Annotated in this window: 59 protein-coding genes and 1 tRNA gene (1 of these 60 only partly in view); 35 read left to right on the forward strand and 25 right to left on the reverse strand. The window is 71.9% G+C overall.

The window, feature by feature from the left end:
* Positions 1-680: hypothetical protein (locus QL987_RS07530; protein WP_290156983.1), on the forward strand; the 680-nt coding region annotated here is incomplete at its 5' end.
* A 58-nt stretch (positions 681-738) separates the two neighbouring features.
* On the opposite strand, the gene QL987_RS07535 is transcribed toward QL987_RS07530, so the two are convergent.
* A complete protein-coding gene (locus QL987_RS07535) occupies positions 739-1,653 on the reverse strand; it encodes a cation diffusion facilitator family transporter (protein ID WP_290156984.1) in 915 nt (304 codons plus the stop codon).
* 48 nt (positions 1,654-1,701) lie between these two features.
* Here QL987_RS07535 and QL987_RS07540 point away from each other — a divergent pair, with 48 nt between their 5' ends.
* A complete protein-coding gene (locus tag QL987_RS07540) occupies positions 1,702-2,382 on the forward strand; it encodes a DUF4166 domain-containing protein (protein ID WP_290156986.1) in 681 nt (226 codons plus the stop codon).
* A gap of 38 nt (positions 2,383-2,420) precedes the next feature.
* The gene (locus QL987_RS07545) at positions 2,421-3,401 is read left to right on the forward strand and encodes a DUF1731 domain-containing protein (protein ID WP_290156988.1); all 981 of its coding nucleotides are present in this window, start codon (positions 2,421-2,423) and stop codon (positions 3,399-3,401) included.
* Here QL987_RS07545 and QL987_RS07550 read toward each other — a convergent pair.
* Positions 3,370-4,464, reverse strand: a complete 1,095-nt coding sequence (locus QL987_RS07550; RefSeq protein ID WP_290156990.1) for an EamA family transporter — start codon at positions 4,462-4,464, stop codon at positions 3,370-3,372. The two genes, QL987_RS07545 and QL987_RS07550, sit on opposite strands and share 32 nt — an antisense overlap.
* A gap of 54 nt (positions 4,465-4,518) precedes the next feature.
* On the opposite strand from QL987_RS07550, the gene QL987_RS07555 reads away from it, so the two are divergent.
* The gene (locus QL987_RS07555; RefSeq protein ID WP_290156992.1) at positions 4,519-5,433 is read left to right on the forward strand and encodes a LysR family transcriptional regulator; all 915 of its coding nucleotides are present in this window, start codon (positions 4,519-4,521) and stop codon (positions 5,431-5,433) included.
* Between the two features lie 294 nt (positions 5,434-5,727).
* Here QL987_RS07555 and QL987_RS07560 read toward each other — a convergent pair whose 3' ends face one another.
* The 3 genes from QL987_RS07560 to QL987_RS07570 are packed head-to-tail and all read right to left on the reverse strand — an operon-like array spanning position 5,728 to position 7,861.
* On the reverse strand, positions 5,728-6,174 hold the full coding sequence (locus QL987_RS07560; protein WP_221849869.1) for a hypothetical protein: 447 nt from the start codon (positions 6,172-6,174) through the stop codon (positions 5,728-5,730).
* Positions 6,171-7,322 (reverse strand): hypothetical protein, encoded by a 1,152-nt coding sequence (locus QL987_RS07565; RefSeq protein WP_290156995.1) that lies wholly within the window; start codon positions 7,320-7,322, stop codon positions 6,171-6,173. The genes QL987_RS07560 and QL987_RS07565 overlap by 4 nt, the downstream gene beginning before the upstream one ends.
* Positions 7,319-7,861 carry a hypothetical protein gene (locus QL987_RS07570; protein WP_290156997.1) on the reverse strand — a complete coding sequence of 181 codons (543 nt, stop codon included), beginning with the start codon at positions 7,859-7,861 and terminating at the stop codon, positions 7,319-7,321. Before QL987_RS07570 ends, QL987_RS07565 begins: the two co-directional genes overlap by 4 nt.
* A gap of 120 nt (positions 7,862-7,981) precedes the next feature.
* Here QL987_RS07570 and QL987_RS07575 point away from each other — a divergent pair, with 120 nt between their 5' ends.
* Entirely contained in the window at positions 7,982-9,124 is a 1,143-nt protein-coding gene (locus QL987_RS07575; protein WP_290156999.1) for a geranylgeranyl reductase family protein, read from the forward strand.
* A 113-nt stretch (positions 9,125-9,237) separates the two neighbouring features.
* Here QL987_RS07575 and purB read toward each other — a convergent pair whose 3' ends face one another.
* The 3 genes from purB to QL987_RS07590 are packed head-to-tail and all read right to left on the reverse strand — an operon-like array spanning position 9,238 to position 11,585.
* A complete protein-coding gene (gene purB / locus QL987_RS07580; protein WP_111076050.1) occupies positions 9,238-10,623 on the reverse strand; it encodes an adenylosuccinate lyase in 1,386 nt (461 codons plus the stop codon).
* On the reverse strand, positions 10,620-11,138 hold the full coding sequence (locus QL987_RS07585; protein ID WP_111076049.1) for a low molecular weight protein-tyrosine-phosphatase: 519 nt from the start codon (positions 11,136-11,138) through the stop codon (positions 10,620-10,622). The genes purB and QL987_RS07585 overlap by 4 nt, the downstream gene beginning before the upstream one ends.
* A gap of 45 nt (positions 11,139-11,183) precedes the next feature.
* Positions 11,184-11,585, reverse strand: coding sequence for a phage holin family protein (locus QL987_RS07590; RefSeq protein WP_221849873.1), 402 nt, complete (start codon positions 11,583-11,585; stop codon positions 11,184-11,186).
* A gap of 53 nt (positions 11,586-11,638) precedes the next feature.
* Here QL987_RS07590 and QL987_RS07595 point away from each other — a divergent pair, with 53 nt between their 5' ends.
* The 6 genes from QL987_RS07595 (at position 11,639) to QL987_RS07620 (ending at position 18,281) form a co-directional block, all read left to right on the forward strand.
* Complete coding sequence (locus tag QL987_RS07595) at positions 11,639-12,745, forward strand: histidinol-phosphate transaminase (protein WP_290157004.1); 1,107 nt, start codon at positions 11,639-11,641, stop codon at positions 12,743-12,745.
* A 5-nt stretch (positions 12,746-12,750) separates the two neighbouring features.
* On the forward strand, positions 12,751-13,887 hold the full coding sequence (locus QL987_RS07600; protein WP_290157006.1) for a thiamine pyrophosphate-dependent dehydrogenase E1 component subunit alpha: 1,137 nt from the start codon (positions 12,751-12,753) through the stop codon (positions 13,885-13,887).
* An 86-nt stretch (positions 13,888-13,973) separates the two neighbouring features.
* On the forward strand, positions 13,974-14,933 hold the full coding sequence (locus QL987_RS07605; protein WP_253468045.1) for an alpha-ketoacid dehydrogenase subunit beta: 960 nt from the start codon (positions 13,974-13,976) through the stop codon (positions 14,931-14,933).
* 44 nt (positions 14,934-14,977) lie between these two features.
* Positions 14,978-16,567 (forward strand): dihydrolipoamide acetyltransferase family protein, encoded by a 1,590-nt coding sequence (locus QL987_RS07610; RefSeq protein ID WP_290157008.1) that lies wholly within the window; start codon positions 14,978-14,980, stop codon positions 16,565-16,567.
* 125 nt (positions 16,568-16,692) lie between these two features.
* Positions 16,693-17,268, forward strand: coding sequence for a GNAT family N-acetyltransferase (locus QL987_RS07615; RefSeq protein ID WP_290157009.1), 576 nt, complete (start codon positions 16,693-16,695; stop codon positions 17,266-17,268).
* A gap of 275 nt (positions 17,269-17,543) precedes the next feature.
* The gene (locus QL987_RS07620) at positions 17,544-18,281 is read left to right on the forward strand and encodes a GntR family transcriptional regulator (RefSeq protein WP_221850981.1); all 738 of its coding nucleotides are present in this window, start codon (positions 17,544-17,546) and stop codon (positions 18,279-18,281) included.
* 62 nt (positions 18,282-18,343) lie between these two features.
* Here the strand turns inward: QL987_RS07620 and QL987_RS07625 are convergent, their stop codons facing one another.
* Both QL987_RS07625 and QL987_RS07630 read right to left on the reverse strand, forming a co-directional pair.
* Complete coding sequence (locus tag QL987_RS07625; RefSeq protein WP_290157010.1) at positions 18,344-18,796, reverse strand: glucose PTS transporter subunit IIA; 453 nt, start codon at positions 18,794-18,796, stop codon at positions 18,344-18,346.
* Positions 18,793-19,029, reverse strand: a complete 237-nt coding sequence (locus tag QL987_RS07630) for a PTS glucose/sucrose transporter subunit IIB (RefSeq protein ID WP_111076041.1) — start codon at positions 19,027-19,029, stop codon at positions 18,793-18,795. The genes QL987_RS07625 and QL987_RS07630 overlap by 4 nt, the downstream gene beginning before the upstream one ends.
* 178 nt (positions 19,030-19,207) lie before the next feature.
* On the opposite strand from QL987_RS07630, the gene QL987_RS07635 reads away from it, so the two are divergent.
* The 12 genes from QL987_RS07635 (at position 19,208) to QL987_RS07690 (ending at position 29,545) form a co-directional block, all read left to right on the forward strand.
* A complete protein-coding gene (locus tag QL987_RS07635) occupies positions 19,208-20,476 on the forward strand; it encodes a PTS transporter subunit EIIC (RefSeq protein ID WP_290157012.1) in 1,269 nt (422 codons plus the stop codon).
* Positions 20,477-20,597: 121 nt separating this feature from the next.
* A complete protein-coding gene (locus QL987_RS07640) occupies positions 20,598-21,506 on the forward strand; it encodes a zinc ABC transporter substrate-binding protein (RefSeq protein ID WP_111076039.1) in 909 nt (302 codons plus the stop codon).
* A 59-nt stretch (positions 21,507-21,565) separates the two neighbouring features.
* A complete protein-coding gene (locus QL987_RS07645) occupies positions 21,566-22,399 on the forward strand; it encodes an ATP-binding cassette domain-containing protein (RefSeq protein ID WP_253468047.1) in 834 nt (277 codons plus the stop codon).
* The gene (locus QL987_RS07650) at positions 22,399-23,319 is read left to right on the forward strand and encodes a metal ABC transporter permease (RefSeq protein WP_111076037.1); all 921 of its coding nucleotides are present in this window, start codon (positions 22,399-22,401) and stop codon (positions 23,317-23,319) included. Before QL987_RS07645 ends, QL987_RS07650 begins: the two co-directional genes overlap by 1 nt.
* Positions 23,316-23,738, forward strand: coding sequence for a transcriptional repressor (locus QL987_RS07655; RefSeq protein WP_110905116.1), 423 nt, complete (start codon positions 23,316-23,318; stop codon positions 23,736-23,738). Before QL987_RS07650 ends, QL987_RS07655 begins: the two co-directional genes overlap by 4 nt.
* Before the next feature lie 10 nt (positions 23,739-23,748).
* The gene (locus tag QL987_RS07660; protein ID WP_290157015.1) at positions 23,749-24,435 is read left to right on the forward strand and encodes an alpha/beta hydrolase; all 687 of its coding nucleotides are present in this window, start codon (positions 23,749-23,751) and stop codon (positions 24,433-24,435) included.
* 382 nt (positions 24,436-24,817) lie between these two features.
* Positions 24,818-25,054 carry a 50S ribosomal protein L28 gene (gene rpmB / locus QL987_RS07665; RefSeq protein WP_110905118.1) on the forward strand — a complete coding sequence of 79 codons (237 nt, stop codon included), beginning with the start codon at positions 24,818-24,820 and terminating at the stop codon, positions 25,052-25,054.
* On the forward strand, positions 25,054-25,224 hold the full coding sequence (rpmG, locus tag QL987_RS07670; protein WP_110905119.1) for a 50S ribosomal protein L33: 171 nt from the start codon (positions 25,054-25,056) through the stop codon (positions 25,222-25,224). The genes rpmB and rpmG overlap by 1 nt, the downstream gene beginning before the upstream one ends.
* A gap of 3 nt (positions 25,225-25,227) precedes the next feature.
* A complete protein-coding gene (gene rpsN / locus QL987_RS07675; RefSeq protein ID WP_110823155.1) occupies positions 25,228-25,533 on the forward strand; it encodes a 30S ribosomal protein S14 in 306 nt (101 codons plus the stop codon).
* 307 nt (positions 25,534-25,840) lie between these two features.
* On the forward strand, positions 25,841-26,128 hold the full coding sequence (locus QL987_RS07680; RefSeq protein ID WP_110823157.1) for an HU family DNA-binding protein: 288 nt from the start codon (positions 25,841-25,843) through the stop codon (positions 26,126-26,128).
* Between the two features lie 130 nt (positions 26,129-26,258).
* Complete coding sequence (locus QL987_RS07685) at positions 26,259-28,223, forward strand: cytochrome c oxidase assembly protein (protein WP_290157020.1); 1,965 nt, start codon at positions 26,259-26,261, stop codon at positions 28,221-28,223.
* Positions 28,220-29,545, forward strand: coding sequence for an AAA family ATPase (locus QL987_RS07690; protein ID WP_253466712.1), 1,326 nt, complete (start codon positions 28,220-28,222; stop codon positions 29,543-29,545). The genes QL987_RS07685 and QL987_RS07690 overlap by 4 nt, the downstream gene beginning before the upstream one ends.
* A gap of 277 nt (positions 29,546-29,822) precedes the next feature.
* Here the strand turns inward: QL987_RS07690 and QL987_RS07695 are convergent, their stop codons facing one another.
* Complete coding sequence (locus QL987_RS07695) at positions 29,823-30,581, reverse strand: DUF4383 domain-containing protein (protein ID WP_290157024.1); 759 nt, start codon at positions 30,579-30,581, stop codon at positions 29,823-29,825.
* Between the two features lie 88 nt (positions 30,582-30,669).
* Between QL987_RS07695 and QL987_RS07700 the strand changes: the two genes are divergently transcribed.
* Positions 30,670-31,467: a phosphatase PAP2 family protein gene (locus QL987_RS07700; protein WP_290157031.1), complete on the forward strand. Its 798-nt coding sequence runs from the start codon at positions 30,670-30,672 to the stop codon at positions 31,465-31,467.
* Between the two features lie 186 nt (positions 31,468-31,653).
* Positions 31,654-32,793, forward strand: coding sequence for a CE1758 family FMN-dependent luciferase-like monooxygenase (locus QL987_RS07705; RefSeq protein WP_290157032.1), 1,140 nt, complete (start codon positions 31,654-31,656; stop codon positions 32,791-32,793).
* Between the two features lie 147 nt (positions 32,794-32,940).
* Here the strand turns inward: QL987_RS07705 and QL987_RS07710 are convergent, their stop codons facing one another.
* Positions 32,941-33,348 (reverse strand): multidrug efflux SMR transporter, encoded by a 408-nt coding sequence (locus QL987_RS07710; RefSeq protein WP_221850387.1) that lies wholly within the window; start codon positions 33,346-33,348, stop codon positions 32,941-32,943.
* Entirely contained in the window at positions 33,348-33,662 is a 315-nt protein-coding gene (locus QL987_RS07715) for a multidrug efflux SMR transporter (protein WP_290157034.1), read from the reverse strand. Before QL987_RS07715 ends, QL987_RS07710 begins: the two co-directional genes overlap by 1 nt.
* A gap of 90 nt (positions 33,663-33,752) precedes the next feature.
* On the opposite strand from QL987_RS07715, the gene QL987_RS07720 reads away from it, so the two are divergent.
* The 4 genes from QL987_RS07720 (at position 33,753) to QL987_RS07735 (ending at position 37,793) form a co-directional block, all read left to right on the forward strand.
* Positions 33,753-34,331 carry a TetR family transcriptional regulator C-terminal domain-containing protein gene (locus tag QL987_RS07720; protein ID WP_111076029.1) on the forward strand — a complete coding sequence of 193 codons (579 nt, stop codon included), beginning with the start codon at positions 33,753-33,755 and terminating at the stop codon, positions 34,329-34,331.
* A gap of 178 nt (positions 34,332-34,509) precedes the next feature.
* A complete protein-coding gene (locus QL987_RS07725; protein WP_290157035.1) occupies positions 34,510-35,529 on the forward strand; it encodes a permease in 1,020 nt (339 codons plus the stop codon).
* Positions 35,516-36,367 (forward strand): TIGR03943 family protein, encoded by an 852-nt coding sequence (locus QL987_RS07730; protein WP_290157038.1) that lies wholly within the window; start codon positions 35,516-35,518, stop codon positions 36,365-36,367. Before QL987_RS07725 ends, QL987_RS07730 begins: the two co-directional genes overlap by 14 nt.
* The gene (locus tag QL987_RS07735; protein ID WP_290157039.1) at positions 36,357-37,793 is read left to right on the forward strand and encodes a hypothetical protein; all 1,437 of its coding nucleotides are present in this window, start codon (positions 36,357-36,359) and stop codon (positions 37,791-37,793) included. The genes QL987_RS07730 and QL987_RS07735 overlap by 11 nt, the downstream gene beginning before the upstream one ends.
* 59 nt (positions 37,794-37,852) lie before the next feature.
* Here the strand turns inward: QL987_RS07735 and QL987_RS07740 are convergent, their stop codons facing one another.
* The 3 genes from QL987_RS07740 to QL987_RS07750 all read right to left on the reverse strand — a co-directional run bounded on the left by QL987_RS07740 (position 37,853) and on the right by QL987_RS07750 (position 41,369).
* Positions 37,853-38,815: a helix-turn-helix domain-containing protein gene (locus QL987_RS07740; protein WP_290157040.1), complete on the reverse strand. Its 963-nt coding sequence runs from the start codon at positions 38,813-38,815 to the stop codon at positions 37,853-37,855.
* Between the two features lie 244 nt (positions 38,816-39,059).
* Entirely contained in the window at positions 39,060-40,106 is a 1,047-nt protein-coding gene (locus QL987_RS07745; protein WP_111076025.1) for an NAD(P)-dependent alcohol dehydrogenase, read from the reverse strand.
* 165 nt (positions 40,107-40,271) lie between these two features.
* Positions 40,272-41,369: a glycerate kinase gene (locus tag QL987_RS07750; protein WP_290157042.1), complete on the reverse strand. Its 1,098-nt coding sequence runs from the start codon at positions 41,367-41,369 to the stop codon at positions 40,272-40,274.
* Between the two features lie 139 nt (positions 41,370-41,508).
* On the opposite strand from QL987_RS07750, the gene QL987_RS07755 reads away from it, so the two are divergent.
* On the forward strand, positions 41,509-42,351 hold the full coding sequence (locus QL987_RS07755; protein ID WP_111076023.1) for a formate/nitrite transporter family protein: 843 nt from the start codon (positions 41,509-41,511) through the stop codon (positions 42,349-42,351).
* A gap of 26 nt (positions 42,352-42,377) precedes the next feature.
* Here QL987_RS07755 and QL987_RS07760 read toward each other — a convergent pair whose 3' ends face one another.
* Positions 42,378-43,502 carry an FAD-dependent oxidoreductase gene (locus tag QL987_RS07760; protein WP_290157043.1) on the reverse strand — a complete coding sequence of 375 codons (1,125 nt, stop codon included), beginning with the start codon at positions 43,500-43,502 and terminating at the stop codon, positions 42,378-42,380.
* A gap of 118 nt (positions 43,503-43,620) precedes the next feature.
* Here QL987_RS07760 and QL987_RS07765 point away from each other — a divergent pair, with 118 nt between their 5' ends.
* Together QL987_RS07765 and QL987_RS07770 are read left to right on the forward strand one after the other, a co-directional pair.
* Complete coding sequence (locus QL987_RS07765; RefSeq protein ID WP_356840325.1) at positions 43,621-45,108, forward strand: MFS transporter; 1,488 nt, start codon at positions 43,621-43,623, stop codon at positions 45,106-45,108.
* Positions 45,101-46,096, forward strand: a complete 996-nt coding sequence (locus QL987_RS07770) for an alpha/beta hydrolase (RefSeq protein WP_290157045.1) — start codon at positions 45,101-45,103, stop codon at positions 46,094-46,096. The genes QL987_RS07765 and QL987_RS07770 overlap by 8 nt, the downstream gene beginning before the upstream one ends.
* A gap of 82 nt (positions 46,097-46,178) precedes the next feature.
* Here the strand turns inward: QL987_RS07770 and QL987_RS07775 are convergent, their stop codons facing one another.
* The 5 genes from QL987_RS07775 to QL987_RS07795 form a co-directional block, all read right to left on the reverse strand.
* The gene (locus QL987_RS07775) at positions 46,179-47,303 is read right to left on the reverse strand and encodes an SGNH/GDSL hydrolase family protein (protein WP_290157046.1); all 1,125 of its coding nucleotides are present in this window, start codon (positions 47,301-47,303) and stop codon (positions 46,179-46,181) included.
* A 146-nt stretch (positions 47,304-47,449) separates the two neighbouring features.
* Complete coding sequence (locus tag QL987_RS07780; RefSeq protein ID WP_290157048.1) at positions 47,450-47,908, reverse strand: hypothetical protein; 459 nt, start codon at positions 47,906-47,908, stop codon at positions 47,450-47,452.
* 52 nt (positions 47,909-47,960) lie between these two features.
* Positions 47,961-48,434, reverse strand: coding sequence for a hypothetical protein (locus tag QL987_RS07785; protein ID WP_290157051.1), 474 nt, complete (start codon positions 48,432-48,434; stop codon positions 47,961-47,963).
* A gap of 117 nt (positions 48,435-48,551) precedes the next feature.
* The gene (locus QL987_RS07790) at positions 48,552-49,115 is read right to left on the reverse strand and encodes a sigma-70 family RNA polymerase sigma factor (protein WP_290157054.1); all 564 of its coding nucleotides are present in this window, start codon (positions 49,113-49,115) and stop codon (positions 48,552-48,554) included.
* Between the two features lie 154 nt (positions 49,116-49,269).
* Positions 49,270-49,340: transfer RNA gene (locus QL987_RS07795), tRNA-Gly, on the reverse strand.
* 205 nt (positions 49,341-49,545) lie between these two features.
* On the opposite strand from QL987_RS07795, the gene QL987_RS07800 reads away from it, so the two are divergent.
* Together QL987_RS07800 and QL987_RS07805 are read left to right on the forward strand one after the other, a co-directional pair.
* Positions 49,546-50,619 carry a DUF6177 family protein gene (locus tag QL987_RS07800; RefSeq protein WP_290157055.1) on the forward strand — a complete coding sequence of 358 codons (1,074 nt, stop codon included), beginning with the start codon at positions 49,546-49,548 and terminating at the stop codon, positions 50,617-50,619.
* Position 50,620: 1 nt separating this feature from the next.
* Complete coding sequence (locus tag QL987_RS07805) at positions 50,621-50,956, forward strand: hypothetical protein (RefSeq protein WP_253466766.1); 336 nt, start codon at positions 50,621-50,623, stop codon at positions 50,954-50,956.
* A gap of 58 nt (positions 50,957-51,014) precedes the next feature.
* Here QL987_RS07805 and QL987_RS07810 read toward each other — a convergent pair whose 3' ends face one another.
* From QL987_RS07810 to dcd, 3 genes are all read right to left on the reverse strand, one after another.
* Positions 51,015-51,344 carry a hypothetical protein gene (locus QL987_RS07810; RefSeq protein WP_290157057.1) on the reverse strand — a complete coding sequence of 110 codons (330 nt, stop codon included), beginning with the start codon at positions 51,342-51,344 and terminating at the stop codon, positions 51,015-51,017.
* Positions 51,341-51,865, reverse strand: coding sequence for an XRE family transcriptional regulator (locus QL987_RS07815; RefSeq protein WP_290157058.1), 525 nt, complete (start codon positions 51,863-51,865; stop codon positions 51,341-51,343). Before QL987_RS07815 ends, QL987_RS07810 begins: the two co-directional genes overlap by 4 nt.
* Positions 51,866-51,942: 77 nt before the next feature.
* Positions 51,943-52,530, reverse strand: a complete 588-nt coding sequence (gene dcd, locus QL987_RS07820; RefSeq protein ID WP_290157061.1) for a dCTP deaminase — start codon at positions 52,528-52,530, stop codon at positions 51,943-51,945.
* Positions 52,531-52,669: 139 nt separating this feature from the next.
* Between dcd and QL987_RS07825 the strand changes: the two genes are divergently transcribed.
* On the forward strand, positions 52,670-54,414 hold the 5' portion of the coding sequence (locus QL987_RS07825) for a cytochrome c oxidase assembly protein (RefSeq protein WP_290157063.1). It continues 373 nt past the right edge of the window; only the first 1,745 of its 2,118 coding nucleotides appear in the window; it begins with the start codon at positions 52,670-52,672; its stop codon lies off the right edge, out of view.

Raw genomic sequence — 54,414 nt, forward strand, 5'->3', positions numbered from 1 at the left:
CCCTCCGGCATACTGGCCGCATGCCCGCCAAGCGCTCCCGCTCCACCCTGACCGGCATCGCCGCGGCGGTCGCCGCCGTCGTGGTGATCGGCGGCTTCGCGCTGACGAACGCCCGGGAGGGCGACGACACCGTCCGCTCCGCAGCCCCCTCGGCCACGGCGACCGACCCGAGCGAGCAGGGCACCGGCACGGGCGGCACCGACGACCCCGGCAGCACCGGCAGCACCGGCAGCACCGAGAGCACCGTCGCGGTGATCGCCCGGTCCGGCCCGGACCTGCCCGGCTCCGCGGTCCTCGACCGGTGCAACTCGGACGGCCGTGCCGCGGTCGCGCGGTACGACACCGCGGCGCTCGGCGACGTCGTACTGCAGTGCGGCACCGCGGCGCAGGGCTACGAGCACATCCGCGTCCGGCACACCCGCGACTGGCAGGACGTCCTCTCCGGTCACACGACGCAGCGGGACTGGGACGACGCCATGCTCACGGCGGTCCGGACGGCGCTGACGAACCCGCAGAAGGGGCTGCCCGTCGACGCCGGGGACGGCAAGGTCTGCTACGCCGCACCCGTCCGCTTCGACGACGGCAGCGCGCCGAGCCCGGACGGGTTCGTCAAAGTCATCGTCTCGGCGACCACCGAACGCGTGATCACGGCCTACCCGACACGCGACTCCGACTGCTGACGAGCATCAGCATCAGCACCCGGACCGGCACCAGCACGAGCACCCGGACCGGCACCGGTCAGACGTGCACCTCGTGCTCGTGCCGCTGGTGCGACGCGGGTTCGAGCTGGAACGTGGAGTGCTCGACCGGCACGTCGAAGTGCTCGGCCACGCACTGCTGCAGCTCGTCGAGGATCGCCGGCGCGTGCGCGGTCGTGAAGCAGTGGTCGTCCACCACCACGTGCGCGGTCAGGTTCGGGACCCCGGTCGACACCAGCGTCGCGTGCAGGTCGTGCACGGCGATGACGTGGTCGAGCTGCAGGATGTGGCCACGGACGGCGTCCAGGTCGAGGCCGCGCGGTGTCGCCTCGAGCAGGACGTCGGCGGTCTCGCGGAGGAGCTTGACGGCGCGGGGCATGATGAGCAGGCCGATCAGCAGTGCCGCGACCGAGTCGGCGCGCTGCCACCCGGTCAGGAACAGCACGACGGCGGCGGCGATGACGGCGACGGAGCCGAGGGTGTCGTTGAGCACCTCGAGTCGGGCCGCCCGCGAGGTGAAGCCCTCGCCCGACGCCCGCACGAGCACCGCGAACGCGACCAGGTTGCCGATCAGCCCGACGAAGCCGAAGACCAGCAGGGGGCCGGCCTCGATCTCCTCCGGCACGAACAGGCGCTGCACGGCGGAGATCACCACGTAGACGCCGACCGCCAGCAGGATCGCGGCCTGTGCGGTGGCACCCAGGACCTCGGCACGCTGGTAGCCCCAGGTCCGTCGGGCGGTCGGGGTGCGGCGGGCCAGTCGGGTGGCGACCAGGCCGATCCCGAGTCCGCCGGTGTCGACGACCATGTGCCCGGCGTCCACGAGCAGCGCGAGGGACCCGGTGACGACCGCGCCGACCACCTCGGCCAGCAGGATCCCCGCCGAGATGCAGAACGCGATCAGCAGCGCCCGCTCGGACGCGTGTCCGTGCGTGTGGCCGTGGTCGTGTCCCATGTCGTCCATCGTAGGAGCCGCGTCCGACGCCGTGCCAGGATCGGGAGCGTGACCCGGTCGCCGTACGAGCTGAGCGCGTCCGCCGACGTGCTGGCGGCCCTGCACCCCAGGCTCCGCACCTACTTCGGCGCCGTCCCGCCCGGGCACGTCGGCCGGGGCTCCGGCGTGTTCACAGTCGTCGGCACCCCGCGGCGCTGGCTCTGGCCCGTCCTCGGCGTCCTCGCACGGGACGCGGTGGTGTTCCCGCTGTGGGAGCACGACGTCCCGTTCACGGTCGAGAACCGCCCGGTCCACGTCCGGCGTGGCCGGTCCGGCCGGTTCGGCATGGCCGCCGACCGGGAGGCCCGCCCCGCGGTCCGCGCGCACCGCACCTTCCACTTCGCGAGCGGTGACCGCACCATGGTCGACGCGATCACCGCAGAGCCCGAGGGCCTCGTCGACCACCTCGGCCGGCACGGCCGCGTCAGCGCGCTCCTCGCGGTGACGGTCCCGGCGACCGGACCCGACGCCGGGGCGCTCCGCCTGGTCTCCACGCGGGTGTCGGTGCACGCCCTGGGACGGGAGTGGCGCCTCCCGGCCGCCCTGTCGCCCCGTGTGGTGCTGACGGAACGATTCGATGACGATGCCGACGTGCAGCGCGTGTCCCTGACGCTCTCCGCTGTCGGGCTCGGCACGCTGTACCGGTACGAGGGGGCGTTCCGGTACAGCGTCGTGCCCGAGGACGTGTGACCGGAGCGACGACGTGTGACCGGAGCCGAGAGGACAGCATGGACGAACAGCAGCAGCGGCGCGTGGTGGTGGCGGGAGCGAGCGGCTTCGTCGGCCGGTACCTGCAGGACGCCTTCCGCGCCGAGGGGTACCAAGTCGTCACGGTCGGCCGCACCGGCGACGCGGTGTGGGGCAACACCCTGCGGATCCGCGAACTCGTCGACGGCGCCGACCTGGTCGTGAACATGGCCGGCAAGAGCGTGAACTGCCGGTACGGACGGCGGAACCGGGCCGAGATCCTGCGCTCCCGTGTCGACACCACGCTCGAGCTCGCCGAGGCGATCCGGACCGCCGAGCACCCGCCGCCGCTGTGGCTGAACGCGTCGACCGCGACCATCTACCGGCACGCCGACGACCGCCCGCAGGACGAGGTGACCGGCGAGCTCGGCGAGGGCTTCTCGGTCGGGGTCGCCCGCGCGTGGGAGGACGCCCTCTTCAGCGCCGACCTGCCCGGCACCCGGCGTGTGGCGCTGCGGATGGCGATCGTGTTCGGCGACGGCAGCGCACTGCTCCCGCTCCTGCGGTTGGCACAGGCCGGACTCGGCGGCCCCCAGTACGACGGGCCGTGGTTCCCGACCCGGGCGCGTCTGGCTGCCGGCACCTTCCACCACGACCGGCACACCCGAGGACGGCAGCGGTTCAGCTGGGTGCACATCGACGACGTCCTCGGGGCGATCCGCTTCATCCGTGACCACGAGGACCTCGACGGCCCGGTGAACGTCACGAGCCCGGAGCCCTCCGACAACCGCACGGTGATGGCGACCCTGCGTGACGCCGTCGGACGCCGCTTCGGCCTGCCGACCTGGCGGTGGATGCTCGAACTCGGGTCGTTCGCGATCCGCACCGAGACCGAACTGGTGCTGAAGAGCCGGTGGGTGGTGCCGACGCGGCTGACCGAGGCGGGCTACGAGTTCCGGTACCCGCACCTGCGTGGGGCGCTCGCCGGGATCATCGCGGAACGGCGTCAGCACCGGGGCTGAGCTCGGCGGTCGGGCTGACGGCGGTCGGGCTGACGGCGGTCGGGCCGTCGTGCGGAGGCTCGTGAGACGCCCCCGTCTCCGCGCGACGCCCTGATGCGCTCGAGGCGCCGCCGGATGTCGCGGCGTCTCGGCCACTCGGAGGCGTCTCGGCGCGGGCGCGGGCGCCGGCGCGGGCGCCGACCCGCGGCGGCCGCGACGACCACAGCACCGCCCCCACGACGACCGCGCCCGCGATCACCTCGACCAGGTCCGGGACCTCGCCGAACGCCGCCCAGGACGCCAGCACCCCGACGACCGGCACGAGCATCGAGAACGGTGCGACGGTGCTCGACGGGTACCGCCCCATCAGCCGCGACCAGATGCCGTAGCCGACGACGCTCGCCGCCAGCACGATGTAGAGCACAGCCAGGTCGGCGGGCAGCGCGTCGGCGGTGAACGCGGTGCCGAGCGCCTGCCCGATCCGGTCCGGTCCCTCGACCAGGAACGACAGGACCGCCATCGGGATCGGCGGCACCACGGCCCACCACAGGGTGAGGTGCAGCGGGTTCACCGGTCCGGCCTTGCGGGTCGCGACGTTGCCGATCGCCCACCCGAGCGCACCGCAGAGCACGAGCACGACGGGCAACAGCGCGGCGGTCTGGGCCCGGTGCAGGGCGATCACGGCGAGGGCCGCCACCGCGACCGAGACGCCGACCACCTGCCGGGCGCTCAGGCGTTCGCGGAGCAGGACACCGGCGAGCAGCACGGTGAACGGCGCCGAGGCCTGCACCACGAGCGAGGCCAACCCCGAGGGCATGCCGGCCGCCATGCCCAGGTAGAGGAACGCGAACTGCAGCACGCCGAGGGTCGCGCCGACCAGGACGATCCACCGGAACGGGATCGGCGGCCGCGGGACGAACAGCAGCGTCGGGACGGCGAGCAGCGTGAACCGGAGCGCCGCGAGCAGGAACGGCGGGTAGTGCTCGAGGGCGATCGCCGTCGCGGGGAAGTTCAGTCCCCAGGCGACGGCGACGACGAGGGCCAGGATGCGGTCGCGGAGCAGCACCGGACGATCGTCCCGCACCCCCACGCGGTAGCACCAGCGAACGTTCCGACAGCGTCGTTGTAGGGTCCCTGCATGGTCGGCTTCGACATCGCCCTGCTCCCCGTCCTCCGCGAACTCGCCGAGCGGGGCAGCGTCACCGCGGTGGCGACGGCCACCCACCGGACGCCGAGCGCCGTGTCCCAGCAGCTCCGCACCCTGCAGCGCCAGGCCGGCGTCCCGCTGGTCGAGCGCGTCGGCCGCGGCGTCCGGCTCACCGAGCACGGTCGGGTCCTGGCCGGCCTCGCCACCGGCGTCGCCACCGCCCTGGCGACCGTCGAGTCCGCCTGGAGCGAGCACCTGGACGGCGCCACCGGCACCGTCGACCTGGCGGTGTTCCCCTCGGCCGCCGAACTGCTGCTGCCCGGCCTGCTCACACGGATGCGCGCACACCCCGGCATCGCCCTGCAGCTCTCCGACGTCGACGTCAGCGAGGGGGAGTTCGCCCCGCTCACCGCGGACCACGACGTCGTCATCGGGCACCGACCGGACGGTGCCCGCGGCGCGGACCGCCGGAGCGTCGAGACCGTCCCACTGCTCCGGGAACCGCTCGACGTCGCCCTGCCGCTCGACCACCCGCTGGCCGGTCGGCAGCGCGTGGGCATCGAGGACGTGGTCGGCGCGACGTGGATCGGTGTGCCGGAGGACTACCCGATCGACCGGGTGCTCACCGCGATGGCCGCCGCGACGGACACACCGCCCGAGGTCGCCTTCCGCACCATCCACCTGCCCGTGATCGAGAACCTGGTGGCGGCCGGCCACGGCATCGCACTCGTGCCGCGGTACACCTCGCGGACGCGTGCGCCGGGCCGGTTCCGACTGGCGACCCTGGCCGACGTGCGCGCCGGTCGGCGGATCGAGGCCCTCGTCCGCCCCGACCGTGCCGTCCGTCCCGCGGTCCGGGTCGTCCTGGAGGCCCTGGTCGCCGAGGCCACGTCCGTCACCTCCTGAGGCGGCCCGGCCCGCACCACGTCGCTACGCACGATGCGTATTGCCCTGTTCGCCAGGAGCCGCTACGCTTCAGGCGTAGCACGGGGGGTGTTACGGGGCGACCGGTCGTCCGGAGCGTGGTTGAGGGGGTCGGGTGATCGGGCTGCATCGTCAGCCCGATCGCGCGAACGACGCGACGACCGGCCCGCCCCGCCCTTCCGGCTCGACCGGGTCCGCTCGACCGTGCCCGCTCGACCGTGCCCGTTCGTCCGGGCTCGACCGCGGGGCCGTGCCCAGGACTGGCCGATCGGCGTCTCAGGACCGGCCGCGCGCCTCCTCGATCTCGCGCAGCAGCGCCGTCAGGCGGTCCAGGTGCTCCGCCGTCACGTCCTGGTTGAGCGTCCGCGCCGCGTAGAGGCTGACCGGGCTGGTCCGCTCCGCCAGCGTGAACCGCAGTGCGGCGTCGATCGTCTCCGTGAGCTGGCTCTCCGGCCCGGTCAGGTACGACGGGTCGATCTCGAAGTACTCCGCGACGGCCCGCAGCAGTCGCTCGTCGTCGACCACGTACCGGTTGCCCAGACGCATGTACTCCCACCGGGAGCGGCTGAGCTTGACGTCCCGGTCCGCCAACCAGTCGCGGATCTTCGGGTAGGTCACCGGGCCGCCGTCGGGCGCGGTGACGGTGCTGCAGAGCAGGTGCAGCTTGCGGGCGAGCTCGGCGCGCTGGGTCTGCTGCGCGGCGGTGAGCTTCTCGTGACTCATGGGGTGGACTCGATCCGTTCCGGGTCTCGTACGGGGTGCTCGTCGTCGGGTCGGCTGAGATCGTCTGGCCGGCCGAGATCGTCGGGCCGACTGAGGTCGTCGATCAGCGAGTCGGTGACGCCGGTCGTCGCGGCGACGCCCATCATCCGGATGACCACGCGTTCGTACCCGCGTGGCCGGAACTGGCGCAACCGGATGTTGTCCTCCAGCTCTGCCCACCGCTGGTAGAGCGCGACCTCGGCCTCCTCGCCCCGGCTGCGGAACGCATGCCGCCGTCGGACGCTCCGCGGGTACACGCTGAACTCGGGGTGCGCCTCCATCGCGCGGTCGGTGATCGGCAGGCTCACCAGCAGGAGCAGGCGACGCCAGACCGGCACGACGACCGGGCGGGCGGCCGCGAACACGACCCCGGCCGCGGTCAGGCTGGCCATCGACACGACGGCCACCTCCCACAGCGGGTCGACGATGCCCGACATCGCGAAGTCCCGGTCGACGAACAGCCGCACCGCTCCGGCGGCCAGGCTCTCGGTGATCCAGGCGAGGTCGACGAGCGCGGCGAGGCCGATCAGCCAGACGCCCCAGCGGGTCGTCCACTCGCCGTACAGCGGCAGCCCCCGGAACGCCACCGCGGCGACCTGCACGCCGTACAGCCCGACGCAGACCGGCAGCACCGCGGCGAACAGCTCGCGCGTGGGCTCACCCGTGTACCGACCGAGGAACGGGTCCGAGACGGCCCAGTCGCTCATCGCGAAGAGGACGACCTGCAGGGCGACGGCCACCAGGACCAGGCCCCAGGTCAGACGCTCGCGGAGAGGGCGGCGTTCGCCGTGCTCGGCTCGGATGACCATCACCTGCAGGCAGCCGAGCGCGACGACGACCGCGGAACGGTAGAGCAGGTTCGTGACGTTGTGCCCGCCGAGCAGACCGTCCACCCACAGGTAGACGAACGGGGCCTGCAGCGTGCAGCCGAGCGCCCAGACGAGCACCCCGGGGACGAGCATCGAGCGGGGACCGGTCTGGTCCGCGGCGTCCGGGTGCGCCGGCAGCGGCTGGCGCACGTTGGGAGAGAGCATCGACAGTGCGGCGAGCCCGACGGACACCACCGTCACCACACCCGCCACGAAGACCCAGTCGTCCAGCACGTTCATCCGCCGAACACCCGCCCGAACTTGACGTCCCGGCCGCGGCCGCGTGCGTACCGCATCACCCGGACGCTGAGCTCCACACCGACGAGCTCCGCCAGGCGTTCCTCGTCCTCGGAGAAGTCCGTGTGGCCGTAGAGGAACTCGAGGTCGGGCGTGTACTCCTGCTCCAGGGTCTCGCCGGAGCGGACGAGCCGACCGCTCGGCACGAACCCGTCGACCTTGTCCTCGACGAACCGCGCGAACCGGGGGTCGATGCCGCGGGACTCCGACGGTCCGTCCGGGCTGATGAGCATGTGACCGTGTTCGTGGTTGATCACCACGAGCTGGGTGCCGGAGGGCGCCGGTGGGTAGGAGACGACCGCGGTGCCGTCGTCGTACCCGGCCCAGAGCCCGTGCACGTCCTGGTGCGCCAGCCCGCGGACCAGCCGGTACGTGACCTCACGCCCGGTCACCTCGCGCACGAGCCGGCGGATCTCGGTCATCGACACTGCGCCCGGCAGCCCGTGGTCATCGACGATCTGCACGGCAGTGTCGCGGTTCACGTCCCTGGACACGGATCCCGCTCCCCACTCCTGGCCCCGGCGGGGCAGCCTGCACGCCCGACGCAGTCAGCGTAACCGTTCCCGTCGGCGGCCGGGGCTGCGCCGGTAAGCTCGGTCCCCATGCAGGACACGAACGCCGAACAGCCCTGGGACGTCGTGGTCGTCGGTGCCGGCCCCGCCGGTGCCACCGCCGCCCGACACGCGGCGCTCGGCGGTGCCCGCGTCCTGCTCCTCGACAAGGCCACCTTCCCGCGGTACAAGACCTGCGGCGGCGGCATCATCGGTCAGTCCCGGCGGCGGCTCAACGACCGTGCCCTGGCGACGATCGAGGCGGACCTGCCCGAGGTCGGTTTCTCGCACCGCATGGGTCGGGTGACCCGGGTCCGCACCGAGGCCCCCTTCGTCGCCATGGTCGACCGTGAGCGGTTCGACCAGGCGAACGTCGACGCCGCGAAGGAGGCCGGGGTCGTCTTCCGCGACGGTGCCAACGTCCGCGCGCTCAGCGAGCAGGACGATCACACCCGCCTGACGCTCGCCGACGGGGACGAACTCCTCGCCCGCGTCGTGATCGGCGCCGACGGCTCGGGTGGCCGGGTCGGCCGCCACGTCGGTGCCGTGATGGCCGTCACGGACCTCGGCCTCGAGGTGGAGGTCCCCCGCCGCCCGGAGGACGCCGCCACCGGTGTGCTCCTCGACTGGGGCCCGCACCCGGGTACGTACGCGTGGGTCTTCCCGAAGACCGAGACCCTGACCGTCGGCGTCATCGAGCAGAAGGGGCACGCCGACCAGACCCGTCGCTACCTCGACGACTGGATCGAACGCCTCGGCCTGCACCCGACCGACCAGGGCCGCAGCAGCGGCCACCTGACGCAGTGGCGCACGAGCGACTCCCCGCTCCGCCGCGGGACGGTCGTGCTCGCGGGGGAGACCGCGGGCCTCCTGGAGCCGTGGACGCGCGAGGGGATCTCGTTCGCACTGCGGTCGGGGGAGTGGGCCGGCACGGCGGCCGCCGCGTACACCGCCGGCGACCGCGCGGCGCTCGACCGGTACGAGTCGCAGGTGCGCGCCGAGCTGGTGCCCGAGATCGACGCCGGTGCGCAGCTGCTCCGGGTGTTCACGCGGTTCCCGGCCGGCTTCCACTTCCTGATCTCGAAGACGCCGTTCGGTCGCGGCTACTTCATCCGCTTCTGCCGTGGCGAGACGACCCTGGCCCGGGCCTTCCGGCACCGCTGGGTGCGGAAGGTCACCGCCTGGCTCGCCTGAGCGGACCGGCCAGCTCAGCCGGACCGGCCAGCTCAGCCGGACTGACCTGATCAGCCGGACCACCTGACCAGCCGGACCGGCCGGACCACCTGGTGGTCCGGCCGCGTCGCGGCTCAGACCTCGAGGTGGTCGACCAGCTCGTCCGCCAGGCCCGTGTAGGTCGCCGGCGTGAGGTTCGTCAGCCGGGCCTTCGCCGCGTCGGACACGTCGAGCCCGTTCACGAACGCCACGAGCTCCTGTCGCCCGATGCGCTTGCCCCGGGTGAGCTCCTTGAGCATCGCGTAGGGGTCCTCGATGTCCGACTGCCCGGCGGTGACCTCGGCGCGGATGACGGTCTGGATCGCCTCGGCCAGGACCTCCCAGTTGCGGTCGAGGTCCTCGGCCAGGCGGGGCTCGTTCACCGCGATCTCGCCCAGGCCGCGGCGCAGGTTGTCGAGCGCGAGCAGCGAGTGCCCGAACGCGACGCCGATGTTGCGCTGCGTGGTGGAGTCGGTCAGGTCACGCTGCAGACGGCTCGTGACGAGGGTCTCGGACAGGGTCGAGAACAGCGCGGACGAGATCTCGAGGTTCGCCTCGGCGTTCTCGAACCGGATCGGGTTGATCTTGTGCGGCATCGTCGAGGACCCGGTCGCGCCGGCGATCGGGATCTGCGTGAAGTACCCCATCGAGATGTAGGTCCAGACGTCGGTCGCCAGGTTGTGCAGGACGCGGTTCGCGTGCCGGACCCGGTCGTAGAGCTCGGCCTGCCAGTCGTGCGACTCGATCTGCGTCGTCAGCGGGTTCCACGTCAGGCCGAGGCCCTCGACGAACTCCTTCGACAGCGCGGGCCAGTCGGCCTCCGGGTCCGCCGCCAGGTGTGCGGAGAAGGTGCCGGTCGCGCCGGAGAACTTGCCGAGGTACTCGCCGCGCTCGACCTGCGACAGGATCCGCTCGAGCCGGTAGACGACGACCGCGATCTCCTTGCCGAGGGTGGTCGGCGTCGCGGGCTGGCCGTGGGTGTGCGAGAGCATCGGCACGGCGCGGAGGCTCGTGGCCATCTCCCGCAGGCGCTCCACGACCGCGCGTGCGGACGGCAGCCAGACGTGCTCGACGGCGTCGCGGACGGTCAGCGCGTACGAGAGGTTGTTGACGTCCTCGCTGGTGGCGGCGAAGTGCGTGAGCTCGGCGACGGCGTCGAGGCCCAGGTCGCTGAGCCGGCGGCGGACGAAGTACTCGACCGCCTTGACGTCGTGGCGGGTGGTCGCCTCGATCTCGGCGAGCTCCGCGATCTGGTCCTGGCCGAAGTCGTCGACCAGGGCACGCAGCGCGGCCTTGTCGTCGACGGACAGCGGGGAGGTGGTGAACATCGCGTGGTCGGTGAGGAACACGAGCCACTCGACCTCGACCCGGATCCGGGCACGGTTGAGCCCGGCCTCGGACAGGTGCTCGCCCACCGTGTGCACGATCGGGTAGTAGCGCCCGTCGAGCGGGCTGATCGGCTGCGGGGGAAGGGGGGTCATGGGGCTCCCTGGCGGACTGCCGGCTCGAGCTGGTGGAAGAGCGCCCGGCAGGCCCGTTCGACCGTGCTGAGCACCCGGTCGAACTCGTGTCGGTCCGCGTAGTACGGGTCCGGCACGTCGGCCTGCTGAGGCCAGGCGTCGTCGTACCGCAACAGGAGCGTCACCTTCGCGGCGTCGTCCATGGTCGGGGCCCACGAGCGCAGGATGCGTTCGTGGGAGCGGTCGAGTGCGACCACCAGGTCGAGGTCCGGGAACCGGTCCGGGTCGAACTGACGGGCGCGATGCCTGCTGCCATCGTATCCGCGTGCCGCGAGGGCTGCGATCGTGCGCTCGTCGGCGGGTTCCCCGACGTGCCAGTCCCCGGTGCCGGCGGACTCGACCACGAACCGGTCGGCCATGCCGGCGTCGGCGGCGATCTGCGCGAAGACGATCTCGGCCATCGGGGAGCGGCAGATGTTGCCGCTGCAGACGAAGGAGACACGGAAGGTCGACGGGGCGCCGGCGTCCATGGTCATGGGGACATCATGGCGCAGCCGGGGGCCGGACGCGATGCCCGGCGCTCAGGCGCGACCGCGGCCACCCAGGACCGGGCGGGCGACCAGGCCGACGAGCCAGGCGAAGACCGCCAGCACGAAGGCCCCGACGATGCCCCAGCCGAAGGACTCCACCGACAGGCCGAAGCCCAGTCCGGTCGAGATCCCGGCGACGATGAGCAGCAGGACCGCGTTCACCACGAACGAGATCAGCCCGAGCGTCAGGATGTAGACCGGGAAGGCCACGATCCGGATCAGCGTCCCGATCACGGCGTTCACGATGCCGAAGACCAGCGCCACGAGCAGGTAGGTCAGGACGGTCTCGACCGGACCACCATCCCCGAAGGAGTCGACGGTGACACCGGTCACGATGAGCGTGGTGAGCCAGAGGGCGACGGCGTTGACGATGAGCCGGACGAGGAACCGCATGGCCACCATGATGCCTGCCCTCCCCGCGAACGGGCCGCCGGTACGCTGAGCCGGTGACCGACCAGCCCGCGCAGACCGTGCACATCCGTCCCGAGATAGCCGTCCTGCCGCCGTACAAGCAGGGACGCCAGGCCGCTCCGGACGCCCTCAAGCTCTCGAGCAACGAGAACCCCTTCCCGCCGCTGCCCGGTGTCGTCGAGGCGGTGCAGGCCCAGACGGCGTTCAACCGCTACCCGGACGCCACCGCGCTCGCGGTCCGTGCGGTGCTCGCGAACCGGTTCGGCACCACCGTCGACGAGGTGCACGTCGCGCCGGGCAGCGTCGCGATCCTGCACGAGCTGGCGAAGGCGACCTGTGCCCCGGGTGACGAGGTCGTCCACGCCTGGCGGTCCTTCGAGGCGTACCCGGGCGTCGTCACGGTCGCCGGCGCCACGAGCGTGCAGGTGCCGAACCGTGCCGACGGTGGGCACGACCTCGACGCGATGGCCGACGCGGTCTCCGAGCGCACCCGGATGGTGCTGGTCTGCACGCCGAACAACCCGACCGGGCCGATCGTCACCGGCGCCGAGTTCGCGGCCTTCATGGCGCGCGTGCCGTCCTCGGTGCTCGTCGTCCTGGACGAGGCGTACGCCGAGTTCGTCACCGACGTCGACGCGGTCCGGGGTCCGGCGCTGCTCGAGCGGTACCCGAACCTGGTGGTGCTCCGGACGTTCTCGAAGGCCTACGGTCTGGCGGGCCTCCGCGTCGGGTACGCGCTCGGACCGGCATACGTCCTCGACGCCGTCCGTGCGTGCGCCATCCCGCTGTCCGTCACGGCGCAGGGGCAGGCGGCCGCACTGGCCAGCCTCGAGCGCGAGGACGAGCTGCTCGGACGGGTCGCCGAACTGGCCGAGCGCCGGGACCGGATCCGCGCCGGACTGCTCGAACAGGGGTGGGACGTGCCGGAGGCGCAGGGCAACTTCGTCTGGCTGCCGACGGGGGAGCACACCGCGTTCGCCGCCGAGGCCTTCGAGCACGCCGGGCTGATCGTGCGGGCGTTCGCGCCGGAGGGCATCCGGATCTCGATCGGCGAGCACGAGGCTGTCGCAAAGCTCCTCGAAACCGCAGGTGCCGTTGTGGAACGTCTCACAACGACGGCTCCTGAGCGGCCGGTACGCTGACGAACATGTTGTTCCGCGCCGCGGCTCCTGCGACGACCCCCGTCCAGCTCCTCGATCCCGAGGGCCGGTTCGTGGAGACCGACGAGAACGCCGAACTCGCCGCCGTCGCCCGGGCCCTCCCTGATGAGACCCTGCTCGCCATGCACCGCCAGATGGTGCTCACCCGACGCTTCGACCACGCTGCCGGCAACCTGCAGCGCACCGGTCAGCTCGGGCTCTGGGCGCCGAGCCACGGGCAAGAGGCGGCGCAGGTCGGTTCCGCCTTCGCGCTCCGCTCCCAGGACCACCTCTTCCCGTCGTACCGCGAGCACGCCGTCGTGATGCAGCGCGGGGTGGAGCCGATGGAGATCATCTCGCTCTTCCGCGGTCAGGCCCACGGCAACTGGGACCCGGACGCCCGCGGCAACACGCACATCTACACGCTCGTCATCGGCGCCCAGACCCTCCACGCCACCGGCTACGCGATGGGCCAGGCGCTCGACGGCGTCGTCGGCACCGGCGACCCGGACGTCGACGAGTGCTCGATCGTCTACTTCGGTGACGGTGCCACCAGCCAGGGCGACGTGAACGAGGCGTACGTGTTCGCCGCGTCGCACTCGGCCCCGGTCGTCTTCTTCCTGCAGAACAACCACTGGGCGATCTCGGTGCCGGTGTCGGTGCAGTCCCCGACGCCGCTCGTCGACCGCCCGCGTGGCTTCGGCATCCCGAGCATCAAGGTCGACGGCAACGACGTGCTGGCCTCGTACGCGGCGAGCCTCGTCGCGACCGACCACGCCCGCAGCGGTCAGGGCCCGGCGTTCGTCGAGGCCGAGACCTACCGCATCGGCGCGCACACCAGCTCGGACGACCCGACCCGCTACCGCGGCGACGACGAGCTCGCCGGCTGGGTCGCCCGCGACCCGATCACCCGGTCCGAGACGTACCTCCGCAGCAAGGGCGTCACCGACGCCCAGTTCGCCGAGTTCGACGCCGAGGGCGAGCAGATCGCCGCCGACATCCGCACCCGCACGAGCGCCCTCCAGGACCCGCCGATGGAGGCGATGTTCGACAACGTCTACCGCGAGCCGCACCCGCGCATCGACGAGCAGCGCGCGTGGCTCCGTGACTACGAGGCCGGCCAGGACGCAGGAGCCCACGCATGAGCACCACCGAGCAGCTCTTCGACTACACGCTGCGTTCGCACCCCGGTGCGGGCGAGGTCCCCGAGGACCCGACCCCGACCCTCCCGATGGCGAAGGCGCTGAACGCCGGCCTGGCGAAGGCGATGGAGTCCGACGACAAGGTCCTGCTGATGGGCGAGGACATCGGCCGTCTCGGCGGCGTCTTCCGCATCACCGAGGGTCTGCAGGACCGCTTCGGCGCCGACCGCGTCCGGGACACCCCGCTCGCCGAGTCCGGCATCGTCGGCACCGCGATCGGCCTGGCGCTCCGGGGCTACCGACCGGTCATCGAGATCCAGTTCGACGGCTTCGTCTGGCCGGCGTTCAACCAGATCACCTCGCAGCTGGCGAAGATGGCGAACCGGCTGCCGGCGCACATGTCGCTGCCGATCGTCATCCGCATCCCCTACGGCGGGCACATCGGCGCGATCGAGCACCACCAGGAGAGCCCGGAGACGTACTTCGCGCACACCCCCGGTCTCCGCGTGGTCAGCCCGAGCACGCCCAACGACGCCTACTGGATGATCCAGGAGGCCATCGCGTCGAAGGACCCGGTCGTCTTCTTCGAGCCGAAGTCGCGCTACTGGCCGAAGGGCCAGGTCGACCTGGTCGACGGGCACGTCCCGATGCACACGACCCGCGTCGCCCGCACCGGCACCGAGGTCACCCTCGTCGGTCACGGTGCGATGGTCGCGACGCTCATGCAGGCCGCCGACATCGCCGAGGCCGAGGGCACGAGTTGCGAGGTCGTCGACCTCCGCTCGATCTCGCCGATCGACTGGGAGCCGCTGCTCGCCTCGGTGCGCAAGACCGGCCGCCTGGTCATCGCGCAGGAGGACTCGGGCTTCATCAGCGTCGGCAGCGAGATCGCCGCGACCGTCGCCGAGCGGGCGTTCTACACGCTGCAGGCGCCGCCGCTGCGGGTCTCCGGGTTCGACATCCCGTTCCCGCAGTCGAAGCTCGAGCACTTCCACCTGCCCGACGCCGACCGCGTCCTCGAGGCCGTCGACCGCGCCCTCGCCTACTGACCCGCACCACTCCCGTACGACCGAACCCTGCTGAAGGAGCCGACGTGGCCGTCGCCGAATTCCCCCTGCCCGACGTGGGGGAGGGCCTGACCGAGGCCGAGATCGTCCAGTGGCGCGTCGCCCCCGGTGACGAGATCGCCGTGGATCAGGTGCTCGTCGAGATCGAGACCGCGAAGTCGCTCGTCGAGCTGCCGTCGCCGTTCGCCGGCACCGTCACCGGTCTGCTCGTGGCCGAGGGGGACACCGTCGAGGTCGGCAGCCCGATCATCCGCGTCGAGTCCGACTCGGCCGCCGCAGGTCAGCCGGGAGGCACGCCCCCCGTCGCCGACGCCGCTCCCGTCGCGCAGACCCCGGCTCCGGCCGTCCAGGCCCCGGCAGCGCCGGCCCCGACTCCCGCTGCGTCGGCCCCGGCAGCGCAGGCACCCGTGCCCGCTCCGGCCGACGCCGCTCCCGCACCGGCAGCGGCAGCGGCTGCTCCGGCACCCGCCGCCGTGGCACCCGCCCCGGCCCAGGTCGCCGTCGACGCCGGTGTCGTCGGCGCCGACGAGGGTTCCGGTGCCGTGCTCGTCGGCTACGGCTCCGCCACCTCCGCGCCCTCCCGCCGGAAGCCGGGCGCCCGCCGGGCCGCCGCCGCCGCTGCCGAGGCGAGCCGCGCCTCCAGTCGTGAGGTCGACCTGTCCTTCGAGACCGACGAGGGCGAGGCGACCACCGCCGACGCCGTCGCCGCGCAGGGACGTCGTCCGGCGCGCCCGTCGATGCCGAGTGCCTCGGCGCTGCAGGTGATGGCCAAGCCGCCGATCCGGAAGCTCGCGAAGGACCTGGACGTCGACCTGACCACCGTCGTGCCGACCGGCCTGGCCGGCGAGGTCACGCGTGACGACGTCATCCGGCACGCCCAGCAGGCCAGCGTCTTCCGCAACATCGAGACCCCGGAGTGGGGCGACGTCCGCCAGGAGACCATCCCGGTCAAGGGCGTCCGCAAGGCCATCGCGACCGCCATGACCACGTCGGCGTTCACCGCGCCGCACGTGTCGCTCTTCGTGGACGTCGACGCGACCCGCACGATGGAGTTCGTCAAGCGCCTCAAGGAGTCGCCGACGTTCGCCGGGGTCAAGGTCAGCCCGCTCCTCATCATGGCGAAGGCCGTGATCTGGGCCGTGCGCCGGAACCGCTCGGTGAACTCGTCCTGGACCGACCGCGAGATCATCGTCCACCACTTCGTGAACCTGGGCATCGCGGCGGCGACCCCGCGTGGGCTGATCGTGCCGAACATCAAGGACGCACAGGACATGTCGCTGCTCGAGCTGGCGAAGGCCCTCGAGGAGATGACCATCACCGCCCGTGACGGCAAGACGAGCCCCGCGCAGATGGCCGACGGCACGATCACCGTCACGAACATCGGTGTCTTCGGCATGGACACCGGCACGCCGATCCTCAACCCCGGTCAGGTCGCCATCGTCGCGATGGGCACGATCAAGCCGAAGCCGTGGGTCGTCGACGGCGACGTGCGCTCGCGCATGGTGACCACCATCGGCGCCTCGTTCGACCACCGGGTCGTCGACGGCGACGTGGCCTCGCGCTTCGTGCACGACGTCGCCTCGGTCATCGAGGAGCCGGCGCTCCTGCTCGACTGAGCGGTTCGCGGTTCGCGGCGACCGGTCCCGGGTCCGGGTCCGGGTCCGGGTCCGCCAGGGTCCGGGTCGCGCGGTCTTGGTGTGCCGTTCACGTCGATGTCGGCGGAGCGGAGGATGATCGAGTCATGGTCCACCAGCTGCTCGTCCCGCAGCAGGAGATCCGGACGGGTCGCCTGGTGCTCGCGCCCGTGACGCCCGCGGACATCGACGCGGTCCACGAGCTCTTCTCGGACGCCCGGACCTGGACGCACCTGCCGGACGGACGCCACACCTCCCGCGCCGAGACGCAGGACCTGGTGCAGCGCAAGATCGGCGGCCGCGTCCGGCACGGACTCGGCTCGTGGACGATCCGGGCGGCGGACTCCGGCGTCTTCCTCGGCATCGGCGGCGTCGACCGCACCGCCGGCGGCGTCTGGAACCTCGGCTACCGCCTGGCTCCGGAGCACCACGGGCACGGCTACGCGACCGAGGTCGCCCGCGCCGCGGTGGATGCCGCCCACGCCCTGCTGCCGGACGTGCCGGTCACCGCGCGGGTGCTGACGAACAACCCGGCCTCGGCGCGCGTGCTCGCCCGGGTGGGCCTCACGCAGGTCTGGCAGGGACCGACCCGGACCACGGCGCCCGAGGGCGTCGAGTGCCAGGCGTGGAGCGACCGGGCGCTGACCCCGGCGCAGCTGGACTGGCTCGTCGCCAACGCCTGACCCGCCGGCTGTCGGGGGCCGCCGCCCGCCCGCCGAGGTCGCACGAACGGCCGTCGGCCGCCTGTCGAGGTCGCACGAACGGCCGGGTGCCGTCCGACGAGCCGGCACTTCGCGCGACCTCGACGGACGCGAGCGGCAGGTCGTGCGACCTGGGCGAGGGTCTGCCGGCCGGCCGCGGGCCTCCCGCCCGGCGGTTGCACGCGCGGGCCCGGCCGGTACTGTGGGTGAACTGGTCATGTCCGCACAGGACCACCTGATCCACACGAGGAGTCCGCTTGCCGAGCCGCATCACCGAGGGTGCTGAACCGAAGCACCAGCAGCTGCGGCGGATCCTGCTCGACCAGATCACCACCCGCCTGGCGCCGGGGGCCGCGATCCCCTCGGAGCGGCAGCTCATCGCCGAGTACGGCGTCTCGCGCATCACCGTGCGGGAGGCCCTGGGCCAGCTGGTGAACGAGGGTCACCTCGAGCGCGTCCGCGGCAAGGGCACCTTCGTCGCGAACCGTCCGATGCAGTCGACCCTGCACCTGGCCTCGTTCACCGAGGAGATGCGCGCGATGGGGCACGTGCCGACGACGGTCGTGCTCGTCCGGGAGGAACGGGTCCCGCCCGCCGCGACGGTCGCCGCCCTGCACCTCGGGGACGGCGAGACCGCACTGCACCTCAAGCGCCTGCGGATGGCTGACGGTGCCCCGGTGTCCGTCGACGACGCCTGGCTCGCCGCAGACGTGTTCCCCGGCATGCTCGACCACGACCTGTCCGGCTCGATGTACTCGATCGCCGACCAGGTCTACGGGCACCCGATCGACCGGGCGCAGCAGACCGTGGCCGCCAATCCGGCGACCGACGACGTCGCGACGCTGCTCGGCACGAAGACCGGGGCGCCGCTGCTCGAGTTCGACCGGGTGTCGTACTCGGGGACGCGCGCGGTCGAGCACGCCCGCAGCTGGTACCGCTCAGACCGCTACCGGGTGCAGATGGAGGTCACGGCCTCCCGCCCGGCACGGGTCTGACGACGGACGGGCCGGGAGCGAGCAGCTGCTCGCTCCCGGCCCGTCCGGTGCTGGTCGGTCGTTCAGACCTCGAAGAGCGCGTCACCCTCGGCGACGGTGGTGCCGACGGTGTCCTGGGGGACCGAGTCCGGCGTCGACCCGAGCACGACGACGGGGACGACGGGGGAGTACCCCGCCGCGGTGATGGCCGCCGGGGTGAAGCGCACGACCGGGTCGCCCGCGGCCACGGTGTCGCCCTCCTTCGCCAGGAGCGTGAACCCCTCGCCCTTGAGCTTCACGGTGTCGATACCGACGTGCACGAGGACGTCGGTACCCGCGGCACCCTGCAGGGCGAACGCGTGCGGGTGCAGCTTGACGATGGTGCCGTCGACCGGGGCGACCGCGGTGACCTCACCGGTGGTGCCGGTCGGGTCGACGGCCACGCCCGCACCGACGAGCTGCTCGGCGAACACCGGGTCCGGCACGTCGGAGAGCCCGACGACCGGCCCGGCGAACGGCGTGCGGACGACCGTCACAGTTCGTCCTGGATGTCCTGCGCCAGGTTGTCGGCTACGGGTCCGACGATGACCTGCCAGCCGGTGCCGCCACCGACGACGGCCTGTGCGCCGGCGGCCTTGAGGGCGTCCTTGTCGACGAGGTCGCCGTCCTCGACCTCGACGCGGAGGCGCGTGATGCAGCCCTCGACCTCGTCGATGTTGTCGGTTCCGCCGAGTGCGGCGATGATGTCGGCAGCCTTGATGTCAGCCATCTGTTTCCTCCTCGTTACGGGTTCGCTCACAGGTTGACATGCAGTCCACGGTCATCGACACTACGAACTGGTCATGACCGGACAGGACCGGACCTGGCGACACTGCCGAGGGTACCTGCGCCGTCCACGCGACTCAACTCACCCCGAACAGCTCCACCCGATGACGAGAGGAACTCCGATGAGCACCGCTGCCACCACGGACGTGCCGGAGAAGAAGACGCCGAAGAAGCAGTCCCGCTTCTTCGCGAACGCCCAACGGCTGGGCCGGAGCCTGCTGCTCCCGATCGCGGTCATGCCGGCCGCGGGCATCCTCAACCGGATCGGGCAGCCCGACCTGCTCGGTGCGATCCCGGGCTTCGAGACCGGTGCGAGCGTCATCGGCTCCGCCGGCAACGCGATCTTCACCTGGCTGCCGCTGCTCTTCGCCGTCGGCATCGCCATCGGCTGGGCCAAGAAGTCGGACGGCACGACGGCGCTGGCCGCGGTCGTCGGCTACATGGTCATGTACGAGGTCTTCAAGACCATGTCGCCGATCGTCCTGGCGGGCGTGAAGGACGCGAACGGCGAGCAGGCCACGATCAACTTCGGCGTCCTCGGCGGCATCGTGATGGGTCTCGTCGCCGCCGGGCTCTGGCAGAAGTTCCACCGCACGAAGATGCCCGACTTCCTCGGGTTCTTCTCGGGTCGTCGCCTGGTGCCGATCCTCACCGCGGCGGCCGGCCTGGTCATCGCCGTGCTGATGTCGTTCGTCTACCGGTACTTCGACATCGGCCTGACCTGGGTCGGCGAGCAGGTCACGTCGCAGCCGGTCGTCGGTGGCGGGATCTTCGGGTTCGCGAACCGCATGCTCATCCCGGTCGGCCTGCACCAGCTGCTCAACTTCTTCCCGTGGTTCCAGCTCGGCAGCTTCAACGGCCCGAACGGTGTCGTCTCCGGTGACATCCCGCGCTTCCTGGCGGGCGACCCCACTGCCGGCATCTTCCAGACCGGCTTCTTCCCGATCATGATGTTCGCCCTGCCCGCCGGTGCCCTGGCGATCTGGCGCAACGCCCGCCCCTCGCAGCGCAAGCTCGTCGGCGGCATCATGCTCTCCGCCGCGCTGACGTCCTTCGTCACCGGCATCACCGAGCCGCTCGAGTACTCGTTCATGTTCGTGGCCTGGCCGCTCTACGTGATCCACGCCGTGCTCACCGGTACCTCGCTGGCCCTGGTGAACGCGCTCGGCATCCACGACGGCTTCTCGTTCTCGGCCGGCGCGATCGACTACGTGCTGAACTTCGGCAAGGCGAAGGGGGCGATCTGGCTCATCCCGATCGGCCTGGCGTACGCGGCGGTCTACTACTTCCTCTTCAGTTTCGTCATCAAGAAGTGGAACCTCCGGACCCCGGGTCGCGAGCCGGAGGACGAGATCGCCTCGGCCTCGGTCGACGACCTCACCAAGGCGTAGTCACGTCGCGACGCGACCGGACGCACGACGGGAGGCTCGGTGCCAGCTGGCACCGGGCCTCCCGTCGTTCCATCGGTAACGGTTTTGACAATCGTTCTCATGTGGCGCTAGCGTCGTCACCATGCACACCCGCCTCCTCGCCCTGCCGCTCGTCGTCGGCGCCGCCGCGCTCGCCCTCACCGGGTGCGCGACCTCACCCGCCTCGTCCGACTCCGGAGACGGCAAGGTCCGCGTCGTGGCATCGACCAACGTCTACGGCTCGATCGTCGAGCGCATCGGCGGCGACCACGTCGACGTCACGAGCATCCTCGAGGACCCGTCCCAGGACCCGCACTCCTTCGAGTCGAGCGCGAAGACGCAGCTCGCGGTCTCCAAGGCCGACCTGCTCATCGAGAACGGTGGCGGCTACGACGACTTCATGACGACGCTGTCCAAGGCCGCCGACACCAAGGCGCCGACGATCAACGTCGTGCAGCTCTCCGGCCTGCAGAAGTCCGGCGACACCGAGTTCAACGAGCACGTGTTCTACAGCTACCCGACGATGGTGAAGCTCGTCGCGGACGTCGCCGAGCGTCTCGGCAAGCTCGACAGCGCGGACGCCAGCACCTTCCAGGCGAACGCGAAGACCCTGACCGGCAAGCTCCAGGAGCTCGAGTCCCAGGTCGCCTCGGTCGAGAAGACCGTCGACGGCGAGAAGGTGGCGTACACCGAGCCCGTGCCCGGGTACCTCTTCGACGCCATGGGCCTCGACAACGTCACGCCGGAGGCCTTCTCCGAGGCGATCGAAGAGGGCGACGACGTGCCGCCGGCCGCACTCAACGACACCCTCAAGCTCTTCACGAGCGGCGAGGCGAAGCTGCTGGCCGTCAACGAGCAGACCTCGAGCGCCGAGACCGAGCAGGTCCAGAAGGCCGCCGAGAAGGCGGGCATCCCGGTGGTCGGTGTCACGGAGACGCTCCCGAAGGGGGAGGATTACGTCTCGTGGCAGCAGGCGAACATCGACGCGGTGACGGCGGCACTGAAGCAGTGACGACGACCCTCCAGGATCCGGACCGAGCCGCCACTGCCGAGCGCAGTGGCGGCTCCGCCGTGCTCGCGCTCCGGGACGCCGGGCTCGCCTACGGCAGCCGTCGGCTCTGGGACGGGCTCGACCTCGACGTCCAGCCCGGCGAGTTCGTCGCCGTCCTCGGACCGAACGGCGCCGGCAAGACCTCGCTGCTCCGCACCGTCCTCGGCCAGCAGCGCCTGACGAGCGGGTCGATGTCGTTCCTCGGCCGTCCGGTCCGTCGCGGCCACCGGAGGATCGGCTACATCCCGCAGCAGCGGCTGATGGACTCAGGTACCCCGTTGCGCGCCCGCGACATGATCGCGCAGGGCGTCACCGGGCACCGCTGGGGCATCCGACCGGAACGCCGTGCCGAACGCGAGCGCATCGACCGGATCGTCGACGAGGTCGGCGCCACCGCGTTCGCCGACGCCCCCGTCGCCGAGCTCTCCGGCGGCGAGCAGCAGCGCACCCGCGTCGGACAGGCCATCGCCGCCGACCCCGCTCTGCTGCTCTGCGACGAACCCCTCATCTCGCTCGACCTCCGGCACCAGCGCGGCGTGACCGAACTGATCGACCGGCAGCGTCGACAGCAGGGCGCCGCGGTGCTCTTCGTCACCCACGACGTGAACCCGATCCTCGACGTCGTCGACCGGGTCCTCTACATCGCCGGCGGACGCTTCCGGATCGGCGCCCCCGACGAGGTCCTGCGCGCCGACGTCCTCAGTGACCTGTACGGCACGCCCGTCGACGTCGTCCGGACCATGGGCCGCATCGTCATCGTCGGTGCGAGCGACGCCCACGACACCGCGGGCGACGGGCACCACCACTGCGAGCCCGGTCCGCACACCACCACGCCGGACGAAGGACGGATCTGATGGACATCTGGTCGACCGTCTTCTCGTTCCAGGACTACGGCGAGCTGCTCGTCCTGGTCCGCAACTCGATCATCGCGGGGGCGGTGCTCGGCGTCGTCGGCGGCCTGATCGGGCCGTTCGTCGTCGCCCGGAACATGCCCTTCGCCGTGCACGGCATCAGCGAGCTGTCGTTCGCCGGGGCCAGTGCGTCGCTGCTCCTCGGTGTCAACGTCGTCAGCGGGTCGGTCGTCGGATCCCTGGTCGCGGCGCTGCTCATCGGCCTGCTCGGCAGCCGGGCCCGCGACCGGAACTCGATCATCGCCGTGCTCATGCCGTTCGGGCTGGGCCTCGGCATCCTCTGCCTGGCGCTCTACAAGGGCCGGGCGGCGAACAAGTTCGGACTGCTCACCGGCCAGATCGTCTCGGTCGACAACCCGCAGCTCGGCATGCTCGTCGCGATCGCAGCCGTCGTGGTCCTCATCCTCGTGGTCATCTGGCGTCCGCTGATGTTCGCCTCGGTGGACCCCGACGTCGCCGCGGCCGCGGGCATCCCGGTCCGGACGCTCGGGCTGGTGTTCATGCTCGCGCTCGGACTGGCCACCGCGGTGTCGGTGCAGATCGTCGGAGCGCTGCTGGTGCTCTCGCTGCTCGTGACCCCGGCCGCCGCCGCACTGCGGGTGACCGTGAACCCGGTCCTCGTGCCGGTGCTCTCCGTCGTCTTCGCCGTGACCTCGGTCGTCGGCGGGATCCTCCTGGCCCTCGGCGGCGGTCTGCCCATCAGCCCGTACGTCACCACCATCTCGTTCCTCATCTGGGTCGTCTGCCGGGTGCTCGGCGCCCGGAAGGAGCGCCGTGGACGCGACCGCGTGTCGGCGCGGGAGCAGCACGTCGACGGTGGGACGAGCCTCCCGACCGCACCGAAGCAAGGAGTCGCAGCATGAACGCCGTCCAGAAGCCACGACGCAACACCTGGCAGCGCGAAGCGGTGCGCGGGGCCCTCTCGGAGACCGAGGGGTTCGTCAGCGCGCAGTCGCTGCACGCGCACCTGCGGGACGGCGGCTCCACCATCGGCCTGGCGACCGTCTACCGGGCGCTCTCCGACCTGGCGACCGAGGGCGACGCCGACTCGCTGCAGCAGGACGGCGAGTCCCTCTACCGGGCCTGCACCACCGACAAGCACCACCACCACCTGATATGCCGCGTCTGCGGTCGGACCGTCGAGATCCAGGCCGACCCGGTCGAGGAGTGGGCGCGCGCGACCGCCGCCGCGAACGGGTTCTCGAACGCCAGCCACGTCGTCGACGTGTTCGGCGAATGCGCCGAGTGCACCGCCCGTGCCGCTGTCCGAGGTGGCGCGTAGTCTGCGCGACATGCACGTGATCCTGGTCCCCGGGTTCTGGCTCGACGCGAGCGCGTGGGACGACGTCGTCCCGGCCCTCCGAGCGGCGGGGCACACCGTCGACGCCGTCACCCGTCGTGGGTCGACGCTCGATGAGCAGGTCACCGACCTGGTCGCCCGGGTCGACACCGCCCCGGAACCCGTCGTGCTCGTCGGCCACTCCGGCGCTGGTCCGATCGCGTACATGGCCGCCGACCAGCGGCCGGACCGGGTCCGGCACCTGGTCTACGCCGACACCTTCCCCGGACCGGACGGTGGCTGCGTCAACGACGAACTGCCGGTGGTCGACGGACAGGTGCCGCTACCGCCGTGGGACATCTGGGAGGCGGCGACCCTCCGCGGCATGACCCCGGAGATCCGCGCCGACGTCGAGCGGCGGGCGGTCCCCGAACCCGCGCGGGTCACCTCGGACCGGTTCCACTACGCCGACCCCGCGCGGCACCGGATCCCGGCGACCGTCATCACGTGCGAGATCGCCCCGGACGAACTGGCCGGCATGGTCGCGGACCACCAGGTGTGGGCCGCCGAGCTCGTGGCGACCGAGGAGCTCGAGATCGTCGGTCTGCACACCGGGCACTGGCCGATGTTCACGGCGCCGCAGGAGCTCGGCGCGCTGATCGTGCAGGCGCTGGCGCCCCGCCCGCCCGACGGGGTCTGAAGCGCCGGCATCGCTCCCGGCTCCCGGCTCGCGTCGTCCGGCGCCCCGCCCGGTCGGGAGGCCCGGCTTGCGACGCGCCCGGCCGTCGCGTAACGTGGGCCGCTGGTTCTCCGCGCCTGCGCGGAGTGCCCGTTGTTCTGCCCTCCGACCGTCGCGAACGCCGCGGTCGCGTGGTACCGGATCCGAGCCTCCTGGCCCGGATGTGCTGACCCAGGTCGACCTCGTCGATCCGGACCGCCGCCGGTCTGGGCGGTGCGCACACCCCCTCGCCGGGCTCCTCGCCCAGACGATCCGTCTGGTGCCGACTGTCCAGCGCGTGTGCACCAGGCAAGTGACCTTGGGTGCAGCCGATCGGCTGCACGGTATTCATCAGGAGGAAACCATGGCTGCAGTGTGCCAGGTGACCGGCGCCGTTCCCGGCTTCGGTCACAACATCTCGCACTCGCACCGTCGGACGAAGCGTCGCTTCGACCCGAACGTGCAGAAGAAGACCTACTACGTGCCGTCGCTGCGTCGTAACGTGACGCTCAACGTCAGCGCCAAGGGCATCAAGGTGATCGATGCTCGCGGTATCGAGTCCGTCGTGGCGGGCATCCTCGCCCGTGGGGAGAAGATCTGATGGCGAAGCGCGGTCAGGACATCCGTCCGATCATCAAGCTCCGTTCCACTGCGGGCACCGGGTTCACGTACGTGACCAAGAAGAACCGCCGGAACAACCCCGACCGTCTCGTGCTGAAGAAGTACGACCCGGTGGTCCGCAAGCACGTCGACTTCCGTGAGGAGCGCTAGGCCATGGCGAAGAAGAGCAAGATCGCGAAGAACAACCAGCGCGCCGTCATCATCGAGCGCTACGCCGAGCGTCGCCTCGAGCTGAAGAAGGCCCTCGTCGACCCGAACGGCACCGACGAGTCCCGCGAAGCGGCCCGCGTCGGCCTGCAGAAGCTGCCCCGCGACGCGTCGCCGGTCCGCTACCGCAACCGTGACGCCATCGACGGTCGCCCCCGTGGCCACCTCGGTGAGTTCGGCATCAGCCGTGTCCGCTTCCGCGACATGGCCCACCGTGGCGAGCTCCCCGGCATCACGAAGAGCTCCTGGTAAGCACCAGTCCCACCGACGCCCCCGCGACCTCTCGAGGTCGTGGGGGCGTCGTCGTTGTCCGGGGGACGTCATCCGCCGACTCCGGGCAGCACCACGGTCGTCACATCCGTCACATCAGCCACTCCTGTCCCTCGGGAGGCCCGGAAAACCGGGCGAGTCGACCGGAAACCCCGGAACCGGCTGGTAGGTTCATCAGCGGTTCCCCGGGCCCTCGGTCCGGTCGGGCCCACCGCTCGGGGCAACCGTCCCGCAGCATCCGGACGTTCCGCGTCCGACCCATACGCAAGAAGTCCGAGGAGGACATCCAATGGCTGACAAGTCACTGAACCGCACCGAGCTCGTCGCTGCCGTCGCCGCCGAGTCCGGCCAGAGCCAGGCCACCGTCAACGGCGTCGTCGACGCGCTCTTCGCCGTCGTCGGCAAGTCCGTCGCGGACGACACCAAGGTCACGATCCCGGGCTGGATCGCCTTCGAGAAGACCCACCGTGCCGCGCGCACCGGTCGCAACCCGCAGACGGGTGAGGCCATCGAGATCGCCGCGAGCGACTCGGTCAAGGTCAGCGCCGGCAGCAAGCTCAAGGCGTCGGTCAAGTAAGACCACTCAGCTCCACGGAAGGGACGGCGTTCGCGCCGTCCCTTCCGTCGTTCCCGGGAGGCCCGTGCTCTGTCCACAGGTCGGCCCGCGCGGTTGCGGTGGCGCGCTTGCCAGCGCCTAGGCTTGACGGGTGAACCGCATCGCGCGCATCGCCGGCCCCGGCGTCCTGCTGCTCGCGGCGTTCGTGTCCCTGCTCGTGGCGCTCGTCGTCGGCGGTGGTGCCGACGCCGCGCTGATCGCGGACCCCGGTGCTGTCGTCCGCTTCGGGCTCCCCATCGCGCGGATGCTCGTCGACCTGTCCGCCGCAGCCGCCATCGGTGGGCTCGCCCTCGCGACGATCGGACTCTCCCGCACCGCGCCGGAATGGGACCGTGCGATCGACGTCGCCGCGGCCGCAGCCGGTGTCTGGACGGTGACCTCGGCGGTCACGACCTTCTTCACGTACCTCAGCGTCGCCGGCGGGACCGTCAGCCTGGACGCCAAGTTCGGGCAGTCTATGGGCGTCTTCCTCACCGGCACGGACCTCGGGCTCGCCTGGCTCACCACCGTGCTCGTCGCCGCGGCGGTCACCGTCCTCTGCTTCGCGGTGCGCTCCCGTGGCATGGTCGCGCTGACGACCGGCGTCGCGCTGATCGGCCTCGTGCCGTTGACGCAGCAGGGCCACGCGGCCGGCACCGCCAGCCACGACGCCGCCGTCACCGCGCTCGGGCTGCACCTGGTCGGCGCCGCGCTCTGGGTCGGCGGACTGGTGATGCTCGTCCTCATCCGCGACGTCGTCCCCGGGGCCCGCCTGGCCGCCGTCGTCGGTCGGTACTCGAGCATCGCGCTGGGCTGCTTCGTGCTCGTCAGTGTCTCCGGGGTGGTGTCGGCGCAGATCCGCATCGGAGCGTGGGCGGAACTCGGCAGCCCTTACGGCGTCCTCGTGCTCGTCAAGGTCGGGGCGATCGTCGCGATGGGCGTCATCGGCGCCGTGCACCGGAAGCGCGTCATCTCCGCCCTGACCGCGGCGCCCGCGAAGGCCCGTCCGTTCTGGACGCTCATCGTCGTGGAGCTCGCCGTGATGGGCGTCGCCTCGGGCTTCGCCGCCGCACTCGGCCGCACCGCGACCCCCGCCGGACAACTGGCGCTGAGCAAGACCAGTGACCCGACGCCGGCCGAGGTCCTGACCGACGACTCGCTGCCGGCCGCCCCGGGCTCCTGGGGCTGGCTGACGAACTGGAACATCGACCTCTTCTGGCTGATGGCCGCCGTGCTGCTGGTCGCCGCCTACGCCGCCGGGGTCATGCGCCTCCGCCGACAGGGACGGTCCTGGCCGGTCCGTCGCTCGGTGGCCGCCGGCGTCGGGATCGTGGCGCTCGTCGTCGCGACCTCGGGCTCACTGCACACCTACGACCGGTACCTGGTGTCCGCGAACGTCGGCGCGCACGTGCTGCTCGGGCTCGTCGTCCCGGCGCTGGTGAGGGCTGCGGCGCCCGTGCAGCTCATCCGGGCCGCGGTGCACCGGCGCACGGACGACAGCGCCGGGGTCGCCGAGTGGACCACGGTCTTCGTCGACAACGCCGTCGTGCGGTACCTGGTCCAGCCGTTCCCTGCGTTCCTGCTGCTCGCAGGGCTCTGGTGGGGGCTGTACGCCACCGACGTGCTGCGCTGGTCCGTCAGCGACGCGATGGGTCGTACGGTGGTCGACCTCGTCTTCCTGCTCGTCGGACTGCTGGCGCTGCCGACACTGTTCACCCCGATCGCCCTCGGCGCCCGCCGTCCGTCGACCGCGGCGTTCCTGGTGCGTGCCGTGGGTGCGGTCGTCGTGGCCGCGGGCACCGTCTCGCTCGGGATCGCGATGCAGGGGCCGCTCGGGTTGCTGCAGGCGTCCTGGTTCGGAGCGATGGGCCGCACGTGGGGTCCGGATCCCCTGGCCGACCAGGCCCGTGCGGGCACGGTGCTGATCGTCGCCGGCGTGCTCCTCGTCATCGCGGTCGTCGCCGTCGGTCTCGTGCGGCTGCGGAGCGCGGCCACGGGCCTCCCGGCCGGCAGCGGGGCGACTGTCGGCGAAGACGGCATCGCGAGCGGTGTCGGCGCCGGATCGAGCGCCCGGTGAGCGTCGAGCTCTCCGCCGAACAGCGGGCGGTCTTCGAGTACATCGAGTCGACGCGCGACCACGTCTTCATCACCGGACGCGCCGGTACCGGCAAATCGACGCTGCTCAACCACCTGTCCTGGAACACCGAGAAGCAGGTCGTCATCTGCGCCCCGACCGGCGTCGCCGCGCTGAACGTGGGCGGGCAGACGATCCACTCGCTGTTCCGGCTGCCGATCGGCCTCATCGCGGACGCCGAACTGCGGCAGGGTCCGGACACCCGGAAGCTCCTCAACACCATCGACACCCTGGTCATCGACGAGGTCTCGATGGTCAACGCCGACCTGCTCGACGCGATGGACCGTTCGCTGCGCAAGGCCCGCGGGCGGCAGTTCGAACCGTTCGGCGGCGTGCAGGTCGTCATGTTCGGCGACCCCTACCAGCTGCCCCCGGTGCCAGGCGACGGCGACGAGCGGGCGTACTTCACCGACCACTACCGGTCCATGTGGTTCTTCGACGCCAAGGTGTGGCTCGAGGCCCAGCTGCACATCATCGAGCTCGCCACCGTGCACCGGCAGCGGGACGACGCGTTCGCCGCCATGCTCACGGCCGTCCGCCACGGTCGGGTCACCGCCGACGTGGCGCAGCAGCTCAACGAGGCGGGGGCCCGACCTGCGCCCGACGACGCGATCACCCTCGCCACCCGGAACGACACCGTCTCGCGCATCAACAAGGCCGCGCTCGAACGGCTGCCGGGCAAGCTCAAGACCGCCAAGGCCGACGTCAACGGCGACTTCGGCGGGCGGAACTACCCGGCGGACGAGGCCCTCGAGCTGAAGCCCGGCGCGCACGTGATGTTCCTGCGCAACGACCCGGACCAGCGCTGGGTGAACGGCACGCTCGGCATCGTCCGGAGCATCCGCGACACCGTGTGGGTCAGCGTCGACGGTGAGGACTTCGAGGTCCAGCCGTCGGTGTGGGAGAAGTTCAAGTACTCCTACGACCCGGACAAGAAGGAACTCAAGAAGGACACCGTGGGGGAGTTCCAGCAGTTCCCCCTGCGCCTGGCCTGGGCGGTCACGATCCACAAGTCGCAGGGCAGCACCTACGACCGTGCGGTCGTCGACCTCGGCAACCGGGTGTTCAGTGCAGGGCAGACCTACGTGGCGCTGTCGCGGCTGACGTCCCTCGACGGGCTGTACCTGACGCGCCCGCTGCGGCCGGCGGACATCATCGTGGACCTCGACGTGCGCCGCTTCATGTCCGAGTCACCCCGGGTCGTCGCGACCCAGCTCGAGGCCCCGAAGCCCGCGGCCGACGCCCCGGACGAGCCCGAGGCCTGACGCCGACGCAGACAGCCGTCGCTCGACCGACCCCTCCTGCTCCTGCCGAGATCGCACGACGTGCCGCTCGTGTCCGTCGAGGTCGCACGATGTGCCGCCTGGCCGGGCGGTCGGCGGCCGTTCGTGCGACCTCGGCGTCGGGCCGGCGGCGGGTTGTGAGACTTCGGCGGGCGGGCGAGCGGCGGGTAGTGCCCCCCGCTACGCACCGCACGCACCAGCCCCACGCACGACGACGCCCGCCTGCCGGAGCGGCAGACGGGCGTCGAGGGGGAGCAGGTCAGGCGCGCGCGCCCGCTGCCCGCAGTGCGCGGAGGTTCTCCTTGTCGGCGCCCAGTGCGGTGAGCAGCAGGACGACGGCGACGATCGCGTGGAAGACGTTGTCGGTGGTGTTCAGCGCGAAGACGTTCGCCGAGGTGTTCGAGAACACGAACCCGTAGACGGCGAGCACGAGCAGGACGACACCGATCACCAGGTTCACCGCGCGGGACCCGATCGTGTTGCCGAGACCCACGATGAAGAACGCCGCGGCGAGGATGGTCCACAGCCCGCAGAGCGCCGGGTTCAGCCCGAACGAGTTCCAGAGGAACCCACCGGAGCGGCTGAAGAACGCGCCGCCGCCGTCCTGGGCGAAGAAGAAGCCCAGGATGCCCCAGATCGCGAAGAGCGTGCCGGCGGTCATCGCCAGTGCACGGTTCGGCGAGGCGGTGATGCTCGGTTCCTTGACGGCCACTTGGGTCTCCTCTTCCTGCGCGACGATCGCGCTGTACGACTGCCCGCCGTCGCGCTGGTCACGCACACTGCCGGCGGCACGCGTCCCGGTGCCCGACCGACTTGTGTCACGCTGTCCGGAGACCTGCTGCAGGACGGCCGTGGCCTTGCTGCGGAGGCCCGCGTTCCCAGCTCCCGACGAGTCGCCCAACGGTATCGTGTCGGACCCCGAGCGACCGAATCGTTTCCCGCTCAGCAGACGGATGACGACGCCGACCACCATGACTCCGAGGAGGACGATGCCCGTGACGCGGACGCCAGCGCGCACCGCTCCCGAGTCCTTCGACGAGGGGCGTGGACCGAGCGTCTCCCGGAGGCTCCGGTGGGCTCTGCTCGCGGCTCTGGGGTTCGTGATCGTGCCTTCCGTCTACGCGGTCGCCGTGTTGACGCCGTTGGGGCAGCGGGTGGAGGACGCCGCGCTCGGCGGTGTCCGCGAGTCCGACCTGTTCGGGTCGGACACCGCCCTCAACGTCATCTCGGTGCCGGTGATCCTGCTGTTGGTCGTCGTGATCGCCGCCGTCGCGTTCGCACGCAGGCGGCTCGCCGTGGGGCTCGGAGCGGGTTTCGTGGTGCTGGCGTCCGCGGCCACCTCGACGTTGCTCAAGCGTATCGCCGAGCGCCCGGAGATCGCCCAGTCGACGACGCCGAACTCGTTCCCGTCCGGACACGCGACGATCGCCCTCGCGGCACTGTTCGCCGTGCTGATGGTCACGCCCCGTCGGTTCCGCCCCCTGGTGCTGCTCGTGGGTGCTGCCTACGCGGTGTTCGTCGCCAACCAGACCGTCGTCTACGGCTGGCACCGGGTGAGCGACATCATCGGCGCCTGCGCGGTCGCGCTGTTCTGGCTCGGGCTGGTCCGGGCGCTGGGGCCGCAGGTGGACCGAGGGGCCCGAGGCGACCGCGACGGACGCCGGGGACCGCGGCGGGTGGTGACGGCACTGCTGCTCGTCGCCGTGGGTGCGGCGCTGCTCGTCGGCGTCGTCGCGCTCCTGGTCGGCACCCTCGGGGACGGCGACCACGGTGCGATGCTCCTGGCGGGTCGGCTGGCGTCGTCCGCCAGCGTCCTCGGCGTGATCACCGCGGTCTGGCTGGCCGACGGCATGCACCACGTACCGCCGACGACCAGCGCGGACGCGCCTCCCGTCCGCATCTGACCGCACCAGCGGCCGCGACGACGACCGCACCAGCGGCCGCTCAGACAGCAGCGGCCGCCACAACGACAGCCGAAGCGACGACAGCACCGGTGGGGGGAATGCCCCGGCCTGCGCTACGTTGTACTCGTCAGTTCGATGCAAACGCATGGAACCGGAACGAGCCAGCGACAGACGAGGCGGCACATCATGCAGTTCGGGATCTTCACGGTCAGTGACGTCACGACCGACCCCACCACCGGGACCACGCCGGACGACACCCAGCGCGTCCGGGACATCCTGACGATCGCGCAGCACGCCGACCAGGCCGGCCTCGACGTCTTCGCCACCGGCGAGCACCACAACCCGCCGTTCGTCGCCTCGAGCCCGACCACGATGCTCGGCTACCTGGCCGGCGTCACGAAGGACATCACCCTCTCGACGTCGACGACCCTGGTCACCACGAACGACCCGGTGCGGATCGCCGAGGAGTACGCGATGCTGCAGGTCATCTCCGACGGACGCATGGACCTCATGATGGGCCGCGGCAACACCGGCCCGGTCTACCCGTGGTTCGGCAAGGACATCCGGCAGGGCTTGAACCTGGCGGTCGAGAACTACGCGCTGATCCGCCAGCTCTGGGAGAACGAGGTCGTCAACTGGCAGGGGCAGTTCCGCACGCCGCTGCAGGGTTTCACCTCGACCCCGCGCCCCCTCGACGGCGTCGCGCCCTTCGTCTGGCACGGCTCGATCCGCACGCCCGAGATCGCCGAGCAGGCCGCCTACTACGGCGACGGCTTCTTCCACAACAACATCTTCTGGCCGATCCAGCACACCGAGCAGATGGTCGGCCTCTACCGGCAGCGCTACGAGCACCACGGCCACGGACGTGGCGACCAGGCGATCGTCGGCCTGGGTGGGCAGTTCTTCGCGCGGAAGAACTCGCAGGACGCCGTCGACGAGTTCCGTCCGTACTTCGACAACGCCCCGGTCTACGGCCACGGCCCGTCGATGGAGGACTTCACCACCCAGACCCCGCTCACCGTCGGGTCGCCGCAGCAGATCATCGACCGGTACGCCGCGATGAAGGACCACGTCGGCCACTACCAGCGCCAGCTGTTCCTCATCGACCACGCGGGACTGCCGCTCAAGACGGTGCTCGAGCAGATCGACATCCTGGCCGAGGACATCGTGCCGGAGCTCCGCCGCATCAACGAGTCCGACCGGCCCGCGCACGTGCCGTCGAACCCGCCGACGCACCTGGAGCGCGTCGCCGCCGCACACGCGGCCGGCACGGCCGGTGCCGACCACGTGGCGGCGGTCGACGAGTGGACCGGCGCGTCGGTCTGACCGGTCGCGTGACCCCATGACGGACGGGAGGCCCGGTGCCAGCTGGCACCGGGCCTCCCGTCCGTCTCGGCGCGCGTCCCGAGGCTCGGCGTGCGTCCCCAGACTCGGCGCCTGTCCCTGGACTGGGCATGGGTCCCGAGACTCGGCTCAGCGGACGGGATCCGTCTCGCGGTCGGGCGAATGTGTCCGCCGTGCCGAGCCTCGGCCAGCGGCGCGCGGGGCGCGCTGCGCCGCCGGGCGCGCGGGCACCAGCTTCAGGCCGACGACGCAGCCGACGATGCCCGCGATGAACAGCAGGCGGAGGAGCGTGACCGGCTCCGCCCCCGTCGCCATGCCCCAGAGCACGGTGAGTGCCGCTCCGGTGCCGGTCCAGACGGCGTAGGCGGTGCTGATCGGGATGTGCTTGAGCACGTACCCGAACGCGCCGAGGCTCAGCACGATGGTGACGGCGAAGACGAGTGTCGGCCCCGGACGGGTGAACCCGTCGCTGGCCCCGAGGGCGGTGGCCCAGACGGTCTCGAACGCGGCGCTGACGAACAGCACGACCCAGGCCATCAGCTGACCACCTTGAGGCCGACGACGCACGCGACCAGCCCGAGGACCAGACCGAGGCGGGCGAGGGACGCGGCCTCCTGCCGACGCAGGACCGCGACGACGACGGTCAGCGAGGCACCGATCCCGACCCAGACGGCGTAGGCGGTGCCGACCGGGATCTCCTTCATCGCGAACGCGAGCCCGACCATGCTCAAGGCCATGCCGGCGACGAAGACGATCGTCGGCACCAGCCGCTTGAACCCGTTCGACGCCCCGAGTGCGGTGGCCCAGACGGCTTCGAGCACGCCGGACAGCACCAGGATGACCCATGCCATGGTGTTCCTCCGATCCGAAGTCGTACGACTGTGCGACTTCACGGGGACCAGTTCTAGCACGAACTCGTACGGTCGTGCGACAATTGCCGGATGGCGCGCAGCATCGACCTCGAGGAACGCCGCCGTACCGTGTCCGCGGCGGCCTGTCAGGTCCTCGCCCGCGACGGCCTCGGTGCCCTGTCCGTCCGGAACGTCGCCGCCGAGGCAGGGCTGCCCCCGAGCACCGTCCGCTACGCCTTCCCGACCCAGGCGAGCGTCCGGGAGCACGCCATCGCATCGGTGTTCGACCGGACCCGCGAGCGCATCGAGGCGATCCCCGCAGACCTGCCGACACGGCAGTGGGCGCGGGCGGTGCTGGTCGAACTGCTGCCCCTCGACGACGAGCGCGTGGTCGAGCTCGACGTCTACCTGGCCCTGGGCAACGCCGCACTGACGGACGCCGAGCTCCGCCCGACGCTCGACCGGGTCGTCGTCGAGATGCGCCGGTGGTGTGAGCGGGTCCTCGAGGTGCTCGGGGTCCCGAGCGCTGACCTGGAGTACGAGGCCTGCCGGCTGCACGCCCTGCTCGACGGCCTCGCGATGCACGTCGCCCGGCTGGCCCCCGGGGAATCGGGGGACTGGGCGATCGACGTCCTCGAGCGACACGTCGACGGGGTCGCCCGGGCCTGACACACGGCGAGCCGGCTAGTGCCCACCGCCAGCCGACCAGTGCCCACGGCGACCCGGCCAGTGTCGACCCATGCCGGCCACTCCCGGCCCGGCATGACCAGGGCCGGACCCGCCACGGTCTACCGGGCGTGGGACGAGCCTCCAGGTCGACGCCGCGGACGGCCTCTATCCTGTCCCGGTGACGAGCACCCCCGCCCGCCCCGTCACGACGCGCCCGCGCAGCCTGACCGGCCCCGGTCTGGTCCTCGCCGCCGTCGTGGCGCTCCTCGCCGTCCGCGTGCTCTCGCCGGCCGTCGGGACCGCCGGCCTGCCCGACGTGGTGCAGGACTTCCTGACGCTCGCGATCAGCGTCGTCGTCGAGTCGCTGCCCTTCGTGGTCCTGGGCATCGTGCTGTCGATCGTCGTCGAGGTCTGGGTGCCGCACGGGGTCCTCGAGCGCATCCTGCCGACCCGGCCGCTGCCCCGGCGCGCGGTCATCTCGCTCATCGGCATGCTGTTCCCGGTCTGCGAGTGCGGCAACGTCCCGCTCGCCCGCGGCTTGATGCTCCGCGGGTTCACCCCGGCCGAAGCGGTCACGTTCCTCGTCGCCGCACCGATCCTCAACCCGCTCGTCATCATCAGCACCGCGCAGGCCTTCGGCTGGTCCGGGTGGATCCTGCCCGCCCGGATCGTCGGCGGCTTCGTCGTCGCGAACCTGGTCGGCTGGATCGTCGACGCACACCGCCGTCCGGCAGACCTGCTCCTGCCCGCGTTCGAGGCCCGCTGCCGCGCAGCCGTCGGCGCCCCGCCGGTGCGTGACAAGTGGCGCGAGAGCGCGTCGCACTTCGGCGGCGAGACCGCGACGATGATGCCGGCCCTGTTCGTCGGCGCCGGGCTGGCCGCCGCGATCCAGGTCGCGGTGCCGCGGAGTGCCCTGGTCGCGGTGGGGTCGAACCCGGTGCTGTCGGTCGTCGCGATGATGCTGCTGGCGATGACGGTGTCGCTCTGCTCGAACGTGGACGCCTTCTTCGCGCTGTCCTTCGCGTCGACGTTCCTGCCCGGGTCGATCACCGCGTTCCTCATCATCGGGCCGATCATCGACGTCAAGATGATCGCCCTGCTCCGCACGACGTTCCGCGCCCGCTTCCTGGTGCTGCTCGCGGTCGTCTGCGCCCTGTTCGCCGCGACCGTCGGATTGGTGATGAATGTCCTCGTCTGAGCAGCACCTGGTCAAGCACGAGCACGAGCACGAGCACGGGTCGGCGAGAGCCGTCAGCCGTGCCGACCGCACCGCGGTGCGCCGCGCCCTGCTCGGGCTCGGGTCCGTCCTGGCCGTCGCCCTCGGTACCCTCTGGCTGGGCCTCGCCGACCACCTCGACCTCTACATCAACCCCCGGTACGCCGTCTTCACGCTGGTGCTCGCCGCCGTCGCGGTGCCCGCCTCGGTCGCCGGACTCGTCGTGGTCGCCCGCCACGGCAGCCACGCCCACGACGGGGACCCGGAACCCCGGCCGGGAGGCGGTGGTCGCCTCCTGCACGTCGTCCTCGGCTCGGTCGCAGCGCTCGTCACGATCGGCACCGTCGTCGCGATGCTCGTCCTGCCCCCGACGACCCTGTCCGCCCGGACCGCCCAGCAGCGGAGTGTCGGGTCGGCGTCGCTGTCGGACGCCACGGGCGCCGGGGCACCGGTGTCGCTCCTCGGCAGCGAGTCGGTCGACACGTCCGGCTACGGTGTGAAGGACTGGGCAGCGCTCATCCGGCAGAGCACCGACACGACCGCGCTCGTCGGCCGCAAGCTCACCCTCACCGGGTTCGTGGTGCCCGCGTCGGACGGCTCGTTCACCCTGACCCGCTTCGTCGTCAGCTGCTGCGCGGTCGACGCCCAGCCGGTCGGCATCGGCGTGACGACCGACGGCACGCTGCCGACGGAGAACCAGTGGGTCCGGGTCGAGGGCGCCCTCGCCGCGAACCCGGACACCGCCTCGGACGCGCGGCTCGTGATCCGCGCGGCGACCGTCACCCGGGTCAGCCAGCCCTCGGACCCGTATGAGTACTGACACCGGCACCAACACCGACGTCGACGCCGTCCGTCCCCGACGTCCGGTCACCCACCGCTTCCGCCGCCGGTTCACGGCCGTCGTGGTCGTGCTGGCCGTGGTCGCCGCGCTCGCCGCCGTCGCCGGGGCGCAGCAGGGGCCCCGGCTGCGCTCGGTGTCGTACGACGCCAGCGACCTGGTCACCCGGCCCGCGCAGCGCGTGATCCTCACCGCGAACCAGGCCGTCCAGCGCGTCCCGGCGTCGGCGGTCCGGGTCAGCCCCGCGGCGGCGTTCTCGGTCACCTCGAGCGGCAACACCGTCGCCGTCGAGTTCGCCGGCCCGCTCGACTACGACCGCGACTACACGCTGAGCATCCGCGGCGTCCGCGCCCCGGGACAGGCGGCGGCGTCGCAGCTGCGCACCACGATCCGGACCGGCAGCACCGACGTCCTCGCCGTGGTGCCGGGGCGGAACGGCGGCGCCGACCGGATCGTCCGCCGGGACCTCGGTGCCGCCGGCATCCGCACCGTCTACCGGGCGGCGGGCATCGCCGAGTACGCGGTCCTCGCCCGCTCCCTGGTCGTGCTGCGGAACGACCCCTCCGGGCACTCGGCGATCGACATCGTGCCGCTCGCCGGTGGGGTGCAGGACCCGTCGGTCCCGGTCGAACGGCTGTCGATGCCGAGCCCGGTCGGCACCGCGAAGGCCCTGCACGCGGCCGACGACGGGGCTTCGTTCGGGTTCGTCTACGCCGACACCTCGTCCGGCCGGTCGGAGGACGTCGGCCTGTACGACGTCGACCTGACGGGCACACACCAGCCCGAACCGGTCGGGGCGGACGGCAAGCCCGCGATCGGCGCGACCCCGCTGTCGGTCGCCCAGTGGGCGTACGTGCCGCGCACCGAGAGCGCCCTGGTCCGGACCGGCACCGACGACCTGGTGCTCGTCGACATGGGCGGACGGAACGCCCCTGTCCGGCTCGGGTCCGCGACCTACCTGCACGGCTTCGTCGGCTCCGGCACGACCGCCGTCGTCGAGACCGGTACGGGCATCGTGCAGCTGGACCTGACGAACGGCCGCCGGACCGCGCTGCCCACGCCGGCGGCGAGCACCGACCAGCCGTACCTCGGGCGCATCGCCCCGCTCGCCGAGGGGCGTTACCTGCGACTGGTCGGGTCGACCCGGACGGACGGCACCCTGGCGGCCCGCATCGTGCGGGTGGACGGGGCACGGGCCTCCCGGCTGGCGGTGACCATCCCCGACGACGCGAGCGTGACCGCGGTCTGCCCCTCGCCGAACGGGCAGTTCGTCGCCCTGGCGACCCGTTCTGCGGACGGCGCGCTCGTCACGGTCGTCGACGCCACGTCGGGTGCGCTCGAAGCATCCCTGGCAGGCACGGCGATCGACTGGTGCACGGCGCTGCCGACGGGCGACGAGGTCGGCTGAGCGCGGCCGGCGCCGCGTGGCCGGCGCCGCGCGGCCGAGCCGCCGCCGGGCCGTCGCGGCTACTTGCGGAGGGTCCGCCGCGGGTACTCGCCGAAGCGCCGCAGGTACTCGCCCGAGAACCGCCCCATGTGCGAGAAGCCCCAGCGCGAGGCGATCTCCGCCACCGACGCGGTCCCCGGCTCCGCCGCGAGCAGGTCGGCACGCACCTGGCGCAGCCGGACCTCGCGCAGGTAGTTCATCGGCGTGCGGTCGAGCGTCCGCTGGAACGACTCCTGCAGCGCCCGGACACTGAGGTCCGCCGCCTGGGCGATGTCCGTCACGGTCAACGGCCCGCCGGCGTGCTCGTGCAGGAACTCGACGGCCTTGCGGACGCGTGTGTTGCGGCGCTCGCCGTAGCCCTCGGGCTGCACCTCGGCCTGCAGCCGGTACAGCCCGAAGAGGGAACGGACGACGTCACGCTGCGCCTCGTGCCAGGCGAGGGACTGCCGGCCCGCGGTGCGGAGGGACTGGACGGCCCCGGCGACGGATCCGCGCCACACCTGCACGGCGGCCGCGGTCGGCGGGGTCGAGCGGTCGAAGCCGAGCGTGCCGTCGACGATGTACTGCTCGCGGGCCACGTCGAGGACCAGGTCGCGGTCCAGGTGCACGAGCCGCTGATCCCAGTTCTCGTACTCCATCTCGAAGCGTCGCTCGATCGGGAACAGCGTCGGGACGCCGGGCTCCATGCGGACCTCGTCGCGCCCGACGTCGACCCGGGCGCGGCCGGCGTCGAGCCACTGGACGACGACCTCGTTCTCGACGGCGACGTCGCCGCGCAGGTACCCGTGCATCTGCGACCGGCGGATGCTCATGCGGTCGTCGCCGACGCCGACGTACTTGTACCAGTAGTCGTGGTCGACGGGGGAGGAATACCAGGTCCGGCCCGCGTACATGCCGGCGAGGTCCTTGACGGCGCCGCCGGTGTCGGTGCCCGACACGGCGACGATCGCGCCGTTCGGTGCCGAGTTCTCCGGATTCGTCATGACTCCACCTTCCCTCGCTCGGGATCGTGACGCGAGTCGCTGCGTGCGCTGCCGTCCCGGGACGGCGTTCCGCGGACCTTGCCTGGGAGATGTCGAGGTCCCGGCCAGGTTCGCGCCCGTATCGGGGGACAGCGGGTCCGGACGGGGGGACCACACGACGGGAGGCCCGCCACCAGCTGGTGACGGGCCTCCCGTTCGCGGTGTGGACCGGCGGGACGACGTGCGTGACGTCGCGCGCAGGTCGTTACGCGAGCGTCGCCGCGTCGATGACGAAGCGGTAGCGGACGTCCGAGGCGAGGACGCGCTCGTAGGCCTCGTTCACCTGGTCGGCGCTGATGAGCTCGGTCTCCGGCAGGATGCCGTGCTCGGCGCAGAAGTCGAGCATCTCCTGCGTCTCCTGGATGCCGCCGATCGCGGAACCCGCCCAGCTGCGGCGGCCCGGGATCAGGGCGAAGGCCGGGACCTCGAGGGGCTCGGACGGCGCACCGACGTTGACCATCGTGCCGTCGACCTTGAGCAGGTTGAGGTAGGCACCCATGTCGACCTTGGCCGACACCGTGTTGATGATGAGGTCGAACGAGTTCGCGAGCTTCTCGAACGTCTCGGCGTCCTTCGTCGCGTAGTGGGCCTTCGCGCCGAAGCGGAGCGAGTCCTCCTGCTTCGAGGTGGTCTGCGACAGGACGGTGACCTCGGCGCCGAGCGCCGCGGCGATCTTGACGCCCATGTGACCGAGGCCGCCGAGGCCGACGATCGCGACCTGCATGCCGGGGCCGGCCTTCCAGTGGTGCAGCGGCGAGTACAGCGTGATGCCGGCGCAGAGCAGCGGGGCGACCTTCTCGATGTCGAGCGACTCGGGGACGCGGAGGACGAAGTCCTGGTCCACGACGACGGCCTGCGAGTAGCCGCCCTGCGTGATCGTGCCGTCGGCGGGGTCGACGCTGGCGTAGGTGCCGATGTTGCCCTTCAGGCAGTACTGCTCCTGGCCGGCGAGGCACTGCTCGCACTCGCCACAGGAGTTGACCATGCAGCCGACGCCGACCAGGTCGCCGACGGCGTACTTCGTGACGTCCGCGCCGACCTCGGTGACGTGGCCGACGATCTCGTGGCCGACGACCTGCGGGTACTGGATGGGGCCCCACTCGCCGCGGACGGTGTGGATGTCGGAGTGGCAGATGCCGGCGTAGGCGATGTCGATCATGACGTCGCCGGGCAGGAGGTCGCGGCGCTCGATGGTGGTCTTGACGAGCGGTTCGGTCGCGGACGGTGCCGCGTACGCGTTGACGGTGCGCAAGGGTCTCCTCGTGGGGTGGGGATGTCGGGCCGGGTGCGGCCCGCCAACGATCCTGCTCCGGTTGCGCGACACGTGACAGGTACGGACGGGGCACCCCTCGGGTTGCCCGGGGGCGCGTGGCGTGCTGCTTGCCAGCGGCATCGGGCGTGCTGGCCGCGAGCGGCGTCAGGCGTCCTGCGCCCGTGCGAACCGCGCGCCGGCGATCCGGGCGAACCGCACCGGGTCCCGGAGGGCGTCGTCGGGCTCGCCCGTGGTCTGCGTCGCGATGACCGTGAGCGAGGCGGCCAGCGCGAACCCGTCGACCGACGTCTCCACCACCCCCGCGACCAGCGCCGTGGGGATCCCGCGCGCCTCGGCGAGCGCCCGGACCACCGTCGGCGCCTTGCCGGCAGCGCTCTGCGCGTCGAAGCAGCCCTCGCCGGTGACCACGAGGTCGGCCCCGGTGACGGCGTCGGACAGTCCGATGGCGTCCGCGACGGTCGCGGCGCCGCGCGCGAGGACGGCGCCCCAGGCCAGGAGGCCGAAGCCCGTCCCGCCCGCGGCGCCTGCGCCCGGGGTCGTCGGGTCGACGTCCGGGAAGCACGCGGCCCAGCGGCTGAGCCGCGCCTCGTGCACGGCCAGACGGTCCGGCGTCACGCCCTTCTGCGGGCCGAACACGGTGGCGGCGCCGTCGGGTCCGAGGAGCGGCGAGGTCACATCGGTCAGCACCACGGCCCCCAGCGGCGGCAGGGATCGGAGCGTGCCGGTGTCGACGGGAGGCACGTGGTCGAGCACCGCCCCGCCGGTCACGCCCGCCGGCACCGCCGTCCCGAGCGCGAGGCCCAGCGCCTGCAGCGCACCCACGCCGCCGTCGGTCGAGGCGCTGCCGCCGATGCCGAGGAGCAGCCCGGTCGCTCCGGCGTCGAGGGCTGCGGCGATCGCCTGCCCGAACCCGGTGGTGTGGGCGGTGTCGGGGCGGAGGTCGTCGAGGAGCGTCAGCCCGCTCGTCGCCGCCAGCTCGACCAGGGCGCGGCCGTCCGGCAGTCGGAGCCAGGCCGTCTCGACGGGCCGGTCGTCCGGTCCGGTCACGGTCACCGCCACGCGTTCGCTGCCCGGTACCGCGGCGGCGACGGCGTCGAGGGTGCCCTCGCCGCCGTCCGCCATCGGCAGCAGGACGAGGTCGTCGTCCGGTCGTTCGCTCCGCCAGCCGACGGCGACGGCGTCCGCGATCTCGGCCGCCGACGCGGTGCCCTTGAACGAGTCCGGTGCGATGACGACGCGCATCCGCACACGCTACTGGCTTCCCCGGAACGCAACCCTGGCGGCGTCACACCACGGAGTACCGCTGCGCGATGACGCCCCCGTTGCGTTTCGCGGACCCACCCCGCGGGGAGCCCGGGCGGGGCTGAGTACCGTCCGGACGATGACCGACGACCGCCGCCGCGAACTGGGATCCACCGACGCCCCCGTGGAGGACGAGCTCGCCGAGTCCTTCGACGCCACCATCGAGGAGGGCGCCGAACGCCTGCACCGCACGACCCGGGCGATCGTCATCACCGGGTTCTTCGGCGGCCTCGAGGTCGGCCTCGGCGTGATGGCGTACCTCGCCGTGCTCACCGAGACCGACAGCCACCTGCTCGCCGGTCTCGCGTTCGGCATCGGCTTCATCGCCCTGCACCTGGCGCACAGCGAGTTGTTCACCGAGAACTTCCTGATGCCCGTCGCCGCGGTCGTCGCCCGCGAGGGGACCGTCCTGCAGCTCGTGAAGCTCTGGGGCGGCACCCTGCTCGCGAACCTCGCCGGCGGGTGGGTCTTCATGTGGCTGGTGGTGCAGGCGTTCCCGCAGTGGCACGCCACCCTCGCCGAGTCCGCGTCGCACTACATCGACGCGCCGTTCGGGTTGCAGAGCATCGTGCTCGCCGTCCTCGGTGGCAGCACCATCACGCTGATGACCCGGATGCAGCAGGGCACCGACTCGGACCCGGCGAAGCTCGTCGCCGCCGTCGCGGGCGGGTTCCTGCTGGCGGGCCTGCAGCTGTTCCACTCGATCCTCGACTCGCTGCTGGTCTTCGGCGCGATCCAGTCGGGCGCGCCGATCACCTACGGCCAGTGGCTCGGGTGGTTCGGGTACACGCTGCTGTTCAACGTGCTCGGTGGGCTGGTGCTCGTGACGGCACTGCGGCTGCTCCGCACGAAGGAGCTCGTCCAGGACCGCCGCGACGACGCCGAGGACGACCCCGAGCGCGCGGCGACCGAGCAGGACTGAGACGGGGCGGACCGGGAGCGCCCGCGTCAGAGGGCGAAGCGCGGGTGCGGCTCGCCGCCCATCGCGAGGTCCGCCAGCATCTCCCCGACGAGCGGCGCGAACTTGAACCCGTGCCCGGAGGACCCGGTCGCGACGGTCACCGGCCCGCGCCGGTCGAGCACGAAGTCCTCGTCCGGGGAGTTGTCGTACAGGCAGCTGATCAGCGTCGGCCGCGACGCGTCCACGCCCGGCACGAACCGCTCGACGTACGCCTGCAGCCGCGCCACCTCGGCCGCGTCGGGCGTCCGGTCGCGGTCGTCCGGGTCGACGACCGGCCCGGTGCCGTGGAACCCGACCTTGACGCCCTCGCCCGGCGTCAGCAGCCCGTAGACCCCGCCGCCGTCGGCCGGGTGGTGCACGAACGAGGGCCACGCCTCGTCCGGCAGGTGGCTGGGGAAGTGGGCGGGCTGCTCCTGGGTGACGCGGATGGCCGGGAGGCTCGCCCCACGCCCGGCGAGCAGCGCACCCACCAGCGTGGGCGCCCAGGCACCGACGGCCGCGACGACACTGCCGGTGCGGACCGTGGTGCCGTCCCCGAGGGGCAGCGTCACCGTGTCGCCGGCGTCGTGCACCTCGGTCACCCGCACACCGAAGCGCAGGTCGGCGCCGGCTGATGCTGCCAGGTCGAGCAGGGCCTCCAGGGCGTCCGCGGCACGGATCCGGCCAGCGGTCGCGTGCGACAGGACGTGCCCCTCGAAGGCGATGCCGGGCCAGCGGGCGGCGGCCTCGGCCGGGGCCAGCCGTTCGGCGGCGATCCCCGCGGCGTCGAGGGCGGCGGCGATCGCGTCGACGACCTCGGGGCGTCCGTGGTCGACGGCGCCGGTGTGGTCGAGCAGGGTCCGGCCCGACGCGGACTCGAGCGCGGCCCAGGCGTCCCAGGCGCGCAGCGTCAGCTCGACGTAGTCCGCGTCGGGGTAGCCCATGCGGAAGATCCGGCTGCCCCCGTGCGAGGAGCCGTGCACGTGTCCGCGGTCGTGCTGTTCGAGCAGCAGGACGCGCTCGCCGCGGGCGGCCAACGACCGCGCGGTGGCGGCGCCGAGGATCCCGCCGCCGATGACCACGTGGTCGAACGCGTGCGTGGTCGGTCCGTCGGTCGAGGGTGCGATGGCCATGACGACACCGTATGGGTTAGGGTTCGACGCAGAGGGAAAAAACCCGCTCTGCTCCGGCAGGCGGAACCGCGTACGCGTCTCACGGGAGTCGCCACTTCTTCATCGAAGGAGTGCACCCGTGCACGGACGAACCTCATCAGCTCCGACTTCATCGGCACCGACCGGCTCGCCACCCGCTGGGCTCCGCGACGCCTGGCTGCCGCTCGCCGGCCTGTCCGCGGTGTTCCTGTTCGAGATGCTCGACAACTCGGTCCTCAACGTCGCCCTCCCCACCATCGCCCGCGACCTGGCCGCCTCGACGACCGCCCTGCAGTGGGTGTCCGGCGCCTACTCGGTGGCCTTCGGCGGGCTGATGCTGCTCTTCGGTTCGGTCGCCGACCGCGTCGGCCGTCGTCGCACGATGCTCGTCGGCCTGGTGCTCCTGGCCGTGGCGAGCCTGGCGACCGTGTTCGTCACCTCGGTGGAGCAGCTCATCGTCGTCCGGGCGCTGATGGGCGTCGCCGCCGCGATGACGACCCCCGGCTCGATGGCGCTGGCGTTCCGGCTCTTCGGCACCGAGGACCTGCGCGTCCGGGCGTTGACGGTGATCTCCACCGCCGGGCTGGTCGGCCTCGCCGTCGGACCCACCATCGGCGGGTTCGTCCTGGCCGTGGCACCGTGGCAGGTCCTGCTCGTCGCGAACGTGCCGATCGCCCTCGTCGCCGTCATCGGCATCCGCGCGGGCATCGCCGCCGACCGCTCGGAGGACCTGCACCGCGACCCCGTCGACGTCATCGGGGCGGTGCTCGGCACCGCGAGCATCGTCGGCGTCCTCGTCACCCCGACGCTCGTCGTCAGCGGCGCTGCCGGCTGGGCCGGGTGGGCGGCCGGAACGGCGACCGTCCTGGTGGCCGTCGGCTTCGTCGTGCGGGAGCGCACCGCACGCCACCCGCTGCTCGACCTGCAGCTGATCGCCCGACCGCTGGTCTCGAGCGGGCTCGCCTACAAGGCCGCCGCAGGGCTCGCGATGGCCGCACTGTCGTACGTGGTCACCCTGCAGCTGCAGTTCGCCTGGGGCTGGCCCCCGGCGCTCGCCGCGGTCGGGACGCTGCCCCAGGTGGTCGTCCTGCTGGCCAGTGGCCGCTTCGTCGGGCCGTTCGTCCGACGCGTCGGGCTCGACCGGGCCGCACGCCTCAGTGCCGCCGCGGTCGTCGTCGGCCTCGCCGTGTTCGCCCTGACCGCACGACTCGGCTACCCCGGTGTCCTGGTCGCCCTCGTGCTCGTCGCGGCCGGCATGCGCGTCGTCGGCGCCGTGGCCGGCAACAACGTCCTGCAGGGGCTGCCCGCCGACCGGACGTCGATCGGTGCCGCGCTCGTCGACACCGCGAGCGAGGTCGCCACCGCCGTCGGCATCGCTGCGACCGGCACGATCCTCGCCGCCCTCGTGCCGGGCAGCCTCGGTGCGACGCCCTGGACACCGGACCGGACCGCGGCGTTCGACGGCGCTGTCGCGATCGCCGGAGTCGTCGTCACGATCGTCGCCGCCGTCCTGGTCGTCGTCGGTGTGCTCCGTGCCCGCACCGCCCCCGCAACCACCACCACCGCTCAGGAGGAATCCCATGTCTGACGTCATCACCCGCCCGCCGTTCGACCCCGAGCTCGGGCCGTTCCTCGACGCGCTCGCCGCACGCGGACCGTTCCGCCTCACGCCCGAGATGCTGCCCCGGATGCGCCAGCTCGACGTCCCCCTGGAGACGCTCGACGACGGACTGCGTGCGCGCGGTCTCGAGCGTCGGAGCATCACGGTGCCCGGGTACCTCGGCGACCCGATCGAACTGGCGGTCATCCAGCGCATCGGCCGCACCGGTCCGACGACCGGGGTCTACACGATCCACGGCGGCGGCATGATGTTCGGCCACCACCTGGGCAACCTGGACTCCTACGACGACTGGCTGCTCGACCACGACGTCGTCCTCATCAGCGTCGACTACCGCCTCGCCCCGGAACACCCGGACCCCTACCCGGTCGAGGACTGCGCCGCCGGCCTGGTGTGGGTCGCCGAGCACGCCGACGAACTCGGCATCGACCCGGACCGCATCGTCATCGCGGGGCAGAGCGCCGGCGCGGGACTCGCGGCCGGGACCGCGCTCCTGATGCGCGACCGGGGCGGCCCGGCCGTCCTCGGCCAGATCCTGGTGTCGCCGATGCTCGACGACCGCGACCGCACCGTGTCGACGCAGCAGATCGACGGTGTCGGGGTCGCCGACCGTCAGATGACCCGGTCCGGCTGGGACGCCTACCTCGGCGAGCGCCGTGGTACCGACGATGTGTCCGAGTACGCCGCCCCGGCACGCGCGACCTCCCTGGCCGACCTGCCGCCGACGTACATCGACTGCGGCAGCGCCGAGGTGTTCCGCGACGAGACGGTCGCCTACGCCAGCGCGCTCTGGGCCGCGGGCGTCGACGCCGAGCTGCACGTGTGGCCCGGGGCCTTCCACGGCTTCACGAGCATGGTGCCCGACGCCACGGTGTCGCGGCGGGCGGTCTCGGCCTTGGCCGACTGGACCCGGCGACTGCTCGGCGAGCCGCACCCGGTCCGTACCGAGCGCGGCTGAACACCGTCACGCTGTGGTCGAGAAGGACCGGGTCCGCCGACGCAGAGCGCGTCGGTGGACCCGGCCTCACTCGTCCGGTCGATCAGCCGCGCGTGTGACCGTGCGCCCCGGTGATCGCGGCGATGGTCTGGTCGCGCAGGTACGCGACACCGGCGGCGTTCGGGTGCAGCGACCCGAAGAGCAGGCCGTAGCCCGTGTCACCGAGCTGCGTGCTGTTCGCCGGGTCCGGGTGGTCCGTCAGGGTGAGCCCGGAGATCCAGGCCGAGCCCGCCGAGGCGCACGCGGTGTGGGCCGCGGACCCGTCGAAGGTCGAGACGTAGGTGAACCCACGAGCCTGCGCCGCTGACTGGATGGCGCCGTCGAGCTCCGCCTCGGTCTTGTGGAAGTACGCGGTGTCGGTGCTGGTGAACGGGAACGAGTTCTGCGGGAACGGCGGCTCGAGCCCGGAGTCACCGATGATGCTCGAGAAGCAGCCCTTCGGGGACTGGGCCGCGTCCGGCGCGATCATCGGGTACCCGACGACGAACACCTTCGCCCGTGGTGCGCGCTGCGCGATCGTCCGGAACGTCTGTGCGAGCCGCGGCGCGACGGTGTTCTTGATGCGTGCGGCGAGACGGTCCCGCTCGACACCGTGCACGACCGGGGAGTAGTGGTCCTTGCAGTGGTCGTAGCTCACGCCGTTGATGTCGGAGAACAGCGGACCGTCCTGGCCGAGCGCGATGCAGTTCGTGACCACGTCGGTGAAGCCGAGGTCGTTGCCACCGATCGAGATCGTGACGACGTCGGTGCTCGCGGACAGTGCAGCGACCTGCGGGGCGGCGGTGACCTTCCCCGCACCGGTCGGCTGCGGCACCCGGGTGACGTTGGCGGTCGTCGCGCCGGCGCAGCTCCGATCGTCGAGTCGGAGGCCCAGGGACGATGCGACCTGGTGCGGGTAGTCGGTCGTGGACTGCGCGCAGCCGGCCGCCGGACCCGAACTGTAGGGCGCCACGCCGAACCCGGAGGCGTACGAGTCCCCGAGCGCCACGTAGTGCAGGCCACCGCGGGACGACGAGGACGCGGCCACGGCGGAGCCGACCGACGTGCCGGTGTCGGCGTGTGCTGCGGGGAGTGGCCCGGTGGCCCCGACAGCGAGCGACGCGGCCGTGAGGACTCCACCGGTGACCAACAACGCCGTGGACCAGCGGGGGCGAGGAGCGTGACGCATGGACGGGTTCCTTCCCAGAACTCGACTCGCCAGACGATCGTCTGGCGAGTCGAGGCTAGGGCTCGTGGCGACTGACGGCCATGAGAGGGCTGCAAGCTCCGGGAGCCGGGCCCTTCAGGAGCGTCGGCTCGACGAGCCCGCTCGAGTCACTTCGAGGACGCACGCACGAAGAGGTAATCCGGGCGGGGAGCATCGAGTGTCCCGACGTAGAAGGCGAGTCCGCCGCTGTCCACGTAGCCCTGGCGCACGAACCGATCGGCATAGTAGAAGCGGATCCCGGGCGAGCTCCCCTCTGCCACCTTCCAGTGCCCGGAGAAGTTCGTCGGGTACCCGCCGTCCGCGCAACCCGGAGGGCTCGTCGCGGCGTTCCCGGTCCGGCATGCGAGGTTGATGGGGATGTTGCGCGCCGTGTAGGTCCGGTCGGCGGACACGGTGAACTCGGCGGCGCGGTCGCCGCTCTCTCCCTGGAGTCGCCAGGTGCCGGTGTAGTCCTGGGGCTCCGGCTGTGCCGGGACGACGCACCCGGTCAACGCGACCGACAGCAGCGCGATCAGCGTTGCGACGCCTACCCGGCCTCTTGTCACCACTTCACCTTCTCCGTCCATGTGGATCGCTCGACGAGGGGCGTGCCGTCCCGCAGTCCGGCCACGAACGCGGTCAGCGTCGCGCGAAGACGAAGTCCGGTTCCGGCTTGTCCGTCGTCCCAGAGTAGAAGCCGAGGGAGAAGGACTTCGCGGAGAAGCTGTCGAAGTCCCGGTACGCGACGCTGAAGAGTTGGCCGTCGCTGTCGAGCTCGAGCATTCCCTGCTCGTCGTCGAGCACCGACCACGTGCCGTCAACGGAGATCGAGCTGGCACCCGGGTTCGAGAGACATGCCTGGAGCTCGGGGCCACCGGGTGACTTGTTGCACACGAGGACGGCCGGGAAGTTGCGTGCCTCGAACTTCCCGCTCCCGGAAAGGACGAGCGTCGCGGTTGCGGCGCCGGACTTCTCGACCCACGTCCCGGAAACCCGCTCCTCGAATGCCTGGTGGGTTGGCGCACCACCGAGCGGTGCGCCAGTGCAAGCGCTCAAGAGCACCGCGGCCAGGATGAGCGTCAGAACTGCTGAAGCCTTCCTGCGGCTCACCACTTCACTGTTTCCTTCCAGACGAACTCATCTGTGACGCGTCACGCCGGTCGCGGTGTCCTCGATGGTCGCCGTGCCGTCTCCATTCTGCGTGAGCAGCGTCCGGCGGTCGTGCCCCTGTCAGCGCCAGAGGACGAGGGCGCCCGCGATCACGGCTCGGGCGCGAGCGATCTGGCCGCGGACGGTCGACTGGGGCAGACCCAGGGCGTCGGCGATCTCGGCGTAGGAGCGGTGTTCGAGGTGACGCAACTCCCAGCACCGGCGCTGCGCCGGCGTCATGCCGTCGAGGACCCGCTGTGCCGCTGCGACCAGTGACGTCCGTTCCGCGACCGCACCGGGGGTGTCTTCGGTGCACGCTGCCACGGAGTCGTCGAGCTCCGTCCGGTACCGCACCGCGGCGCTCCGCAGCCGGTCGAAGCTCCGGCGTCGGACCGTGGTCACCAGCCACGCGGTGACGGCGTCAGCGTCCCGCACCCCGTCGAGGTGTGTCCAGGCGGCGATGAAGGTCTCCTGCACGACGTCGTCCGCGTCGCTGGAACCACCGAGGATCCGCACGGCGATGGCCCGGAGCAGCGATGCGTTCCCGGCCACGATCGTCGCGAACTCCCGATCCACCGCGGCGGGAGGACGTTCTGTCGTTCCGGTCGAACCCGGCACGGTGTGGTGCGGTGTCGTCGTCGGCATGGGGTCCGCTCCTCACGAAGATGTCGTGAGGAGGTTTCGGACTCGAGTCCGGCGTCGGTGGGCGTACGGGGAACCCCAGTGCGAGGGCCAGGCCCGCGCAGCGGCGACGGTCTGAGCGGCACGTGCAGCGCCATCAGCCTGGAGGAGGAATCGGAGCGAGTGACGGGAATCGAACCCGCGCTACCAGCTTGGGAAGCTGGAGTTCTACCATTGAACTACACTCGCGCATCCCGTCGAACGGGACCGCACCAGCCTAGCGGAACTTCCGCTGGATGCCAGCCGGACGCCCGTGGCGGACGCACGCCGGGCCTCCCGTCCGCCCCTGTCTCTCCGCTGTGAGCCGCGCTCTCCGACGGACATCGCCAGGGGGCCGTGTGTAGCGTCCGAGGGGATCACCGAGCTCGCACGACCGACCCGAGGAGGAACCGGAATGGTCCGACACCCCCTCATCGACGACGTGGTCGGCCCGGCCATCGTGGTGGATTCCAGCGCCCCCGTGGTGTGGCTCACGGACTCCCTCGACTCCCTGCTGCGTCGCGCCGAAGCGGCCGGTCGCACGGTCGTCCTGCGGACCGGCCAGGAGGCTGCACTCACCCCCGCCCTGCGGCACGCGCTGGGTGCGCACGGCGCTGCGTGGGCGGTCCGCGGACCGGACGGGGCGCTCCGCGACGGCCGCACGGGTGTGCCGAACGCGAGCCTCGACGACTTCGTCACGCACGGTCCCGAACTCCTCGGCGACCCCTCGCCCGAGCACCGCGACGCCGTCGGCTCGGTCCGGCAGATCAGCATCGACCTGACCCTCCGCCACCATGACGAGCGCACGGTCGACATCGGCTCCGCGATCGAGGCGCTGTGCGAGACGGTCGGCACCTGCCCGACGCGGTGGGGCACCTCGGAACCGCTGACGTCGACCTGGGACCGGTGGGTCGTCACGCAGTACGCGATGCACGAGTCGCCCGGCATCAGCACCTCCTACGCGATCGGCGACGGCTTCGCCGCGACGATGACCGCGCACCTGACCGGCGGGGTCGTCGTCGAGACGATGTCCGCCGTCCTCACCGTCCCCGAGGGTGGGTCCGACCCGCAGCTCGCCTCCCGCCTGCTCGACGCGGTGCACCGGGTCGCCAGTGACGTCGAGCCGGTCTTCGGCGTCGTCATGCAGCGCCGCGGGGACGCCGACCACCTGGTCCGCGCGGTCGGCTACGGCGAACCCGAGCCGCTCGCGGTCATCGTCGGCCCCGAGGCCACCCGCTTCCTGGACCGCCGCGGCGAGTGGCCGCCGGTCCGCACCACCACCGACACCTTCGCGGGCGAGGTCGGCGAAGGCCTGGTCGTCCGGTTCGAGGACGGCTGGACCGCGCTCGAGTCGTTCCTCGACCGCATCGACGAGGACCGCTTCCTGCAGCTCGTCGGCGGTGCGCCCCTCGACGCCGCCCACGACGACGGCGCACTCGGGCCGCACGCGATGCAGCACGGCGGTCAGGGGTCCCCGGGTGCCGCGTGACGTGACCCTCCTCTGCCGCGGCGAGGTGCAGGTCCGTGACGTGGCCGAGGCGCTGCTGCTCCACGACGACGCGTGGGGCGTCCGGGCGCTCGACGACGGGCCGATGCTGCAGGTCTGCCGCGACGCCACGCACCCGGTCATCACGGTGCTCGGCGTGCGTCGGGTCGACGAGGTCGACGAGGTCGCCCGGCTGCTGCCCGATGCCCCGGCGCTCGCGGTGCCGCTGTGGTGGGTCGACACGGTGACGCCGTTCGACGAGGACGGCGAGCGCGGGGTGACGGCGGCGCTGGAGGCATCGCTCGACCTCGACGCGGTCTGCATCGTTCACGGGGACTGACGAGCGGTCGCCGCTCGCTGCGGGCGGCAATGCCCGACGCTGCCGCTGCCGTCGCACCTCAGGCGCAGCGGGCGCGCATCCGGCGTGCCGCGGCACAGAGGACCGGCACGTCGGTCCGCGCCGTGCCGATCAGCACGGACGCCGGGGTCTCGATCGGCCGCCGCGTCAACCGTTCCGCGAGCGCGGACACCTGCGACCACGGCACGGCCGGTTCCTGCACGGTCATCGTCGGCGGGAGACGCTGCACCGCGGCGGCGATGTCGACCAGGCGCATCCGCACGGCGTCGTGCACCAGTTCCTCGGGCAGGGCCGGGTCGGCGACGTACGTGCGGATCCGGTCGCAGGACGCGATGACGTCGTCCAGGGACTGCCGGACGGGCGCCGTCACAGCAGGACCGCCCGCTCGAGCACGTCGTCCGGCAGCGCGTCGGCGGCCAGGACGTCCACGCGGACGCCGAGCAGGGCCTCGGCGTCGTCCTGCATCCGCATCAGCGCGAACATGCCGGTGGGCGGGGTCAGGTCCACGACGAGCTCGACGTCGGCCGGCCAGTCGTCCTCGCGGTGCGGTCCGGAGGCGCCGACGAGCAGGCGGACGGCGACGGCTCCGTGCTGGGCGAGGGAAGCGCAGAGTTCGTCACGGTGCCGGTGGACCAGCTCGCGCAGGGGGAGGGGTTCGGAGACGGGCTGCAGGTCGATCGACGTGCGGAAGCCCGCGGCGAGCAGCAGACGTTGCAGGGCGGCGAGCGAGGGCTCGCGACGCCCGTTCTCGTAGGTGCTGATCACGCTCTGGGTGACGCCCGCCCGCCGGGCGAGCTGCACCTGGGTCAGGTCGGCGCGCTGCCGGGCGTCACGGATGATCGCGGCGGCGGAGAGCGTCGTCATCGACGCACGAGCGTGTCCAGGCGGCATGTCGGCAACGATACACAGGATTCCGTATTTCGTACCGGATTCCGCTGGCGACTCGGCGAACCGACCGGGAGGCCCGTTCAGCGCGGCTGGGACACGTCCGCCCGGTGGAAGTTCAGTGCCGACCGCGACGCCGTCGGTCCGCGCTGCCCCTGGTAGCGGGACTGGTAGTCCGCGGACCCGTAGGGCTTCTCGGCCGGGCTCGACAGCTGGAAGAAGCAGAGCTGCCCGATCTTCATCCCCGGCCAGAGCTTGATCGGCAGCGTCGCCACGTTGGACAGCTCGAGGGTCACGTGGCCGGAGAAGCCCGGGTCGATGAAGCCGGCGGTCGAGTGCGTCAGCAGCCCGAGCCGTCCGAGCGAGCTCTTGCCCTCGAGCCGGGCGGCGATGTCGTCCGGCAGCGAGACGACCTCGAAGGTCGAACCGAGCACGAACTCGCCCGGGTGCAGCACGAAGGCCTCGTCCGGGTCGGTCTCGACCAGGCGCGTCAGGTCGGGCTGGTCCAACGCGGGGTCGATGTGCGGGTACTTGTGGTTGTCGAACAGCCGGAAGTACTTGTCCAGCCGGACGTCGATGCTCGACGGCTGCACGAGGGCGGCGTCGTACGGGTCGAGGCCGATCCGGCCCTGGTCGAGCTGGGCGGTGATGTCACGGTCGGAGAGCAGCACGGGGGAAGCCTACTGGCCGACCCGGGCGGACGTGGCTGGTCGGGTGCGGACCAGGGGGTGGATCCACATGGTGGGTCCAGAGCGGCGCGCCTACGATGGAGGGTCCGCGGACCGCGGACGGAACCGACCCGAGACAGGTATGGCCGTCACGTCTTCTCAGCCCCAACCGGACAGCGCCACCGGGACCGACAGCGCCCACCGTCCGGACAGCGCGCAGCGTCCGGACACTGCCACCCGGACGGGAGGCCCGGCACCGGAACACGCGCCCGTCACCACCCGCACGTCCACCGTCGCGACCGTCCTGGTCATCGCCCTGCCCCTCGTGGTCGCGTGCGCGGTCCTCGGCATGACGATCACGGGCGCGTTCACCGCGAACCAGCAGCTGGAGTCCGCCGGTGACCTGGTGCAGTTCGGTCTGGTGGCCGCGCGCGGGGTCCACGACGGCGTCGCGGCGTTGACCGTCGGCCTGCTCATCGTCGCGGCGTTCGCGTTGCCGGCGCAGAAGGCCGACCACGGTGCGATGTCGTCGGTGCAGCACCGGGCCGCACGCTGGGCGGCGATCGCCGGGTCGATCTGGTTCCTGGCCGCCGTCGTCGGCATCGTGCTCACCGGGGCGAACACGCTGGGTGTCCCGCTGACCAGCCCCGTCTTCGCCCGCAACTTCCTGCTCTTCGCGTTCCAGGTCGAGATCGGCCAGTCGCTGGTCGTCTCCGCCGCCGCGATCCTCATCGCGACGGTGCTCGCGGCACTGGCCACCCGCGCCACCACCCTGGCGTTCGCGACCGTCGCGGCGCTCTTCGCGCTGCTGCCCCTCGCCCTGTCCGGCCACGCCGCGGGGTCGCTCGAGCACGCCAACGCCGTGAACTCCCTCGCCGTGCACCTGCTCGGGGTGTGCGTGTGGGCCGGCGGGCTCGTCGCCGTCGTGCTGCTCCGCACCCGGATGAAGGGCGCCACCGGACGCGTCGTCGCCCGCTACTCGACGCTCGCCGGGTGGGCGTTCGGTGCGGTGGCGTTCTCGGGCATCGTGAACGCGCAGCTCCGGCTGACCGGGCCGCTCGACCTGTTCACGACGCCCTACGGGTGGCTCATCACGACCAAGGCCACGATCCTGGTGCTGCTCGGCATCGCCGGGGTCGTGCAGCGGCGGAAGCTCGTGCCGGGGCTGCTCCGCGCGCCGACCGACCGCCGCCTGTTCGTGCGGTTCGCCCTGGCCGAGATCGTCTTCATGGCCGTCGCGATCGGTGTCTCGGTCGCGGTGTCCCGCAGCCAGCCGCCGATCCCGCAGACGCCGGAGACCGGGGCGGACACCCGCTCAGGGCTCATCGGCTACGCGTACCCGCCGGTACAGACCATGCAGACGTACCTGTCGCAGTGGCACATCGACTGGATGTGGCTCGCGCTCGCCCTGGTCGGCGCCGGCTGGTACCTGTGGAGCGTCCGGAAGCTCCGGCAGCGCGGTGACTCGTGGCCGGTCGGCCGGACCATCGCGTGGCTGCTCGGCTGCGCCGTGTTCATCTGGACGACCTCCGGCGGCCCGGCGGTCTACGGCATGATCCACTTCTCGTCGCACATGGTCCAGCACATGCTGCTGATGATGTTCGTCCCGCTGCCGCTGGTCCTCGGCGGTCCGGTGCTGCTGGCGCTCCGCACCCTGCCGGTCCGCAACGACGGCTCCCGCGGCGCTCGCGAGTGGCTGATGCTGTTCGTGCACTCGCGGTGGATGCAGTTCCTCGGCAAGCCCGCGGTCGCCGGTGTCATCTTCGCCGGGTCCCTCGTGGTGTTCTACTTCACGCCAGCGTTCGAGTACGCGATGCAGTCGCACGAGTGGCACGTCGTGATGGTCGTGCACTTCGTGTTCAGCGGGTACCTGTTCTTCTGGGTCTT

This window comes from Curtobacterium sp. APC 4022 (assembly GCF_030407555.1).
Classification (GTDB): Bacteria; Actinomycetota; Actinomycetes; order Actinomycetales; family Microbacteriaceae; genus Curtobacterium.

Excerpts from the sequence above, each read along its gene's own strand:
- QL987_RS07535 (WP_290156984.1), bottom strand. The coding sequence starts at position 1,653 with ATGGGACACGACCACGGCCACACGCACGGACACGCGTCCGAGCGGGCG.
- QL987_RS07545 (WP_290156988.1), top strand. The coding sequence starts at position 2,421 with ATGGACGAACAGCAGCAGCGGCGCGTGGTGGTGGCGGGAGCGAGCGGC.
- QL987_RS07555 (WP_290156992.1), top strand. The coding sequence starts at position 4,519 with ATGGTCGGCTTCGACATCGCCCTGCTCCCCGTCCTCCGCGAACTCGCC.
- QL987_RS07560 (WP_221849869.1), bottom strand. The coding sequence starts at position 6,174 with ATGAGTCACGAGAAGCTCACCGCCGCGCAGCAGACCCAGCGCGCCGAG.
- QL987_RS07565 (WP_290156995.1), bottom strand. The coding sequence starts at position 7,322 with ATGAACGTGCTGGACGACTGGGTCTTCGTGGCGGGTGTGGTGACGGTG.
- QL987_RS07575 (WP_290156999.1), top strand. The coding sequence starts at position 7,982 with ATGCAGGACACGAACGCCGAACAGCCCTGGGACGTCGTGGTCGTCGGT.
- purB (WP_111076050.1), bottom strand. The coding sequence starts at position 10,623 with ATGACCCCCCTTCCCCCGCAGCCGATCAGCCCGCTCGACGGGCGCTAC.
- QL987_RS07585 (WP_111076049.1), bottom strand. The coding sequence starts at position 11,138 with ATGACCATGGACGCCGGCGCCCCGTCGACCTTCCGTGTCTCCTTCGTC.
- QL987_RS07590 (WP_221849873.1), bottom strand. The coding sequence starts at position 11,585 with ATGCGGTTCCTCGTCCGGCTCATCGTCAACGCCGTCGCCCTCTGGCTC.
- QL987_RS07600 (WP_290157006.1), top strand. The coding sequence starts at position 12,751 with ATGTTGTTCCGCGCCGCGGCTCCTGCGACGACCCCCGTCCAGCTCCTC.
- QL987_RS07605 (WP_253468045.1), top strand. The coding sequence starts at position 13,974 with ATGGCGAAGGCGCTGAACGCCGGCCTGGCGAAGGCGATGGAGTCCGAC.
- QL987_RS07615 (WP_290157009.1), top strand. The coding sequence starts at position 16,693 with ATGGTCCACCAGCTGCTCGTCCCGCAGCAGGAGATCCGGACGGGTCGC.
- QL987_RS07630 (WP_111076041.1), bottom strand. The coding sequence starts at position 19,029 with ATGGCTGACATCAAGGCTGCCGACATCATCGCCGCACTCGGCGGAACC.
- QL987_RS07635 (WP_290157012.1), top strand. The coding sequence starts at position 19,208 with ATGAGCACCGCTGCCACCACGGACGTGCCGGAGAAGAAGACGCCGAAG.
- QL987_RS07640 (WP_111076039.1), top strand. The coding sequence starts at position 20,598 with ATGCACACCCGCCTCCTCGCCCTGCCGCTCGTCGTCGGCGCCGCCGCG.
- QL987_RS07650 (WP_111076037.1), top strand. The coding sequence starts at position 22,399 with ATGGACATCTGGTCGACCGTCTTCTCGTTCCAGGACTACGGCGAGCTG.
- QL987_RS07655 (WP_110905116.1), top strand. The coding sequence starts at position 23,316 with ATGAACGCCGTCCAGAAGCCACGACGCAACACCTGGCAGCGCGAAGCG.
- QL987_RS07660 (WP_290157015.1), top strand. The coding sequence starts at position 23,749 with ATGCACGTGATCCTGGTCCCCGGGTTCTGGCTCGACGCGAGCGCGTGG.
- rpmB (WP_110905118.1), top strand. The coding sequence starts at position 24,818 with ATGGCTGCAGTGTGCCAGGTGACCGGCGCCGTTCCCGGCTTCGGTCAC.
- rpmG (WP_110905119.1), top strand. The coding sequence starts at position 25,054 with ATGGCGAAGCGCGGTCAGGACATCCGTCCGATCATCAAGCTCCGTTCC.
- rpsN (WP_110823155.1), top strand. The coding sequence starts at position 25,228 with ATGGCGAAGAAGAGCAAGATCGCGAAGAACAACCAGCGCGCCGTCATC.
- QL987_RS07680 (WP_110823157.1), top strand. The coding sequence starts at position 25,841 with ATGGCTGACAAGTCACTGAACCGCACCGAGCTCGTCGCTGCCGTCGCC.
- QL987_RS07705 (WP_290157032.1), top strand. The coding sequence starts at position 31,654 with ATGCAGTTCGGGATCTTCACGGTCAGTGACGTCACGACCGACCCCACC.
- QL987_RS07710 (WP_221850387.1), bottom strand. The coding sequence starts at position 33,348 with ATGGCCTGGGTCGTGCTGTTCGTCAGCGCCGCGTTCGAGACCGTCTGG.
- QL987_RS07715 (WP_290157034.1), bottom strand. The coding sequence starts at position 33,662 with ATGGCATGGGTCATCCTGGTGCTGTCCGGCGTGCTCGAAGCCGTCTGG.
- QL987_RS07720 (WP_111076029.1), top strand. The coding sequence starts at position 33,753 with ATGGCGCGCAGCATCGACCTCGAGGAACGCCGCCGTACCGTGTCCGCG.
- QL987_RS07730 (WP_290157038.1), top strand. The coding sequence starts at position 35,516 with ATGTCCTCGTCTGAGCAGCACCTGGTCAAGCACGAGCACGAGCACGAG.
- QL987_RS07735 (WP_290157039.1), top strand. The coding sequence starts at position 36,357 with ATGAGTACTGACACCGGCACCAACACCGACGTCGACGCCGTCCGTCCC.
- QL987_RS07740 (WP_290157040.1), bottom strand. The coding sequence starts at position 38,815 with ATGACGAATCCGGAGAACTCGGCACCGAACGGCGCGATCGTCGCCGTG.
- QL987_RS07750 (WP_290157042.1), bottom strand. The coding sequence starts at position 41,369 with ATGCGCGTCGTCATCGCACCGGACTCGTTCAAGGGCACCGCGTCGGCG.
- QL987_RS07755 (WP_111076023.1), top strand. The coding sequence starts at position 41,509 with ATGACCGACGACCGCCGCCGCGAACTGGGATCCACCGACGCCCCCGTG.
- QL987_RS07760 (WP_290157043.1), bottom strand. The coding sequence starts at position 43,502 with ATGGCCATCGCACCCTCGACCGACGGACCGACCACGCACGCGTTCGAC.
- QL987_RS07770 (WP_290157045.1), top strand. The coding sequence starts at position 45,101 with ATGTCTGACGTCATCACCCGCCCGCCGTTCGACCCCGAGCTCGGGCCG.
- QL987_RS07775 (WP_290157046.1), bottom strand. The coding sequence starts at position 47,303 with ATGCGTCACGCTCCTCGCCCCCGCTGGTCCACGGCGTTGTTGGTCACC.
- QL987_RS07780 (WP_290157048.1), bottom strand. The coding sequence starts at position 47,908 with ATGGACGGAGAAGGTGAAGTGGTGACAAGAGGCCGGGTAGGCGTCGCA.
- QL987_RS07790 (WP_290157054.1), bottom strand. The coding sequence starts at position 49,115 with ATGCCGACGACGACACCGCACCACACCGTGCCGGGTTCGACCGGAACG.
- QL987_RS07800 (WP_290157055.1), top strand. The coding sequence starts at position 49,546 with ATGGTCCGACACCCCCTCATCGACGACGTGGTCGGCCCGGCCATCGTG.
- QL987_RS07815 (WP_290157058.1), bottom strand. The coding sequence starts at position 51,865 with ATGCCGCCTGGACACGCTCGTGCGTCGATGACGACGCTCTCCGCCGCC.